56 protein-coding genes and 1 tRNA gene (2 of these 57 cut by a window edge) are annotated in these 57268 nt (G+C 55.7%); 47 read left to right on the top strand and 10 right to left on the bottom strand.

Features of this window, described 5'->3' with window-relative positions; translation table 11 throughout:
- The 4 genes from cysK (MKFW12EY_RS10470) to MKFW12EY_RS10485 form a co-directional block, all read left to right on the top strand.
- A protein-coding gene (gene cysK / locus MKFW12EY_RS10470; protein ID WP_054761582.1) for a cysteine synthase A crosses the window boundary here: on the top strand, positions 1 to 389 show its 3' end. It extends 589 nt beyond the left edge of the window; only the last 389 of its 978 coding nucleotides appear in the window; its start codon lies beyond the left edge, outside the window; the stop codon is at positions 387 to 389.
- Positions 386 to 1315 carry a serine O-acetyltransferase EpsC gene (gene epsC / locus MKFW12EY_RS10475; RefSeq protein ID WP_221054503.1) on the top strand — a complete coding sequence of 310 codons (930 nt, stop codon included), beginning with the start codon at positions 386 to 388 and terminating at the stop codon, positions 1313 to 1315. The genes cysK (MKFW12EY_RS10470) and epsC overlap by 4 nt, the downstream gene beginning before the upstream one ends.
- Positions 1316 to 1740: 425 nt before the next feature.
- Positions 1741 to 2658, top strand: a complete 918-nt coding sequence (locus MKFW12EY_RS10480) for a family 2A encapsulin nanocompartment shell protein (RefSeq protein WP_054761575.1) — start codon at positions 1741 to 1743, stop codon at positions 2656 to 2658.
- Positions 2645 to 4444: a family 2A encapsulin nanocompartment cargo protein cysteine desulfurase gene (locus MKFW12EY_RS10485; RefSeq protein WP_245006493.1), complete on the top strand. Its 1800-nt coding sequence runs from the start codon at positions 2645 to 2647 to the stop codon at positions 4442 to 4444. The genes MKFW12EY_RS10480 and MKFW12EY_RS10485 overlap by 14 nt, the downstream gene beginning before the upstream one ends.
- A 693-nt stretch (positions 4445 to 5137) precedes the next feature.
- On the opposite strand, the gene MKFW12EY_RS10490 is transcribed toward MKFW12EY_RS10485, so the two are convergent.
- The gene (locus tag MKFW12EY_RS10490) at positions 5138 to 5719 is read right to left on the bottom strand and encodes an ANTAR domain-containing response regulator (protein WP_054761573.1); all 582 of its coding nucleotides are present in this window, start codon (positions 5717 to 5719) and stop codon (positions 5138 to 5140) included.
- 2 nt (positions 5720 to 5721) lie between these two features.
- On the bottom strand, positions 5722 to 7200 hold the full coding sequence (locus tag MKFW12EY_RS10495) for an MFS transporter (protein WP_221054504.1): 1479 nt from the start codon (positions 7198 to 7200) through the stop codon (positions 5722 to 5724).
- Between the two features lie 426 nt (positions 7201 to 7626).
- Here MKFW12EY_RS10495 and nirB point away from each other — a divergent pair, with 426 nt between their 5' ends.
- Genes nirB through MKFW12EY_RS10510 form a run of 3 tightly spaced genes read left to right on the top strand, consistent with a single transcriptional unit; the run spans position 7627 to position 11421 of the window.
- Complete coding sequence (gene nirB, locus MKFW12EY_RS10500; RefSeq protein ID WP_054761572.1) at positions 7627 to 10167, top strand: nitrite reductase large subunit NirB; 2541 nt, start codon at positions 7627 to 7629, stop codon at positions 10165 to 10167.
- On the top strand, positions 10167 to 10499 hold the full coding sequence (gene nirD, locus MKFW12EY_RS10505; protein ID WP_054761571.1) for a nitrite reductase small subunit NirD: 333 nt from the start codon (positions 10167 to 10169) through the stop codon (positions 10497 to 10499). The genes nirB and nirD overlap by 1 nt, the downstream gene beginning before the upstream one ends.
- A 4-nt stretch (positions 10500 to 10503) precedes the next feature.
- On the top strand, positions 10504 to 11421 hold the full coding sequence (locus tag MKFW12EY_RS10510) for a PhzF family phenazine biosynthesis protein (protein ID WP_221054505.1): 918 nt from the start codon (positions 10504 to 10506) through the stop codon (positions 11419 to 11421).
- A gap of 56 nt (positions 11422 to 11477) precedes the next feature.
- Here the strand turns inward: MKFW12EY_RS10510 and MKFW12EY_RS10515 are convergent, their stop codons facing one another.
- The 4 genes from MKFW12EY_RS10515 to ygfZ all read right to left on the bottom strand — a co-directional run bounded on the left by MKFW12EY_RS10515 (position 11478) and on the right by ygfZ (position 16099).
- Positions 11478 to 13208, bottom strand: coding sequence for a DEAD/DEAH box helicase (locus MKFW12EY_RS10515; RefSeq protein ID WP_064026850.1), 1731 nt, complete (start codon positions 13206 to 13208; stop codon positions 11478 to 11480).
- A 121-nt stretch (positions 13209 to 13329) separates the two neighbouring features.
- The gene (locus tag MKFW12EY_RS10520) at positions 13330 to 14304 is read right to left on the bottom strand and encodes a COX15/CtaA family protein (RefSeq protein ID WP_054761568.1); all 975 of its coding nucleotides are present in this window, start codon (positions 14302 to 14304) and stop codon (positions 13330 to 13332) included.
- A 12-nt stretch (positions 14305 to 14316) separates the two neighbouring features.
- On the bottom strand, positions 14317 to 15159 hold the full coding sequence (locus tag MKFW12EY_RS10525; protein WP_064021524.1) for an HDOD domain-containing protein: 843 nt from the start codon (positions 15157 to 15159) through the stop codon (positions 14317 to 14319).
- Between the two features lie 13 nt (positions 15160 to 15172).
- Positions 15173 to 16099: a CAF17-like 4Fe-4S cluster assembly/insertion protein YgfZ gene (ygfZ, locus tag MKFW12EY_RS10530; RefSeq protein WP_221054506.1), complete on the bottom strand. Its 927-nt coding sequence runs from the start codon at positions 16097 to 16099 to the stop codon at positions 15173 to 15175.
- 78 nt (positions 16100 to 16177) lie between these two features.
- Here ygfZ and MKFW12EY_RS10535 point away from each other — a divergent pair, with 78 nt between their 5' ends.
- The 21 genes from MKFW12EY_RS10535 (at position 16178) to MKFW12EY_RS10635 (ending at position 31345) form a co-directional block, all read left to right on the top strand.
- Complete coding sequence (locus MKFW12EY_RS10535) at positions 16178 to 16603, top strand: protein YgfX (protein ID WP_054761565.1); 426 nt, start codon at positions 16178 to 16180, stop codon at positions 16601 to 16603.
- Positions 16604 to 16608: 5 nt separating this feature from the next.
- A complete protein-coding gene (locus MKFW12EY_RS10540; protein ID WP_221054507.1) occupies positions 16609 to 17478 on the top strand; it encodes an HDOD domain-containing protein in 870 nt (289 codons plus the stop codon).
- Positions 17475 to 18665, top strand: coding sequence for a sensor domain-containing diguanylate cyclase (locus MKFW12EY_RS10545; RefSeq protein WP_054761561.1), 1191 nt, complete (start codon positions 17475 to 17477; stop codon positions 18663 to 18665). Before MKFW12EY_RS10540 ends, MKFW12EY_RS10545 begins: the two co-directional genes overlap by 4 nt.
- Before the next feature lie 112 nt (positions 18666 to 18777).
- On the top strand, positions 18778 to 19095 hold the full coding sequence (locus MKFW12EY_RS10550; protein ID WP_054761556.1) for a hypothetical protein: 318 nt from the start codon (positions 18778 to 18780) through the stop codon (positions 19093 to 19095).
- Between the two features lie 41 nt (positions 19096 to 19136).
- A complete protein-coding gene (locus MKFW12EY_RS10555) occupies positions 19137 to 19898 on the top strand; it encodes a complement resistance protein TraT (RefSeq protein WP_082889452.1) in 762 nt (253 codons plus the stop codon).
- Between the two features lie 150 nt (positions 19899 to 20048).
- On the top strand, positions 20049 to 21140 hold the full coding sequence (gene ychF / locus MKFW12EY_RS10560) for a redox-regulated ATPase YchF (protein ID WP_054760384.1): 1092 nt from the start codon (positions 20049 to 20051) through the stop codon (positions 21138 to 21140).
- 54 nt (positions 21141 to 21194) lie between these two features.
- Positions 21195 to 21271, top strand: a tRNA-Met gene (locus tag MKFW12EY_RS10565).
- Positions 21272 to 21434: 163 nt separating this feature from the next.
- The gene (locus MKFW12EY_RS10570; protein ID WP_054760395.1) at positions 21435 to 22652 is read left to right on the top strand and encodes a tyrosine-type recombinase/integrase; all 1218 of its coding nucleotides are present in this window, start codon (positions 21435 to 21437) and stop codon (positions 22650 to 22652) included.
- A gap of 3 nt (positions 22653 to 22655) precedes the next feature.
- On the top strand, positions 22656 to 22895 hold the full coding sequence (locus MKFW12EY_RS10575; RefSeq protein ID WP_054760382.1) for a phospholipase D-like domain-containing protein: 240 nt from the start codon (positions 22656 to 22658) through the stop codon (positions 22893 to 22895).
- Between the two features lie 110 nt (positions 22896 to 23005).
- Positions 23006 to 23545: a BAR domain-containing protein gene (locus MKFW12EY_RS10580; protein ID WP_221054508.1), complete on the top strand. Its 540-nt coding sequence runs from the start codon at positions 23006 to 23008 to the stop codon at positions 23543 to 23545.
- 91 nt (positions 23546 to 23636) lie between these two features.
- Positions 23637 to 23912 carry a helix-turn-helix transcriptional regulator gene (locus tag MKFW12EY_RS10585; RefSeq protein WP_054760379.1) on the top strand — a complete coding sequence of 92 codons (276 nt, stop codon included), beginning with the start codon at positions 23637 to 23639 and terminating at the stop codon, positions 23910 to 23912.
- On the top strand, positions 23909 to 24415 hold the full coding sequence (locus tag MKFW12EY_RS10590; protein ID WP_157199270.1) for a hypothetical protein: 507 nt from the start codon (positions 23909 to 23911) through the stop codon (positions 24413 to 24415). Before MKFW12EY_RS10585 ends, MKFW12EY_RS10590 begins: the two co-directional genes overlap by 4 nt.
- A 289-nt stretch (positions 24416 to 24704) precedes the next feature.
- Entirely contained in the window at positions 24705 to 24947 is a 243-nt protein-coding gene (locus MKFW12EY_RS10595; RefSeq protein ID WP_054760376.1) for a hypothetical protein, read from the top strand.
- A complete protein-coding gene (locus MKFW12EY_RS10600) occupies positions 24944 to 25321 on the top strand; it encodes a DUF7673 family protein (protein ID WP_221054509.1) in 378 nt (125 codons plus the stop codon). Before MKFW12EY_RS10595 ends, MKFW12EY_RS10600 begins: the two co-directional genes overlap by 4 nt.
- Complete coding sequence (locus tag MKFW12EY_RS10605; protein ID WP_054760373.1) at positions 25318 to 25704, top strand: hypothetical protein; 387 nt, start codon at positions 25318 to 25320, stop codon at positions 25702 to 25704. Before MKFW12EY_RS10600 ends, MKFW12EY_RS10605 begins: the two co-directional genes overlap by 4 nt.
- A 120-nt stretch (positions 25705 to 25824) precedes the next feature.
- Positions 25825 to 26169 carry a hypothetical protein gene (locus tag MKFW12EY_RS10610; RefSeq protein WP_221054510.1) on the top strand — a complete coding sequence of 115 codons (345 nt, stop codon included), beginning with the start codon at positions 25825 to 25827 and terminating at the stop codon, positions 26167 to 26169.
- Positions 26166 to 27110 (top strand): toprim domain-containing protein, encoded by a 945-nt coding sequence (locus tag MKFW12EY_RS10615; protein WP_221054511.1) that lies wholly within the window; start codon positions 26166 to 26168, stop codon positions 27108 to 27110. The genes MKFW12EY_RS10610 and MKFW12EY_RS10615 overlap by 4 nt, the downstream gene beginning before the upstream one ends.
- Positions 27103 to 29094: a cell wall-binding protein gene (locus tag MKFW12EY_RS10620; RefSeq protein WP_221054512.1), complete on the top strand. Its 1992-nt coding sequence runs from the start codon at positions 27103 to 27105 to the stop codon at positions 29092 to 29094. The genes MKFW12EY_RS10615 and MKFW12EY_RS10620 overlap by 8 nt, the downstream gene beginning before the upstream one ends.
- A 472-nt stretch (positions 29095 to 29566) precedes the next feature.
- Positions 29567 to 30202: a hypothetical protein gene (locus tag MKFW12EY_RS10625; RefSeq protein WP_221054513.1), complete on the top strand. Its 636-nt coding sequence runs from the start codon at positions 29567 to 29569 to the stop codon at positions 30200 to 30202.
- 215 nt (positions 30203 to 30417) lie between these two features.
- Entirely contained in the window at positions 30418 to 30639 is a 222-nt protein-coding gene (locus tag MKFW12EY_RS10630) for a hypothetical protein (RefSeq protein ID WP_054760365.1), read from the top strand.
- 148 nt (positions 30640 to 30787) lie between these two features.
- Entirely contained in the window at positions 30788 to 31345 is a 558-nt protein-coding gene (locus MKFW12EY_RS10635) for a recombinase family protein (protein ID WP_054760363.1), read from the top strand.
- Positions 31346 to 31529: 184 nt separating this feature from the next.
- On the opposite strand, the gene gvpU is transcribed toward MKFW12EY_RS10635, so the two are convergent.
- Positions 31530 to 31991 carry a gas vesicle accessory protein GvpU gene (gene gvpU / locus MKFW12EY_RS10640; RefSeq protein WP_174893222.1) on the bottom strand — a complete coding sequence of 154 codons (462 nt, stop codon included), beginning with the start codon at positions 31989 to 31991 and terminating at the stop codon, positions 31530 to 31532.
- Between the two features lie 139 nt (positions 31992 to 32130).
- Here gvpU and MKFW12EY_RS10645 point away from each other — a divergent pair, with 139 nt between their 5' ends.
- The 4 genes from MKFW12EY_RS10645 (at position 32131) to MKFW12EY_RS10660 (ending at position 39203) form a co-directional block, all read left to right on the top strand.
- Positions 32131 to 32367: a hypothetical protein gene (locus MKFW12EY_RS10645; RefSeq protein WP_054760358.1), complete on the top strand. Its 237-nt coding sequence runs from the start codon at positions 32131 to 32133 to the stop codon at positions 32365 to 32367.
- A gap of 121 nt (positions 32368 to 32488) precedes the next feature.
- Entirely contained in the window at positions 32489 to 35047 is a 2559-nt protein-coding gene (locus MKFW12EY_RS10650) for a transglycosylase SLT domain-containing protein (RefSeq protein ID WP_157199268.1), read from the top strand.
- Complete coding sequence (locus MKFW12EY_RS10655; protein ID WP_054760354.1) at positions 35044 to 36756, top strand: hypothetical protein; 1713 nt, start codon at positions 35044 to 35046, stop codon at positions 36754 to 36756. The genes MKFW12EY_RS10650 and MKFW12EY_RS10655 overlap by 4 nt, the downstream gene beginning before the upstream one ends.
- Positions 36753 to 39203 carry a hypothetical protein gene (locus MKFW12EY_RS10660; protein WP_221054514.1) on the top strand — a complete coding sequence of 817 codons (2451 nt, stop codon included), beginning with the start codon at positions 36753 to 36755 and terminating at the stop codon, positions 39201 to 39203. Before MKFW12EY_RS10655 ends, MKFW12EY_RS10660 begins: the two co-directional genes overlap by 4 nt.
- 213 nt (positions 39204 to 39416) lie before the next feature.
- On the opposite strand, the gene nadB is transcribed toward MKFW12EY_RS10660, so the two are convergent.
- On the bottom strand, positions 39417 to 41060 hold the full coding sequence (nadB, locus tag MKFW12EY_RS10665; protein ID WP_245006494.1) for an L-aspartate oxidase: 1644 nt from the start codon (positions 41058 to 41060) through the stop codon (positions 39417 to 39419).
- A 138-nt stretch (positions 41061 to 41198) separates the two neighbouring features.
- On the opposite strand from nadB, the gene rpoE reads away from it, so the two are divergent.
- From rpoE to MKFW12EY_RS10710, 9 genes are read left to right on the top strand one after another with little or no spacing between them, the layout of a single operon-like run.
- On the top strand, positions 41199 to 41789 hold the full coding sequence (gene rpoE / locus MKFW12EY_RS10670; RefSeq protein ID WP_064021531.1) for an RNA polymerase sigma factor RpoE: 591 nt from the start codon (positions 41199 to 41201) through the stop codon (positions 41787 to 41789).
- 10 nt (positions 41790 to 41799) lie between these two features.
- On the top strand, positions 41800 to 42306 hold the full coding sequence (locus tag MKFW12EY_RS10675) for a sigma-E factor negative regulatory protein (protein WP_054760348.1): 507 nt from the start codon (positions 41800 to 41802) through the stop codon (positions 42304 to 42306).
- Between the two features lie 4 nt (positions 42307 to 42310).
- Complete coding sequence (locus MKFW12EY_RS10680; RefSeq protein ID WP_054760346.1) at positions 42311 to 43252, top strand: MucB/RseB C-terminal domain-containing protein; 942 nt, start codon at positions 42311 to 42313, stop codon at positions 43250 to 43252.
- A gap of 39 nt (positions 43253 to 43291) precedes the next feature.
- Positions 43292 to 44695, top strand: coding sequence for a DegQ family serine endoprotease (locus MKFW12EY_RS10685; RefSeq protein ID WP_054760344.1), 1404 nt, complete (start codon positions 43292 to 43294; stop codon positions 44693 to 44695).
- A gap of 13 nt (positions 44696 to 44708) precedes the next feature.
- Positions 44709 to 45617 carry a cysteine synthase A gene (gene cysK, locus MKFW12EY_RS10690; protein WP_221054515.1) on the top strand — a complete coding sequence of 303 codons (909 nt, stop codon included), beginning with the start codon at positions 44709 to 44711 and terminating at the stop codon, positions 45615 to 45617.
- Between the two features lie 40 nt (positions 45618 to 45657).
- Positions 45658 to 46905, top strand: coding sequence for a hypothetical protein (locus tag MKFW12EY_RS10695; RefSeq protein WP_054760342.1), 1248 nt, complete (start codon positions 45658 to 45660; stop codon positions 46903 to 46905).
- Positions 46898 to 47959: a hypothetical protein gene (locus MKFW12EY_RS10700; RefSeq protein ID WP_221054516.1), complete on the top strand. Its 1062-nt coding sequence runs from the start codon at positions 46898 to 46900 to the stop codon at positions 47957 to 47959. The genes MKFW12EY_RS10695 and MKFW12EY_RS10700 overlap by 8 nt, the downstream gene beginning before the upstream one ends.
- Positions 47946 to 48662, top strand: coding sequence for a hypothetical protein (locus MKFW12EY_RS10705; protein WP_054760391.1), 717 nt, complete (start codon positions 47946 to 47948; stop codon positions 48660 to 48662). The genes MKFW12EY_RS10700 and MKFW12EY_RS10705 overlap by 14 nt, the downstream gene beginning before the upstream one ends.
- 53 nt (positions 48663 to 48715) lie before the next feature.
- Positions 48716 to 49258 carry a hypothetical protein gene (locus MKFW12EY_RS10710; RefSeq protein WP_054760340.1) on the top strand — a complete coding sequence of 181 codons (543 nt, stop codon included), beginning with the start codon at positions 48716 to 48718 and terminating at the stop codon, positions 49256 to 49258.
- Here the strand turns inward: MKFW12EY_RS10710 and MKFW12EY_RS10715 are convergent.
- Positions 49255 to 50169: a carbohydrate kinase family protein gene (locus tag MKFW12EY_RS10715; RefSeq protein ID WP_221054599.1), complete on the bottom strand. Its 915-nt coding sequence runs from the start codon at positions 50167 to 50169 to the stop codon at positions 49255 to 49257. The two genes, MKFW12EY_RS10710 and MKFW12EY_RS10715, sit on opposite strands and share 4 nt — an antisense overlap.
- Before the next feature lie 19 nt (positions 50170 to 50188).
- Positions 50189 to 51664, bottom strand: coding sequence for a RimK family protein (locus MKFW12EY_RS10720; protein WP_054760389.1), 1476 nt, complete (start codon positions 51662 to 51664; stop codon positions 50189 to 50191).
- Between the two features lie 108 nt (positions 51665 to 51772).
- On the opposite strand from MKFW12EY_RS10720, the gene MKFW12EY_RS10725 reads away from it, so the two are divergent.
- The 6 genes from MKFW12EY_RS10725 to thrC all read left to right on the top strand — a co-directional run.
- Positions 51773 to 52864 carry a DUF2817 domain-containing protein gene (locus MKFW12EY_RS10725; RefSeq protein WP_054760338.1) on the top strand — a complete coding sequence of 364 codons (1092 nt, stop codon included), beginning with the start codon at positions 51773 to 51775 and terminating at the stop codon, positions 52862 to 52864.
- A complete protein-coding gene (locus MKFW12EY_RS10730) occupies positions 52861 to 53961 on the top strand; it encodes a GNAT family N-acetyltransferase/peptidase C39 family protein (RefSeq protein WP_054760336.1) in 1101 nt (366 codons plus the stop codon). Before MKFW12EY_RS10725 ends, MKFW12EY_RS10730 begins: the two co-directional genes overlap by 4 nt.
- Before the next feature lie 86 nt (positions 53962 to 54047).
- Positions 54048 to 54212, top strand: coding sequence for a hypothetical protein (locus tag MKFW12EY_RS10735; RefSeq protein WP_172680242.1), 165 nt, complete (start codon positions 54048 to 54050; stop codon positions 54210 to 54212).
- Positions 54213 to 54320: 108 nt separating this feature from the next.
- Entirely contained in the window at positions 54321 to 55505 is a 1185-nt protein-coding gene (gene alaC / locus MKFW12EY_RS10740; protein WP_064021544.1) for an alanine transaminase, read from the top strand.
- A gap of 36 nt (positions 55506 to 55541) precedes the next feature.
- A complete protein-coding gene (locus MKFW12EY_RS10745; RefSeq protein WP_064026950.1) occupies positions 55542 to 56852 on the top strand; it encodes a homoserine dehydrogenase in 1311 nt (436 codons plus the stop codon).
- A gap of 3 nt (positions 56853 to 56855) precedes the next feature.
- On the top strand, positions 56856 to 57268 hold the start of the coding sequence (gene thrC, locus MKFW12EY_RS10750; RefSeq protein WP_221054517.1) for a threonine synthase. Its footprint extends 682 nt past the window's final position; 413 of the gene's 1095 nt are visible here — the first part of the coding sequence; its start codon is at positions 56856 to 56858; the stop codon falls past the right edge of the window.

Raw genomic sequence — 57268 nt, forward strand, 5'->3', positions numbered from 1 at the left:
GCAAGCCTATCGTATCGATTGCGGTCGAGCCGGAAGCCAGCCCGATCCTGACCCAGTTCCGCAGCGGCCAGGAACTGCAACCGGCGCCGCATAAAATCCAGGGCATCGGTGCCGGCTTTGTACCGGACATTCTGGATTTGTCGCTGGTCGACGACATCGAGCGGGTCAGCAACGACGAAGCGATCGATTTTGCCCGGCGTTTGGCGCGGGAAGAGGGGATATTGGCCGGTATTTCCTGCGGTGCTGCAGTCGCTGCGGCGGTGCGGGTGGCGAAGCGGGAAGAGAACGTCGGCAAGACCATCGTCGTGATTCTGCCGGATTCCGGCGAACGCTATTTGAGTTCGGCGTTGTTCGAAGGCTTGTTCGATGCCCAGGGAGTGGCGGTATGAGTCTGAGCGATACCGCTGGCGGCTGGGGTATCGACGCGCTGGTCGCCGAGTTGCGCGACCTGCGCGTGAAATCGCTGGAACACCGCCAGCGCCGCGAACATCCGCCGAAGTTGCCGTCGCGACGCATACTCGGGCCTATCGTCGATAATTTGGGCGCGGTGCTGTTTCCGAACCGTCTGGGCCAGGAGGATTTGAACGACGAAGGCATCGATTATTTCGTCGGTCAGACCCTGGACAGCCTGTTGCGCCAATTACATCGGCAAGTGGCATTGGAACTGCGTTTCGTGGCCGAACAAAATGGCACTTCTACCGAAGTCAAACACCAAGCCGCCGAAATTACCCGCGAGTTTGCCAAACAGTTGCCGAAGATCCGGCTGCTGATCGACAGCGATATTCAGGCCGCGTTCGAAGGCGATCCGGCCGCGCGCAGTTCGGACGAGGTATTGGTGTGTTATCCGGGTATTACCGCCGCGATCCACCACCGGGTCGCGCACGAGTTGTACCGTTTGGGGGCGCCGCTGGTGGCGCGGGTGATTGCCGAGCTGGCGCATTCCGCGACCGGCATCGATATTCATCCCGGCGCCCAAATCGCCGACAGTTTTTTTATCGACCACGGCACCGGCGTCGTCATCGGCGAGACCGCCGTGATCGGCAGCCGGGTGCGGGTCTACCAGGCCGTGACGCTGGGCGCGAAACGCTTCGAGAAAGACGACAACGGCATGCTGGTCAAAGGCAATGCCCGGCATCCTATTGTCGAGGACGATGTGGTGATTTATGCCGGCGCGACGATATTGGGTCGGATCACGATAGGCAAGGGCTCGATCATTGGCGGTAACGTCTGGTTGACCCACAGCGTGCCGCCGGGCAGCCATGTCAGCCAAGGCCAAAACCGCACCGAAGTGTTCGCCACCGGCGGCGGTGTTTGAGGTTTTTTACAAAAAAAACGGTTTAACCGAAAACTTTTTTACCGAACGCCGTTTCAAGGCGCTGCCAATAAAATTTTACGAAAAAACAACCGGATAAAATGAATTGGCTGCGTATAACGCGTTTTCTTAATTTCGCTAAACGTTATTTTTAGATAAGCATATTCAGTAACTCGATAACGGCCACTGGTTCAGAGCCGGCGCGGCTTGACAGCCTTTCGCACAAGCCAGTATCTTGATATTAATCATCCGCTGACCGGACCACCGGAAGCCAATGAATCTCTACCGTTTTATTCGCGGCCGAGGTTCATTGGCTTTTTTTTGGCCTGCAGAAAAGTAAGGGGCAAAGGCTGGTTTCCGCTGCGGCTGAAGCAAAAACAATCGCCACGGCGATTTTCAATTATCACCACACCACTTAGGGAGTTGTTATGTCGGACATTCATGAAGCCCATACCGCATTAGGCGACGTCGCCGCGCGTACCTTATCGAACGCGACCAAAACCGTGCCGATGATGGGCACTATTACGCCGCGCTGGCTGGTGCACCTGTTGCCGTGGGTGCCGGTCGAAGCGGGTATTTATCGGGTCAACAAAGTCAAAAGCGAAACCAGCATCGCCGTCGATTGCTCCAGCCTGGACGAAAAAGTGCTGCCGCAAACCTTCGTCGATTACGAAGAGTGGGGCCGCGAGTACCGCCTGAATGCGGTCAACACCGTGCTGGACGTGCATACCCGCGTCGCCGATTTGTACAGCAGCCCGCACAACCAAATCCATGAGCAATTGCGGTTGACCATCGAAACGGTGAAAGAGCGCCAGGAAAGCGAACTGATCAACAACGCCGAATATGGTCTGTTGAATAACGTCGTCGAGTCGCAAAAAGTCAAAACCCGCAAAGGCTCGCCGACCCCGGACGACCTGGACGAACTGATTGCCAGGGTGTGGAAAGAGCCGGGCTTCTTCCTAGCCCATCCGCGGGCGATTGCCGCCTTCGGCCGCGAAGCCACCCGCCGCGGCACCCCGCCGCCGACCGTGTCGCTGTTTGGCTCGCAGTTCATCACCTGGCGCGGTCTGCCGTTGATTCCGACCGACAAACTGAAAATCGTCAACGGCAAGACCAATATCCTGCTGCTGCGCACCGGCGAAAGCCGCCAGGGCGTGGTCGGTTTGTACCAACCGAATCTGACCGACGAATTGAGCATGGGCTTGTCGGTGCGTTTCATGGGCATCAACCACAAAGCCATTGCCTCGTATCTGGTGTCGCTGTATTGCTCGCTGGCGATCTTGACCGACGACGCCATCGGCGTGCTCGAAAACGTCGAAGTGGACAACTACTATGACTACGCCTAATCCGGATTTGGCCGCACTGGCGCAACACGCGCTGAGCGGCGGCCCGGTGCCGGCCGGTTTGCCCGACACCGCCGAACTTACCCGCCTGGCAAACCTGTACTACAGCGCACCGCCGACCGGCGACGGGGCAGCGGTGGACAATGTGTCTGTTTCTGCAGCGGCGGCACCCTCGTTTCATTCGGTGCCGGCCGGTTTCAACCGCCGACCCGGCATCGACGACGGTTTCGTGCCCACGGCACCGAGTGCCGCAGCGTTTGGCGACTACAGCGATGCCATCGACAACGTGCCGCAGTCGGCAGCCACGCTGGCACCGGCCGCTAACGTCGCATCCGGTTTCGAGCGGCTGCCGGGTATCGACAAAAATGCGCTGTCGGGTTTGGTGTCGCGCAGCTTTGGTTTGCCCGGCGAAGCGGAACTGAAGCAAGCCTTGGCCGCCAAGCCAGGCCACCTGGTTGGTTCCAAACCGCCGGCCGCCGGGTCGTCGTTTTACTTTTTAAACGATGTCTCAGCCTTGGCTCGGGCGGCGCAAACACCAAGTCTGGGTTCGGCGCATCCGGCCTTTGACGTGCACGCGGTACGCAAGGATTTTCCAATCCTGGCCGAACGCGTCAACGGCTATCCGCTGGCCTGGCTCGATAACGCCGCCACCACGCAAAAACCGCAATGCGTGATCGATCGGATCTCCGAGTTTTATCAACACGAAAACTCCAATATCCATCGCGCCGCCCACGAACTGGCAGCGCGAGCCACCGACGCTTACGAAGGCGCACGCGATACCGTGGCCCGCTTCATCAATGCCTCGTCGGCTGATGACATCGTATTCGTGCGCGGCTCGACCGAAGCGATCAATCTGGTCGCGCAAAGTTGGGGTCGGCAATTTATAGGGGAGGGCGACGAAATCGTCATCAGTTGGCTGGAACACCACGCCAACATCGTGCCCTGGCAGCAGTTGTGCCAGGAAACTGGCGCGGTGCTGCGGGTGATTCCGGTCGACGACGACGGCCAGGTGATCTTGGCCGAGTACCAAAAGCTGCTGAACGGCAGAACCAAGTTGGTGTCGTTTACCCAGGTCTCCAATGCCTTGGGCACCATCACGCCGGCGGCGGAGATGATCGAACTGGCGCACCGCGCCGGCGCTAAGGTGTTATTGGACGGCGCCCAATCGGTGTCGCATTTGCGGGTCGATGTGCAAAGCCTGGATTGCGACTGGTTGGTGTTCTCCGGCCATAAAATCTTCGGCCCGACCGGAATTGGCGTGTTGTACGGCAAGCCGGAATTGCTGGCAATCACCCAGCCCTGGCAGGGCGGCGGCAACATGATCGAAGATGTTACGTTCGAGAAAACCGTCTACCAACCGGCCCCGGCCAAATTCGAAGCCGGCACCGGCAACATCGCCGATGCGGTGGGGCTGGGCGCCGCTTTGGATTACCTGAACCGGATCGGCATCGAGAACGTCGCCCGTTACGAACACGAGTTGCTGGAATACGGCATGCATGTCCTGCGGGCGATTCCGGGGGTGCGTCTGATCGGTACCGCGCCGGACAAAACCAGCGTGTTATCGTTCGTGCTGGCCGGCCATAGTACCCAGGATGTGGGCAAAGCCTTGAACGACGCCGGCATTGCGGTCCGTTCCGGCCACCATTGCGCGCAGCCCATCCTGCGCCGGTTTGGCCTGGAAGCCACGGTCCGGCCGTCGCTGGCGTTTTACAATACTTACGACGAAATCGACCGCTTGGCGGCCGTGGTCAAACGCTTGCAATGTTCAAAAACGCATTTCAGCGCTTAACCGAGCACGGGGCCGGGGAATTGCCCCGGTTCCGCAAGCTTTGGACAATTTCTCGTGCTTCGAACCAATTTTGATGTGTCAACACTTTTCCGGACACACAGCTAAGCAGCTTTGCGCTGGCTTTGAATTTGCGCTTGGTTTTACAGACTAGTGCTTAATTGCGTTAATTGGTGATAACTAAAATCGTTTAATAATCAAAATGTTATAATTTTTTTCATATCGCTTATTTATGCAATTAAGCACTAACTCTGCCTCGCGCATCAGTCAGCCGATACGGCGACGACTGACGGTTCGGTTCTGAGCGGACAAGGCGGGCTTGAGGCGGCGCGTACCGTAGGGCGACCGGCTTTTGACAAATGTGCTTTGGATCGTCTCCGATAGGGCGGCATCGTCTTTTTCGCCTGCCGTAGGGCCGCGCTTCAGCCATTGGTAATCGGTACTTCGGGATACGCTCATCAACTGGCACAAGACATCCACCGTGTATTCCTCTACATACTGTTTGATCCAGGCGTACTTCTCGACAACGGCTCCTGCGTTGTCCCTCTTACAAAGTTGAAGCCGCTTTTTCGCCTTGGAATATCAAAAACAGACTTGTTTAGAGTTTCAATAAATATCCCTCCGCAAAGCCGGGGGATTTCTCATTTTTGGTTAAGGACTGTTCAATTTTTCGGCGTCATCTCGGTGCCTTTTAGGCTATTTGCTGAACAGCTCCGCCATCGAGATTACGTTTTTCGCCATTTCTCCGATCGGCATGTTGCGGTCCATCGCCAGTTTGCGCAGCGCGTGGTAGGCCTGGTCTTCGGTATAGCCTTGCGATTTGATCAGGATCGCTTTGGCTCTATCCAGTAATTTGCGGTCTTCGAGTTGGATTTTGGTTTTTTTCAGTTCTTCTTTCAAGGCGTGTTGCTCCTTGAAGCGGGCGATGGCGATGTCGACGATGGCTTTGATGCGTTTCGGCTCCAGGCCGTCGACGATGTAGGCGCTGACTCCGGCTTTGATGACTTTATTGATGGTGTCGGTCTGCTGGTCTTCGGCGAACATCACCACCGGCAGCGAAAAACTTTGGTTGATTTCGACGATGGTTTGCAACACCGCATCGGTCGGCGTGTACAGGTTCAATACGACCACATCGGGATGCAACGTTTGCACGATTTGCAGCATGTTCAGCTCTTTCAGCCTGAGCGTGACCACTTCGCAGCCATGTTGGCGTAAGGCTGCTTCGAGCAGGCGCTCGCTATCGAATTCATCGACTACCAAAACGTTCAATCCGGCCATGTTCAATCCAATGCGATTTTCAGCAGCGAGCCGTCAGGCATGATTTCGGTAATGTAGTTTTTCGGTTCTTCCAGGTAATAGATCAGGCCCAGCAGTAACAAACAGCAGGCGCTCAAAATCAGGAAGAAGGCAGTTGCCGAGACGAAAGTCAGCAATATCAAAAACACGATGGCGCCGGCATTGCCGTAAGCGCCGACGATGCCGGCCACTTCGCCGGTAATGGCGCGTTTCACCAGCGGCACGAAGGCGAAAATGGCGCCTTCGGCGGCTTGCATGAAAATCGAACAGACCAAAGTGACGACCACCGTCAACGCAATCGACCATTGCGGCGATATCAAGGCCATCAGCAAATAGCCGCCGGCCAGACCGGCCGAAAACAGCACCAACGACAGTTTGCGGCCCATCTTGTCGCTAAGCCAGCCGCCGGCAGGGCGGGCAATCACATTGGTCACGACGAAACTGGAAGCCAGCAGGCCGGCATCCAGCATGCCCAAACCTTGGGTTTGGTTGAAGGTTTTGTAAAAAAATATCGGCAGCATCGACAGCACCGCCAGTTTGGAACCGAAGGTCACCAAATAGGCGATGGCCAAAATGAACACTTGTTTGTAGCGGTAATGGTGAATGCTGGCGATGGGCTGGCTGAGGCGGTCGGCATTGCTGTTGACCAGTTGGTAACAGTGGATCAGAAATAACAACCAGACCACGCTGTGCACTATCGCAGTACAACCGGAACTGAGGATCATGGTTTCCGCGGTCGACAATTTCCAGGCCAATAGCGACATTGTCGCGTACAGCGGGGCCAGGCTCAGCATGTACAAGAACAGGTCGCGAATGCTGGTAACTTCCATCGCCGCCGGCCGCCGGGTCTTCAGGGCGGCGATTTCCGGAGGAAAGTTCTCGACACTAAAGTAATAAACCACCGAATAGACCAGTGCGATGCCACCGGTCAAGGCGATGGCGGAGCGCCAGCCGTGTTCGGCGCCGAAATAAAAGGCCAGGCCGGGCAGGAATATCGCGGCGAAGGCCGAACCGAAATTGCCCCAGCCGGCGTAGATGCCCTCGGCGGTGCCGACCTGGCTGGCCGGAAACCAGTCGCCAATGATCCGCACGCCGACGACAAAGCCGGCGCCAATGAAGCCCAGCAAGAAGCGCGACCAGGCCAATTCGGCGAAATTTTCGGCGCTGGCGAACATGAAGCAAGGAATGCTGCACACCGCCAGCAATACGCTATAGCTGATCTTGGCGCCGAAGCGGTCCACCAGCATGCCGGTTATGACCCGGGCCGGTATGGTCAAGGCCACGTTAAGTAATAACAGTATGTCGACCTCCGTTTCGCTGATGCCCAGATCCTGCTGGATCAATACCAATAAGGATGCATGGTTGAACCAGATGACGAAACTGATGAAAAAAGCGATCCAGCTCATATGCAGTACTTTGGCTTTGCCTTGCATGTTGAGCAACTTGAACGGGGTAAATGACATGCGGATTCCGGAGTTATCGATTCGGCATTTGCCAAGCAGCTTGTATGCCATCGTGATTCGTTCGGCTGGCAAGGGTTATGGCGGCATTGATGCATCAATCTGGTGCAAAATGCCGCGGAATTTGCGTTATTTGAGTGCGCTAAGCTGCCAGGCTCTCCGCACCAGCTACGCTAACGCCGATTTTTCAATGTCTTAAGAATTGGCATGTATTTTGTTTAGAAAATATCAAGTCTTGTCTGTAGACTTACCCCGGTGTTGAATTGGACAAAGGCGTCCTGCTTGAATGAGCGTGCTCATTCGATCAGGGCGCCTTTTTTTTTGCCGAAAAACCGGGCGGCCGGACAAACTTGGAACCATTTGCCTTCGCCGACCCATCGCGGGCCGGGTTGGCGTTTGCGGAATAATCTGAATCGACAGAGGCCTGAGATGAGTAACAAACAAACCCTGGTTGTGATTGGCAACGGCATGGTTGGCCAGCATTTTTTGAGCAGTTTGGCGGGCAGTGCGGCAATGGCGGACTATCGGGTGGTCACGTTTTGCGAAGAGCCGCGCCCTGCTTACGACCGCGTGCATTTATCGGAATATTTCGCCGGCAAAAGCGCCGAAGATTTGTCTCTGGTCGAGGCCGGCTTTTTCGCCGAGCACGGCATCGAAATCCATCTGGGAGACAAAGCGGTGGCGATCGACCGCGTCGCCAAGCAGGTTACGTCGGCTAAAGGCCTGACGATTGCTTACGACAAACTGGTATTGGCGACCGGTTCCTATCCGTTCGTGCCGCCGGTGCCGGGCCACGAACGCCCGCAGTGCCTGGTATACCGCACCATAGAAGATCTGGAAGCGATACAAGCGGCGGCGGCGCAATCCAAGGTCGGTGCGGTGGTCGGCGGCGGCTTGTTGGGATTGGAAGCTGCCAAGGCCTTGAAAGACTTGGGCTTGGAAACGCATGTGATCGAATTTGCGCCGCGCTTGATGGCGGTACAGTTGGACGAAGGCGGCGGCGCGATGCTGAAACACAAAATCGAAGCGCTGGGCGTCAACGTTCATTTGAACAAGAACACCACGTTGATCGACGACGGCGTTCAGTGCCGGCACAAAATGAATTTCGCCGACGGCCAGGTATTGGAAACCGACATCGTGTTGTTTTCGGCCGGCATTCGGCCGCGCGACGAAATGGCCCGCCAATCCGGTTTGGAAGTTGGCCCGCGCGGCGGCATCGTCATCGATAACCAGTGCCGTACTTCCGACCCGGACATTTACGCGATCGGCGAATGCGCATTGTGGAACGGTCAAATTTTCGGTCTGGTTGCACCGGGCTATACCATGGCCAGAACCGTCGCCGCGGCTCTGAACGGCGACGCGGCCAGTTTTACCGGCGCCGATATGAGCACCAAACTCAAGCTGATGGGCGTCGATGTCGCCAGCATCGGCGATGCCCACGCCAGAACGCCGGGGGCGCTGGTCTACACCTACCAGAACGGTTCGGCCGAAGTCTATAAACGTTTGGTGGTCAGCCAAGATAAAAAGCATCTGCTCGGTGCGGTATTGGTCGGCGATGCCGCCGGCTACGGCACTTTGTTGCAGTATTGCCTGAATGGTATCGAGTTGCCGGAAAATCCGGATTCGTTGATTTTGCCGCAACGCTCCGACCAATCGGTGGGGCTGGGGCCGGACGCACTGCCGGCGTCGGCGCAAATTTGCTCCTGCCACGATGTCAGCAAAGGCCAGGTCTGCGGTGCGATCGAAGCCGGTTGCCTGACGCTGGGCGATTTAAAAGCGCAGACCAAGGCCGCCACCGGCTGCGGCGGTTGTTCGGCGCTGTTGAAGTCGGTGTTGGACTGCGAATTGGGCAAGATGGGCGTTGCGGTCAGTACCGACCTGTGCGAGCACTTTGCCTACACCCGCCAGGATTTGTATAACCTGGTCATGGTCGGCCAAATCAAAACGTTCGACGAATTGCTGGACAAACACGGCAAGGGCTTGGGTTGCGATGTCTGTAAGCAGGCGGTCGGCTCGATTCTGGCGTCTTACTGGAACGACTATATTCTGGAAAAACCGCATATCGGTCTGCAAGATACCAACGACACTTTCCTGGCCAATATGCAGAAAGACGGCACTTATTCGGTGGTGCCGCGGATCGCCGGCGGCGAAATCACGCCGGATATGTTGATCGTGCTGGGACAGGTCGGCAAAAAATACAATCTGTATACCAAGATCACCGGCGGCCAACGCGTCGACTTTTTCGGTGCCCGCCTGGAGCAGTTGCCGGCAATCTGGAAAGAACTGACCGACGCCGGCTTCGAATCCGGCCACGCTTACGGTAAATCGCTGCGCACCGTCAAATCCTGCGTCGGCAGCACCTGGTGCCGCTTCGGCGTCGACGACAGCGTCGGTCTGGCGATAGAACTGGAAAACCGCTACAAAGGGTTGCGGGCGCCGCACAAAATCAAATTCGCCGTATCCGGTTGTACCCGGGAATGCGCCGAGGCCCAGGGCAAGGATATCGGCGTCATCGCCACCGAGAACGGTTGGAACCTGTATGTGTGCGGCAACGGCGGCATGAAGCCGCGCCACGCCGACCTGTTGGCCACCAATCTGGACAAGGAAACCCTGATCAAATATATCGACCGGGTGTTGATCTTTTACGTGCGGACCGCGGCCCGGCTGCAACGCACTTCGGTCTGGATGGAAAACATGGAAGGCGGCCTGGAGTATTTGAAGTCGGTGGTGATCGACGACAAGCTCGGTATTGGTGCCGATCTCGAACAGCAGATGCACCATGTCGTCGACACCTACCAATGCGAATGGAAAACCACGTTGCAGGACGAGCAGCGTCTGAAACGGTTCCGCCATTTCGTCAACAGCGACCAAGCCGACGACAACGTGGTGTTCGTCGAGGAACGCGGCCAAATACGGCCGGCCAACGACTTCGAGCGTAAACATTTTAAACTGGTAGAGGAGGCCGCCTAATGAGCAGTTGGATCGATGTCTGCAGTATCGACGATTTGCAACCGGATTCCGGCATTTGCGCTTTGGTTGGCGGCCGGCAAGTCGCGATATTTTTCTTGCCGCGGCGGCAAGCGGTTTACGCGATCGGCAATTTCGACCCGTTCAGTCGCGCAAACGTGTTGTCGCGTGGCATGATAGGCGATATCGGCGGTGAGCCGATGGTCGCGTCGCCGATGTATAAGCAGCATTTTCATTTACATACCGGCGTGTGTTTCGAAGATCCCAGCGTCGCAACGCCTGCATACCGGGTCAGAATCGACCGCGGCAGGGTAGCAGTGCAGTTGCCGGAGTAAAACGATGAAATTTCGCTATTACATTGCCGACGTGTTTACCCGGCAGATATTCAACGGCGCCCAAATTGCCGTGTTGCCGCAGGCTAACGGCCTCAACGCGGAAACCATGGCGGCCATCGCCAGAGAATTGAACTTGCCGGAAACGGTATTTGTGTTCCCGAACCTGAGCAGCGCTAACGGTCGGCGCATGCGGATTTTTTCGCCGTTGGGGGAGATTCAGTTCGGCGGCCATGCCATCGTCGCCGCGGCTTACGTGTTGGCCGAGTGCGGCGATATCGCACTGACCGATCCATTGACGCCGTTGTTGCTGGAACAAAACGTCGGCGTGATCGAAGCCAATATATCCAGCGTCGGCGGCAAACCGACCTTGGTTCAGTTCAGCCGCCGGGTCAGCGCCGTAGTCGACCGTTTCGCGCCGCGCGACGAGGAACTGGCCCAGTTCCTCGGTTTGCAGATTGCCGAGCTGGACCATAAAAAATATACGCCGCGTCTGGTTTCCTGCGGTTTTCCGTATTTGGTGGTGCCGGTGTGGAATTACGAATCGGTGCGCAAGGCTCGTTTCAATTACACGGCCTGGAGCCAATCCAGCGCGCCGCAGACCGCGGCGCAGGAGATATTGTTGTTTGCGCCGAAATCGCCGAACCCGGAAGCCGATTTCACGTTGCGGCTGTTGGGGCCCAACATCGGCATGCACGAAGATCCACCGGTCGGCAGTGCCACGCCGGCATTTTGCAGCTATCTATGTTCCTTCGAACATACGCGCAAGGGTACCCATGTGTTTGCGGTCGAACGCGGCCACCACGCCGGCCGCCGCAGTTTGATTCAATTGGAAATGGACAACAAGCAGCAGGAGTATCTGACGATTCGGGTCGGCGGACAGGCGGCGATATTTGCCGAAGGCAGTATCGATTTGCCGGAATGAGGTCCGGCGACGGCAGTTGCGGCCGGCGCGATTCGCGCCGGCGTTATTTGCGGGGATTATTCGCGGTTTTTACTGCGTTTCGAGGTTGAACCGACGCGCTTTTTGCTTTTGTCTTTCTTGACCAACGCCGCATCGAAACGGGAAATGTTCAGCGGTTTGCCGGCGACGCGTACCTTCTTCAACGCCTGAAACAGGTCTTTGGGCATGCCGGCCGGCAGTTCCACGGTACTGTAATGCTCCTCGATTTTAATGCGGGCGATATGGTCGCCGTCGATGCCGGTCTCGTTGGCAATAGCGCCGACGATATTGCCGGGTTTGACGCCGTCGGCGCGGCCGACCTCGATCCGGAACATTTCCATTTCCACTGCACCGACCCTGCCTTTTTCCCGGCGCGGGCCGCGTTCGCCGCGCTCGGTTTGCGGCTTGGTGTCCGCATCCTTACGCGGCTTTTTGCCGCTGTCTTTCAACAACAACGGCGTATCGCCTTGCAACAGTCTGGCCAGTGCGGCGGCGATGTCCATGGCCGGAACGTTATGTTCGACCTGGTATTGGTTGATCAATTGCGTATAAAAACTCAGCTCTTCGCCGGCCAGGGTGTCGGTGATGCGCTGTTTGAATTTGTTGATCCTGGCGTTGTTGATGAACTCGGTCGACGGTAGTTGCATCTCCTCGACTTTCTGTTTGGTGGCCTGTTCGATGTTGGCCAACAGGCGTTTTTCCCGCGGCGACACGAACAGGATCGCGTCGCCGGTGCGGCCGGCGCGGCCGGTGCGGCCGATACGGTGAATATAGGATTCGGTGTCGTAGGGAATGTCGTAGTTGACGACATGGGTAATGCGGTCGACGTCCAAGCCGCGGGCGGCAACGTCGGTGGCGATCAGAATATCCAGCTTGCCGCTCTTCAGATTGTCGATGGCGCGTTCGCGCAGCGCTTGCGACATGTCGCCGTTGATCGCCGATGCGGAAAAGCCGCGCGCTTCCAGTTTCTCGGCGACTTCGATGGTTGCCGTTTTGGTGCGGACGAAAATGATCATGCCGTCGAAGTTTTCCGCTTCCAGGATCCGGGTCAACGCATCCATCTTGTGCAGGCCGCTGACGAACCAGTATCGCTGGCGGATATTGGCCGCCGTGGCGGTTTTGACCTTGATCGTGACTTGTTCCGGGTTAGTCAGGTATTGCTGGGCGATTTTACGGATCTCGCTCGGCATCGTCGCCGAGAACAGCGCGGTCTGCCGGGTGGGTGGGGTTTGTTCCAGGATCCACTCGACGTCGTCGATGAAGCCCATCCGCAGCATTTCGTCGGCTTCGTCCAGTACCAGGGTTTGCAACTGGTCCAGTTTCAACGTGCCGCGGCGCATGTGGTCCATGACCCGGCCCGGCGTACCGACGATGACATGCGCGCCCCGGTTCAGTTGGCGCAACTGGCTGGTGTAGTCCTGGCCGCCGTATATCGGCAATACGTGGAAGCCTTTGATGTGGGCGGCGTAGCATTGAAAGGCCTCGGCCACTTGGATGGCCAACTCGCGGGTCGGCGCCAACACCAGCGCTTGCGGGTCTTTTTGCTTGATGTCGATGCGGTTCAGAATGGGTAGCGCGAACGCGGCGGTTTTACCGGTGCCGGTTTGGGCCTGGCCCAGTACGTCGCGGCCGGCCATCACGAACGGAATGATTTGGGCTTGGATCGGGGAGGGGGTTTCGTAACCGACGCTTTCCAGCGCTTTTAAAATGGGATCGGCAAGGTTCAGATCTTTAAAAGAAGGCGTGGTTGCGGAGGGCGTATCGGACATTAAAAATACCTGTAGATGAAAAGAGAACGGCCGGCCGGGAAGCGAGCCATGGCCGGCATTGTAACGCAGTTCGGTTGAATATTGCTTAACTTATTGATAATAACAGAAAAAAATCGATAGGCTATGCGGCCCGGTTTGCCGAATAAGTCAGGCAGATAAACAGGAAAAACTGGGCGCCAAAAATCAGGTTGGCCATCAACAGGTGTACCGGTTGGGCGAAGGCCGGAAAACCTAACCGGTCCAGACTGACTCCGGCCAGGATAGCCGTCACGATCAAACCGGCCAATACATAGCCTAGGCGCAATAACAGACTGCCTGGGGCGGCCTGCTCGCGGATTTTCCAAACCAGCCACAGGTTGGTGAACAGAATGATCGATGAAAACGAGCGGTGCACGTAAAAGATGATCGGAAAACTATCGCGCCAGTATTGGCGTTCGATGTAGCTGTGCTCGTGGGCGATGTAGTCGACCGCTTCGCGTACCTGGGTACCCATTGCGATTTGCAATAAGGTCATGCCCATCGCAACTTTCAACACCGTCGCGAAGCGCGGCGTCAGCCAATGGCTATCCACGGCTTGGAGCAAAGGTTTCTGCGAGCGGGCGATGGCATAAATCAGCAGCGCGACGATGCCCAGGGCCAGCAACATGTGCAGGGTAATCATCAGCGGTTTCAGATTGCTGGCCACCACCGCCGAGCCCAGCCAGCCTTGAAAACCGACCAATAAAAATACCGACAGTGCCAGGTAGAAAATGGTCTTGTCGGCTTTCAAATAAATGCGCGAAGACCAGGCTGTCAGGAAAATCAAGCAACCTATCGTCACGCCGACCAAGCGGTTGGTATATTCGGTCCAGGTTTTCACCGGATTGAACGCGGTATTTTCGTAACCGCGCGCGGCGTAAATTTCATGGTAATTGGCCGGCAATTGCGATTCGTCGGTGGGCGGCACCCATTGGCCGAAGCAGGTCGGCCAGTCCGGGCAGCCCATGCCGGCACCGGAGGCGCGGACGATGCCGCCGACCAGAATCACGAAATAAACGGCAAATATGGTCAAAGCGCCTAAGCGGCGGAAACGGGCGGCAGCCTGGTCGTCTATCATGGTGGTGCTACGTTATAAAAACATGGATTGGGCGAGTTCGATTTCTTCCGAAACGCCTTCGATTTCCAATATCTCGGCATCGGCTTGCAGGCCCAATTTGGCAAAGGCCGGAACGGTATTCCAATCGACCCGGCAAGCGGGGTGGTCGGTGCCGGCGATGCTTTGCAGAAAGGCAACCTGCACCAGATCGACATAATCGGCTTGCGGGCCGGCATCTCGTTGAAAATCGACGTATTCCGACGGCACCAATTTCAATTCTTCCGGAAAATTCCAGGTGTTCATGATGATTTTGCCGACGTGCGGATGGGCTTTTTCCAAAAGTTTGTCGAGCCGGGAAGGGCTGTCGCGGAATTCCGGAATCTTTTCCACCAAGGTCAATATCGGTAACTTGCCGATCTGGTGGATCAGGCCCGCCAGCATGGCCTCGTCGGCATTCAAATGCGGTACGAAAGCGCTCAGGGCGCGGGCGATCGCAGAGACGTTGACGCCTTGTTCCCAAGTCTTGCGGAAATAGGTTTCCAGCAACGCGCTGGTCGGCGTGAACATTTGCTGCATGATCAAACTGGTGATCAGGGTGCGGATCGTGTTGTTGCCGAGCCGGGTCACCGCCATTTGGATGTTTTTGATCTCCACCGCGCCGCGGTACAGCGGACTGTTGGAGACCTGGATCAAGCGCGCCGAGATCGCAGCGTCGGTGGCAATGATTTCGGCCAAGCTTTGCGCAGTGGCGTCGCCGTTACTGACCGCGTCTCTGACTTTGATTGCCACGTCCGGCAGCGTCGGCAATACCAGGCGGTTGGCGTCCAATTCCTCTTGTACGTGAACCAGAAAGTCTTGAACCGATTTGAATTGCATGAATGAGTTTCCGTTATTGAGCTGAAACCAGCGTCAGTTGTGCGTGGTTATCGCCGTCAAGTATAAGGTTTTTTGGCATGCCATCAACTATTTGCAGGACTAGCAACAAGCGCGTGTTGCCTGCCCAGGCCGCCGCCGCCAGCACGGTGCCGGCCATTTCGCATTCCAAGTCCCGCACGGTCGAACCCGGCTGCGGTAGCCTGGCGCCCGAGTAATCGGCGACAAACAATGCCCGTTTTACTTTGCCCAGGTAATGGGTGCGCGCCACGATTTCCTGGCCGGTGTAACAGCCTTTGTTGAAACTGATGCCGCCGAGCCGGTCCAGATTCAGCATCTGCGGAATATGCTGTTCCGATTGTTCCGGACCGAACCAAGGTAAGCCGGAGTCGATGTCGCGGTAACGCCATTCGGCCAAGGAACCGCGTGCAACACCCTGCTGCTCGGTCAATGCCTCCATTTTTTCGGCTGCCAGGCTTTCCGGCAAAAGCCACAAAAACCGGGGCGCAGCAGGTAATTTGATCACCGGTTCGGGAGACAAGGCCACGCCAAAATCGGTTTGTGCCGGCTCCAGGCCGGCGGTCGGGCCAACGCAGCCGCTTATGCCGCAAATCGCTAACCGCTTATCCTGCGCCAATTGCACTTTGGCACGCAGTACGTATCGGCGCAATTTATCGGCTACCGTATCTCTTAGCTCGCTGGGTAATATCAGCACAAATCCCAGCGGCGTTTTTACAACCAACAGCGTGCTGATGACTCGGCCCTTGGCATTGCAAAGAGCGGCTATGCTGGAGTGAGAGTCGCTCAGCTCATCGATGTTGCAGGTCAATTGGCCTTGCAAAAAAACGGCCGCATCGGTGCCGGTCACTTCGATGGCGGCCAACCCGGTGTCGCCGTATATTTTTTCGGGAATATTCGCGTGTTCTGCCGTTAAGGCTGGCATAGGGTCTACAATCATAACGCTGTCAAAACCATTATCGATCCGGTTAGTTTACCCTAGCTGGAACAAGGCGACCGGTTTGTGTACAAAAATATCGAGCAGAGCGTGGATTTTAGTTTAGGCGTTTCCAGACAACGCCGCTGGTGTGTTAGTTTTTCGCACCTGTCGGCCTTGGCCGGATGCTGGTTCAATGCAATGCCGCTCGGTTACCGGTCAGTTCTAATTGTGCTGGTTTGTTTGAGTTGGGTTGCGGCAGTCCTGGCCGAAAATAGATCGGCTATAGTTTTACGCTACAGTCAGCAGCGGGGATGGTCGGTGCAGCAAGGTCGCGGCGATTTCCAGTCGATCCGTTTGCGGCATACGTCGGTTGTTAGCCGGTTGCTGGTGGCGCTACATTGGCTGGGCGAAAACGATATCCGCGGCGCGCTGGTGGTGTTTCCGGATATGCTGCAGCCCGACCAGTTTCGCAGGCTGTTGGTCTGTTTGAAAATTACTGAAATTGGCTAAGACGCATGAACGGAAACGCCCAGACCATCCCTTTTCAGGTCGGTTCATTGAAGAACCTGCCGGCATTACCCGAGGCCAGTGTGCGAATACTGGCTGCCGTCAACACGCCCGATATCTCGATAGACAAGTTGACTTCGGTTCTGGCGCTGTCGCCGGGTCTGGTGGCCCGGCTATTGGGCTTGGCGAATTCGGCTTATTTTGCCCGAGGCGCCGTGGTCAGCGACTTGCGTACCGCCATTTTTCAGGTGCTGGGTTTGGATTTGGTCAAATCGCTGGCTTTGGGAATAGTGTTTAACGTGCAATTCGACACTCGCAAATGCCTGCAATTCGACACCGAGCGGTTTTGGAGCGAATCGTTATTGACCGCGATTGCGGCGCAAAGACTGGCAGCGGACTGTCGGCAGCTGCAAGCCTTCTCCGCATCTACGGTTTACACCAGCGGCTTGTTGTTGAATATCGGCTTGCTGGCGCTGGGCTTTCTGTTGCCCGACCAGATAAATGGTATTTTGGTCAAATGCAATGCTTCGGGGATGGCGGTCGGTGGCGAAATCGCCCGGCAACTCGGGCATAGCCATTACCAACTTGGCTACGTGCTGCTGAACAAGTGGCAATTGCCGACGGTATACCAATCGGTGCTTTACAACTACCGGCAACGCGACTTCTCCGGCCCCGAGCGGCCTTTGCTGGTTTTGCTCAGGTTGTCCCGCCAACTGAGTGCCGGTATCGCTTCCGGCAAGCCGATCGACCAAGCCGCGATCGATGCAGCTTGCCATGAGTTGGAATTGGCTATAGAGATGGTCGAAAACACCGTCGAGTGGCTGGGTGAAAACAAACCGGCGTTGGATAGTTTAGCCGGCATCATGGGGGGGCGATGAATCCGCAAACGCCCAACGCCAGCTTCGGGCAACCTGGTGGCGTGCACGATCTGGTTATCGATTTGTTCAATGCGTTGTCGGCGATAAAACAGTTGTCGGAACTCGATTGCCAGGTCGACGACGAGGCGAAATTGGTAAAACAGGCGCTGGCCAGCTTGATTCAATACCAGGACATGGAGCGTTGTTCGTTCTTCATGCTGGATGATGCCGGCATGCTGACCAATCTGACTGGAATCAGCGTAGAAGAGTCGCCGCAATCGGCCGCAGTCCGCGATAAACCGTTAACGTTCAAGGTTGGCGAAGGCGTGATCGGTGCTGCGGCAGCCAGCGGCGAGTTGCAGCACTGCCGCAATTGTGCGGAAGACCCGCGTTTCGAAAAAACGGCGGTTGCGGCCTTGCCTGGATCGTTAATCAGCGTACCGGTTTTCACCCTGAACCGGCATCTGATCGGCGTCTTGAACGTGTCGCACCCGCAACCGTTCTATTTCACCGATTGGCATATCCGTTTGCTGGAAGTCTACAAAAATATCCTCGGCCAATTAATCACCACCAGACGCTTGGTTCGGCAAATGGAGCGGCAAATCGCGTCGAGGACGGCGGAGCTGGAAACGCTGGTCGCCGAAACCAATCAGTTGAAAGAGCATTTCGCCAGCATGTCGATGCACGACCAATTGACCGGTCTGCACAACCGGCGCTTTTTTTACGACCAAGTCGAAATCGCGATTGCCCAGCACGCGCGTTACCACACCAGCCTCTGCCTGTTGGTACTGGATATCGATCATTTTAAAGTCATCAACGACCGCTTCGGCCACTTGTTCGGCGACCAGGTTCTGGTCGGCGTCGCTTCCGCGTTGAAGCGGCAAGTTAGAAGCACCGATATTCTGGTGCGTTTCGGCGGCGAGGAATTCGTGCTGATTTTTACTAACACCCCCTGCGATAACGGTAAGGCGTTCGGCGAACGGATTCGCCAGGAGATCAGTAAGTTGGAATGGAACGTCGGCGGCGAAACGGTCAATGTCACATTGAGTATCGGTCTTTTTTGCCTGAACGCAGACGCCTGTCCCGGTAGTCTGGCGCCGGATATCGACGAAATGATCAACTGTGCCGATACGGCGCTCTACCAGGCCAAAGCCAATGGCCGCGACCAATTGGTCGTATTCGAAGACCAGAGATTGCGCGGCGATTAACGTTGTCGGCTCAAATCGGTTGTTCTGCGCCATCATCGATTCTAAAATCGGCGCGACTGTCATCAAAGTGGGGAGCGGCGTCAGGTTCCCTTGGTTTCTGGGAGGAGATCGAATGAAACAAATGTTACCGCAAGGCGTGTTATCGCTGGCATTGATATTGGCAAGTTGGTCGGTGCAAGCCGACCAGGCCAGCGACATGCAAAAAATGCTCAACGATCAGGTTATGGCCAAGCCGTTCAGCGTTGAAGACGAGGCCAAACTCAACAGCTACATCGAAGAAGCGACCAAACGGGGTACGCCGCCGAAATCGGAACCCAGCAAATATTGGCGCCGCGGCTACACCTGCAACGATTTGCGGCGTTACTCTTGGAACGATTACCGCGATTGCAGCTACTACTACCGTTATTACGGCTATTATTGGCCGTATTGATTTCTAGTTTATTTTTGGATCATTATTATTTGGAGATATAGATGGCTATTGCTCGAAACACATTCATGAAACTTGCCGGTGCGGCGGCTATAGCCGCAATGTTGGGCGGGTGTGCCGCCGTACACACTTCGATCGCCAAAAAGGACCTGGACGTCCAAACCAAGATGAGCGATACGATATTTCTCGACCCGGTCGGGCCGGAACAACGCACCATTTTTCTCGATGTGCGAAATACCTCGGACAAAGCCAATTTCGACGTGATGTTGCCGGTAAAGCAGGCCTTGCAGTCCAAAGGCTACATCATCTCCAGCGATCCGGAAGCGTCGCATTATTGGTTGCGAGCCAACGTACTCAGCGTCGATAAAGCCAGTCCGACCGCAGCGGAATCGGCGCTACATTCCGGATACGGCGGCTCGTTGGCCGGTGCGGCGGCCGGTGCGGCGATCGGCGGCGGCTTGGGCGGTTGGTCCGGAGCCGGTATCGGCGGTTTGGCCGGTGCAGCCGTTGGCGGCGCAATCGAAACCATCGCCGATGCTGCCGTCAAGGACGTGACGTATATGGTGGTCACCGACATCGAAATCGCCGAAAAAGCCAAAAGCGGCGTCGTGATCAGACAGGACAGCCAACAGGACGCCAAACAAGGCATCGGCGGTTCGCGCCGGCAGACTTCGTCCGAAGTCAGCGATCGCAAAAAATACCGCACGCGTATTGTCAGCACCGCCAATCAGGCGAATTTGGAATATGAAGAGGCGGCTCCAAGCTTAACCTCGGGCCTGGTTAGATCGATCTCCGGTTTGTTCTAAACTGCTTTTGCTTCAGCCGATACCTTTTGCTGCCGCTCACGCCGAGCGAGGGTATCGGTTCTCAATTCGTAAAATCGCTGTATAATCCGGCGCCTCTTCAACCCGGCCGTCTTGTGCCGGACGTCCCTGTCAAAATTCGAAATTATTGCTATGGCACTTCATTGCGGAATCGTCGGCCTGCCCAACGTCGGCAAATCAACTCTGTTCAACGCGCTGACTAAAGCGACTATCGCCGCCGAGAACTATCCTTTTTGCACTATCGATCCGAACGTAGGGGTGGTGCCGGTGCCCGATCCGCGGATGGACAAACTGGCCGAAATCGTTAACCCGGAGCGGGTTTTGCCCACGACCATCGAGTTTGTCGATATCGCCGGCTTGGTAGCCGGCGCCTCCAAAGGCGAAGGCTTGGGAAACCAGTTTCTCGGCAATATCAGAGAGACCGATGCCATTGTGCATGTGGTGCGCTGTTTTCACGACGATAACGTGATCCACGTAGCCGGCAAGGTCGATCCGATCAACGACATAGAAGTCATCAACACCGAATTAGCCCTGGCCGACATGGCTTCGGTGGAAAAGGCGTTGCAGAAATCGGCCAAGGCTTCCAAATCCGGCAACAAAGACGAGCTGGCCCGGAAACAGGTGCTGGAACGGGTATTGGAACACCTGAATAACGGCGAACCCGTCAGGACTTTGGGGCTAAGCGAGGACGAGGCCAAGCTGATCAAGGAATTATGTTTGATCACGATCAAGCCCACTTTATACGTGGCAAACGTGCAGGACGATGGGTTCGACAACAATCCGTTGTTGGACAACGTCAAAGGTTTTGCCGAGCGCGAAGGCTCAAAAGTCGTGCCGGTATGCGCTGCTATCGAGGCGGAGATCGTGCAATTGGACGATGCGGAAAAAGTCGAATTTCTCGCGGATTTGGGCTTGGAAGAGCCTGGGTTGAATCGGGTGGTTCGAGCGGCTTACGAGTTATTGAATCTTTCGACTTATTTCACTGCGGGTGTCAAAGAGGTCAGGGCTTGGACGATCCCGGTCAATGCCTTGGCTCCTCAAGCTGCCGGCGTGATTCATTCCGATTTTGAAAAGGGCTTTATCCGCGCCGAAGTCGTTTCGTACCAGGATTTTGTCAATTACAAAGGCGAGCAAGGGGCAAAAGATGCCGGTAAATGGCGGCTGGAAGGCAAAGAATACAAAGTGCAGGACGGCGACGTCATGCATTTCAGATTCAATGTTTGACAAGGTTTTGACGCGCCGGTATAATGGCCGCTTGTTTCGTTGAACAAGATTTGTGGCGACATAGCTCAACCGGTTAGAGCGCGGGATTCATAACCCCGAGGTTCCAGGTTCGATTCCCGGTGTCGCCACCACTTATCAATACAACGAAGTATCAGGAAGTACATAAAACCCGCAAGCTGAAAGGCTTAGCGGGTTTTTTATTGTCCAGCACTGTCTAGCCTCATCTATTGACATGCCGCCATTTTGGGCGGTATTTTTGGCGGTATATCGCAACCTTGCCGATTTGGTACCGCCATGCCATTAACTGATACCGCCATTCGTAACGCAAAGCCCAATCCGGATAAGGCTTATAAGCTGCAAGATGAAAAAGGCCTTTACCTTCTGGTGAATCCTAACGGCGCCAAATACTTTCGATACAACTATCGTTTCAGCGGCAAACGCAAGACTCTCGCATTAGGTGTGTATCCAAATACCACACTGAAAGACGCTCGTGAAAAAAGAGATACCGCCAAAAAGCAATTAGAAGGCGGTATCGACCCCGGCGAAAATAAAAAGGCAGTCAAACAAGCCAAAGCCGAAAATGCGTCGAATGGATTTGAAGTGATTGCTCGTGAATGGGGAACAAAGAAGGTTGAAACCTGGAGCGAGAAAAACAACCGATCCAAGCGTATGCTGGAACGCAATGTTTTCCCGTGGCTTGGTAGCCGGCCAATTACCGAAATTTTGCCGAAAGATATTCTGGCTTGCCTGCGCCGCATCGAAGAGCGTGGCGCAATTGAAACCGCCCACCGTACCCTGCAAATCTGCGGACAAGTCTTTCGCTATGCGGTCTCCACTGGCCGCATTGAACGAGACATTACCCAAGACCTAAAAGGGGCCCTACCGCCAGCCAAGGGCGAACACTTCGCCGCAATCACCGAACCCAAAGAAGCCGGACAACTGTTACGCGGCATCGATAGCTATCAAGGCTCATTGCCTGCGGCTTGTGCATTGAAATTGGCTCCGCTCGTGTTCGTCCGGCCTGGCGAATTGCGAGCCATGCAATGGCAGGACGTGGATTTGGAAACGGCCGAATGGCGTTATTTGGTCTCCAAAACTAAGGTACAGCACATTGTTCCGCTGTCGAGGCAAGCCGTCGAAATTCTCAAAGAACTGCATCCAATGACCGGTCATGGTCGTTTCGCGTTCCCATCGGAACGAACGCCGTCGGGTGTTCGCTGCATGAGTGAGAACACCCTAAATGCTGCCCTGAAGCGTCTGGGTTACGGCAAAGACGTGATGACCGCCCACGGATTTCGCGCCATGGCCAGAACCATACTGGATGAAGTGCTGGGCTTTCGGCCGGATTTTATCGAGCATCAATTAGCGCACGCCGTTCGCGACCCGAACGGCCGTGCTTATAACCGCACCGCGCACCTGCCCGAACGCAAAAAAATGATGCAAGCCTGGGCGGATTATTTGGACGGTTTGAAGGCCGGGGCTCAGGTGATTCCGTTGAGGCGGCAAGGTTAATACGTGGCGGAGTTTCTAAAAAACCACGGCATTACGGATGCCATCGAAGACTTGACCCGCAATGCCAACCGCCGGTTGGTATTGATCAGCCCCTATTTACAGCTAAGCGACTTGATCAAGCGAACGCTCGAAACCAAAGTGCGCAACGGCTTGCCTGTACAGATGGTTTACCGCGCCGACAAACGGCAACCCGACGATATTCAGTGGTTCGCACAGCAACGCTTTCAGGATGTAAGTGGGTGACACTTACATCCAACCCCTTTAACCGGATAGCCCGACGGGGCGACAAGCGGGATTCGTCCCCCGCTTCCGGTTAATCCTTTTTGGACGCCGAAACACCTTGACGAGGTTTTATGTGCTTTGCAGCCTTAGCTACCTATCGCTCGCATTGGCCACCGAGGCCAACTCTTATAAGTGGCTACTTCCATCTCAATTTTGACAAACAGCCAGAATGGGGAATTGATGAATGGCGAGATTATGCTCGTTACCTAGAAGAACGAGGCCAAAGCCTAGCCAATGATTTAAAGAAAATAAGAAACCAGCTATACGAATCTCAAAGCAAGCTAAAGCGAAGCAAAAAAAATATCTTACCTAGCCGAGGGACACTTGTAACCGGTTATGCCCCTTGCCCTAAAAAAGGGCCCGGAAGACCACAAGGCAGCACGCGACGCAGCCAATATGCTGACTGCGCAGCCAGGGCGATTGAAATCAAAGACAGCCATCAGGAAGGCGGCTTTAAGATTACGGACATCGACGCCGCGAAGAAAGCACTAATAGAAGCCGGCTATGCAGAACGGCTCGCCAATAAAAACAAAAAACAAGTAACCAGACAAATGACAGAACTCAGAAAACAGAGAGGAACTAACCGAAAACGGGCCGCTAACTACAAATAATTTAAAACATCAGCTTTCCGTTTTATCCGAAAAATGTAGCCGATATTGTTCAGCCATACATCCAAAGCAAGCCAGAGGAGGCTTAAAGCGTATGGCAACATCGAGCACACAACATATAAGCCCAGACAAACCCGGATTTTTCCGAATTTGGCAAATTGTCGGCGATCCAAAACGCGGCATTGAGCCGCTTATTCCTATCGGCCGTTCAACATTCTTGGCCGGCGTCCGCGAAGGTAAATACCCCAAACCCGTGAAGTTGGGGCAGAAAACTACTGCCTGGCGCAAGACCGACATCCAAAAATTGGTCGATAGCTTCAATCAGCCACAAGAAAACGGTAAATCAAACGGTGACGAGGTGGGCGCATGAAGCAAAAAACATTACCACCCGCACCGCCACCCTGTTCGAAAGGCGGGCCAACTGCGGAAACCTTAGCCATGGTAAATTCCGCGCGCCAATCGTTTGGACTTGCGCCCTATTCAGAAAAAGACCCTTTCGCCCCTTTTTCTTGGCCGATTGATGCCGTTCCGGTGTTTACCAGGGCGGCGCTGAACCTGAATACAGTCTTTATTAGTGATTGCCGCGGATTTAGAACGCCAGAGGAAACAGCCCCGGCACACATGACCGTCATGCTCGTCGGCTCGCTTTTGGACGGGTTCGCGCTCCTCGCCAAAGCCGATGGTCTTCAGAGCGCATGGCACCAACTCTCGATTTTGGAGCGTGTTTTGCAATGCGCAACGGAAACGTTCGAGATTGTCAAAAGCCATCCGGACGCCAGTGCTGAGGAAAAATCGTGGTTCATGCGGCGGACGGGGTTCCGAATCGACCTAGCCGGGGAGTTGCTTAGTCAACTGCGGGAGTTCGCGAGATGAGTTTGACGAACAATCACGCAAAGTCTATTCTGTACTCGTCAGTGAACCCACTGGCCCGGACTCTCAACCCGGCAAGCAATGGCGCACAGACGCCGAATTATGGCGTTTTTTATTGCCCAAAGAAAATAGTCGCGCCCGTGGCGCGCATATTTGTCATGGTGGCGTGTAGAGGGCCGCTTTCGAGCGGGCCGGCTCCATTGCCCGGTGTTGAGAACCCGCTACACGTCGCCGCCCAAAGATTCTCAACCTTTGCGCGGCGGTTTACATCCTCAGCAATGGAGCAACCGCTATGAACACCCCAGCCGTGGGCAAAATCCGCCCAATCACCAAGAAACAACTCTCTTCCTTAACCCAAAAACACTTCGGCCTGAAAAAGCCGTTTCAGCCGCTGATCGAGATCCGCAAAGGCTATACCGGCCACTGGGAGATCTACAACCAACATCGCTCAGAATTCGGCGTTACCGACGAGCAAAAAACCTTCATGCTTGACTTGATCGAACAGCATGGCGGCGTTGTTGGGGGTGCGAAATGAGCTCGAATACTGTCAATTCAAGTTCTCCGGCCGGTACTCATCCGCTTAACGATTTTTTCCAGCAAATAGCCGAACTGGACACCGAGCGCCAAGCCGCCACCGTGGCCGGCATTCCGGCGTTGATTCGTTTGGCCGACGTGGCTGAGCGCGACAGCGGCCAAGCCAACACCGTGCGCAGTTTCCTGCTGGGACTGTATAACGGCTACCGCTTTCCCTTCAATTTGACCAGGCTAAGAGGCTTGGATAAAGCCCTGTTCGACGATTGCATAGCCGTGCTGACCCTGGACGCCAGGGCGACCGCTCAAGAGGTGCATCAATACTTGGAAGATGGTGCCGACCGCTTCGAACGCTGGGCGGTGGGAGGTGTGCTGTGAGTCCGATCTATCGCCAGTTCCAACATCGAATTCCGACGACCGATGCCAGCGACCTGGAGGCCGCAGCCGGGCAAGTCTTCATGATGGCAAATCGAAGCCAAGCTTTGCTTGCCGTGCTGTTGAAAACCCTTTACGAAGACAGCGAACCCGATAGCGAGCAGCTCATCGCCATAGTCGAAGCGGTACAGGGCGAAGCCCAGGATATAAAGGCGATGGCTAACCTGATGGCGGCCGCCGCAATGAATCGGGCCCAGAATGCGACCAACGCGGGAAACCAGGCAAACACCGGGAACTTGTTCGAATTCGCAAATCGCAGACCGGAGACTCAAGCCGACGCCGATAGATTTAGCGAGCGTAAAAACCGACACACCGAAGGCGTATAAAAAAAACCGCCGATCAACACCACTTGACCGGCGGTTTTCGTGTATCCGTTGCCAACAATTGCAGGGCCATTTTAGCCCATGGCAGCGGGATTTGCACGGCCGCCGGAAGGATACAAATCGATGCTATTGAATTACCAATACAGCCCCGCGCATGCGGGGATTTTATTCCCGCAAAGCGCCTATGCCGCCAGCGCCGACCCGGCCGAGCAGAACCGCCGCGGGCCCAGAATTGAGACGCCGCGCCAATTGCAGTTTTTGGAAGGCTTTCTTGATGGCGAGTGGCATACCGTCAGCCGTGAAGACGAAAGCCGTTTGATCGACGGTGCCTTGCTTGATCTGGGCTGGCGGTTCGCGTATCGGCCGACTTACGACGGCCAGGACGTCTTTGCTCAGTACCAGCTTTCTCGGTGGCAAATTCGCTTACTGAAGCGCCTGAGCCGCCGCCTTGCGGAGGTAAGCCAATGACTTACCGAACCATCGAAGACGCCGCGCGCGTTGCCTTGAGCGAGCTTGGCTTGTTGCCGCCAAAATCTTTCGAGCCAGACAAATTCCACGTCGTCGACGCTGAAGACGGCCGGCGCGGCAACGGTGCTGGCCGGGTGAAGGTCTTTGCGGACGGCAAAGGCGGGTTTGCTCAGAATTGGCGCACTGGCGAGCGCCGGTCGTTTTTCCTGGATGGCGAGGCCAGCAGCAAACCGAAACCGCTATCGAAGCGGGAACGCGCCCGTATCGAGCGGGAGCGCCAGCGCCGACAGGCCGAAGAGGCTGATAAACGCAATCAATCCGCACAGCGGGCGCTGAATATTTGGCAGGCGGCCGCTGCCGCACCCGCCGACCATCCCTATTTGGCGCGTAAGCAAATCAAGCCGCACGGCGCCAGGATTGGCCGTTGGCGGCGGGTGATAGAGCGCGACGGCGGCCGGGCGACATTGACCATTGAAAACGCGCTGTTGCTGCCTTTGTTCGACCCGTCCGGAACGCTACGCAGCCTGCAAGCGATCTTTCCGGCCAAACATCCGGTATTGAATCGGGATAAAGACTTTTTACCGGGCGGCGGCCTGGCCGAACTGTTTTGGTGGATCGGCCCGCGCCCCACCCAACCCGACGCCACGGTGTTGATTGCCGAAGGCTTTGCCACCGGTGCGACTTTGCACGAAGAGACAGGCTATCGCGTGTACCTGGCATTTACAGCCGGTAACTTGCTGGCCGTGGGCCGAATTGTTAGACAAAAACTGCCGGCGGCAGACATTGTGTTTGCTGCAGATAACGATCAGACCGAGGGCAACCCCGGCTTGACCAAGGCCACCGAGGCCGCCGCCGACGTGGGCGGCCGCGTGGCCGTGCCGCCGACATGGGGCGACTTCAACGATTACGCCCTACAACGGAAGGTAGGTGCTCATGAGTGAGAAAAAACCGCCTGTGCTCGAAGTCGTTAAGGGCGCGAAGCCTGCCGAACCGGCCAAGACTAAGAAAAAAGGCAGCGGAGGCGGCGCCGGAAAAGGCTCTGCAAACGTTGTCCGATTCGGGGAATATGGCATCGAAGACGGGCGCTTCGTTCAATTCAAACTGATGCGGACCCAAGGCGGCGGCGATCGTTCAGAAGGCTCTTTCCCGCTGTGCGATTTTACTTGTCGCATCGTTGAAGAAATCGTGGCGGACAATGAATTGAGCGAAGCCAATTTTCTACGCATAGAAGGGAAGCGGGCCGACGGAATTGCATTGCCGCCAGTCGACGTGCCGATGAAAGCCTTTTTCACCAACCAAGGAAGCTGGGCCAATGATTATTGGGGAACCTTACCCTTCATCTACCCCGGCGCCGCCAAGAAAGATAATCTTCGCGCGTGCATTCAGCTTTATTCCGCACTCGATGGCAATATCCCGCGCAAAACCATTTACCAGTTTATTGGATGGAAGAAGCTGCAAAGCGGATGGCACTATCTGCATGGCGGTGGCGCCATTACTGGCGACGGCCTAACGGATAGCGTTCAAGTAGACTTAGGCCCCGGTAATATGAGCCACTATTACTTGCCCAAAGCTCCCGAAACAGAACCAGCCCATCGCGCCGCTACTGAGGCATTAACCCTGCTTAGCATTTGCCCAGCCAGCCCACAAATCGGCGCCGCCCTGCTAGCGGCTATTGCTCGCGCCCCGCTGCGCGAAGCGCAAGCAATCGATTTCGCCATTTGGTTGCATGGTCTTACCGGCTCCCGTAAATCAGCCGCCGCCGCTATTGCCCAAAGCTTTTTTGGCAATTTCGGTGCCCGGAATTTTCCAGCAAATTGGACCGATAGCGCTAACGACGCCGAAGCCAAAAGCCACCAGGCGAAGGATGCGGTTTTCATCATTGACGACTTTAAGCCCTCTGTGAATCGAACCGAGGCCGATAAACAGCACGCGATGGCCGAGAGGTTGATTCGCAATACTGGAAACCAAGCAGGCAGAGGTCGGCGGAGCTCAGACATGCGAGGTCTGGCCGCGCCGTTCAATCGATCAATGACCATCGTCACGGCCGAGGATTTACCGCGCGGGCAGTCTCTATTGGGCCGATTGTTGGCACTGGAGATTAAGCGGGACTGCGTTTGTAACCAAACGCTGACACAACTGCAAGCCGCAGCCAGAGAAGGCAGGCTTGCCGGGTTGATGAGCGCATATTTGCAATGGCTGGCGCCACGAATGGATAAATTTAAAGCCGATTTGCCAATCATTATCGAGCAATTGCGCAACGGTGCGATACGCGACGGATTCTGCTCTTCGCATCCCCGCGCCCCCGAAATTTTCGCCAGCTTGGTAGCCGGGCTTGAGGTGTTTTTTGAGTTTTTAGACGACTTGGGGGCCATTTCCACCGAACAAAGCAACTGTTTACTCGGCCAATGCGAGGCGGCGCTAAAGCTAGCGTTCGCGGAACAACATGCCTATCAATCCGAACAAGACGAAACCGAACGTTTTTTGGCTTTGATCCGCGCAACATTAGCGGCCGGCAACGCCCACATTTCGAACCGGTTAAACCAAGGCCCACCGGAAACGGAAACAACTCGGTTGTACGCTTTGGGCTGGCGGGATGCGGGTACCGATGACGAAGGCAATAAGCAATACAGAAGCGTAGGAGATTGCCTTGGCTGGTACGCCCAAACAAATAACAACAGCCAAGACGAAATTTGGCTGGAGCCGAACAATGCCTATCAGACGGTTTGCAAATTCGCCCGTGACCAAGGTGACCATTTTTTGATTAACGCATCGACACTTTGGCGACGAATGGCCGACAAAGGGCTACTGCTGAAAAGCGAGCCGGACAGCAATTCAGGAAAACCAAGGCCAACCGTCAAGCGAATGATCGCCGGCCGCCATCTTCGGGTATTGGTCTTGAGCGCCGGCTTAATCGAATCCGTGTGAAGCCAGTAGCGGACAACTGCAACACTTAGAAGGGGGTATATATAAATTTCCTGGGGAATCTGGGGAGAATAGTCTTAATCCCTTGTGTATCAAGGCTTGCGGGCTCCCCATATGGTAAAAAAATCCGGGGAAATTCCCCAGAAATTTGGGGAGACTCAGCAATAGGAAAGCGCTCAGCCCCCAAAACCCCTCAATTCCGGGTGTGACTACAACAGCGCAACACTGAAACACTGTTGGGGAGCTCCCTGCAGAAAGTCTAGGCTCTGGACCACCCGCCAATACCGTTGCAAACGCGAAAATCGGCATCAATTTTCGCCTTTCGTCTCCCCGGAAATTTTTGGGGAGTTCCCCATGAAAACGGAGACATTGGGGATGCTGCAAGCCGCGCCAGCACTGGGATTAAGGCCTGTCTCCCCGAATTCCCCAGGTTTTTGCGCACACCTATAGTCACTGTATTTTTTTGATAACGAACATGAAGACAAAACAGACTGGAAATTTATCGCCCACCGCCCGAGACAAAAGCCGCCAGGACAAAACAAAAGTGTACCGTCAGGAAATTGAAGACGAATGGCGGGAAACTGAGCTTGGTTACATGACGAATAACCCCAGGAATCCGGCCCGGTTTTACATGCTGGCGAAATTGGCGAAGGCCGCCGGAGACGACTTTCGCAAAAACGGCCATAACTACAGCGAATGGGCGCGTAACTTTGCATTCGATTGGCGGCCGGCCAATGCTGGATCCATCAAAGTGCAGTATTACATTACCCGGTTCGGCTACATTGCACTAAAGCCGCCGGCGTGGTGCGTGTTTACCCGCGCTGCCATGGGCTTAAAGCAGGCAAAGGGCCACTATCAAACGAATGCGGATTTCAATAAAAGGATTGTCGATTACCTCTATTCGAGCGAAACGGCTAAGATCGACCGCTTTACCGTCAACGACTTGCTGATAAGAGCGGTCGGCCTTAGCGAATTGGACATAAAAATCAAGCAGCAAACCGATGTGGGCAGATTGATGGCATTTTTAGGTTGGGATCGGCGGCGAGAAACTATTCCGCCTCGCCGACACTATTACGCCAGGCCAGCAAAAGACAGGCTGTCCAACACATAGAAGGCAAAAAACATGTTTACTTTTGCTAACTTTTTCTGTGTTCTATCCAAAAAAGGTAAACATAAAATAAACAAAATGCGGATTTTTGGGCCGCATTTTTTGCAAAAACCCGCCGCTATCGTTGCGCAATAAAGCCAGGCATGCGACGGGCCGCCACTATGGCGTAAGCGGGCGGGGTACGGGGTGTATCTTTATTTTTTATTGGCGGGCCAATCATGAACAAGCTGATTAACACCGAAGAACTGAAGGCCGCATTCGGCTACCAACGCCCGGGAGACCTAGAGCGCTGCTTGAGGCAACAAGGCGTGAAATTTTTACAGGGGAAGGATGGGCCGGTAACCACGATAGACGCTCTGAATGCCGCGCTTGGCATCAGCCTTAGTGACTTAGACGAAATACCCGAGCCGATTGAGTTTGCGCCGACAGCATTCAAGTAATCGGAGCGTTAAGTTAAGTACACATTTTTTTACACTGTCAACCATGCCCGCAAACCCGCTTTACACCATGTAAAGTTAACTTGATTTGACATTTTATTTACACATGTTAAGCTGACTCTAAAATATTTGTTTACACAGGGTGGCAGCTATGAAAGGTCAAAACGTCGGATACATCCGGGTTAGTTCAACCTCGCAAAACACTGAACGCCAACTGGCGGATATAGCGCTTGATCGCGTCTTCACCGAGAAAGTCAGCGGCAAGGATACCAACCGCCCCGAGCTGGCAAACTGCCTTAACCACTTACGCGAAGGCGACGTGTTACACGTGCATTCGATAGACCGCCTGGCGCGCAACCTGAAAGACCTGCAAAACATCATTGAGCAATTGACCGGAAAAGGTGTCTCGGTAAAGTTTTACAAGGAGCACCTTACCTTCGAAGCGGCCAGCGCCTCGCCGATGCAAACCTTAATGCTGCAGATGCTGGGCGCGTTTGCCGAGTTTGAGCGGACCTTGATTAAAGAACGCCAACGGGAAGGCATCGAAGCGGCCAAGGCCCAGGGGCGGAAGCTCGGCGCCCCGGCCAAAATGACCGCCGCGCAGGCTGCCGAGATAAGAGCGAGAATCGAAGCCGGCGAAGAGAAAAGCGCGGTGGCCAAAGCTTATGGCATCAGCCGGCCGACTTTGTATAAATTGCTAGCGGCTTGATTGCTTGCCTCAAAGAAACCAACCGTTACGTTTTCTATTTCAGAATCGCAAAGGACAATTGATCGGTCAAAAGCTGGCTTTCGCGCTTGTTGGGTCATGACAAAGGATGTCCTCGGAGAAGTCATTCGACTTCCATTCAACGCGATCTGCATAGCTTTTCGCTCAGACCTCGTTGATAGCAGGGTTAACCATTGGAAAAGCTACCTAGAATGAAGCCTCCGACCTCTGCAACCCTGCCGCGCCACAAAACGCCCTGACTTGTTGGGAGAGGATTTTGGCCGGGATGATAGAACTGCGCATTCCTTAGATGAACAAAATTGGACGGGGGACAGTCGCTTTCTTCCTCGGGAGCGACATCGTAGACTTTCTTGTACGAAGAGATAAGCTTGTGAAAAGGCTCAGAGAGCTCGGGGCTGTTCTTAAAGCCACCGGAGAATTGGGCTGCAAACTCTTCAAAGTATTTGTCACCACTGATAAGCGTACCCGAAACCAACATGCCACTGACTTGGAGAGTAATACCCACTTCGATTCCCCAAAGATTGGCAAAACCAACCAAGTTTTGAAGGAACCAGTCGGTCTTTGCTACAACCGTGACGGGCTGAGTTTGGTCTTCTACTCGTGGTGGTACTGCGTTTTGTTCAGTCACTTTCTGCTCCCTTTGGGTTAATGTGTGAGATGAATTGAGGCGCCGCCGATACCAGGACAGACATTACCGGCGCACTGGACAGGGATGACACAGCTAGCCCCATCAACACCTCTCGGACGATTGTAGCCCAAGCAGCACCTTGGTCGAAAGCAGCAGCGCCGACCGAGAGAAAGCGCAATTACGCAAAAAAAGACTTGACAAGGTTTTTCGCGCAAAAACCAATTTTTTACCATCTCTGACGCTACCACACGGAAAGCCGTTATTCGCTTCCGACAATCAGCCAGGCGCCGAGCCTGAGCCGCGGCAATATGCAGCCATCAATCCATTGCCTTACGGCGCGTGTGCGCCATTCTCGAAGGCGAAAATCGAGTTTTAAAACCGGCCTTATAATCACTAAACCACTGATTAGGCTTGGTTTTGTTCGCATTCAATTTAGCCATATCAGTTATTCACCTTTTTAGCGGCATTCAGGCCGCAGCAATTTAGGAGTAACCAACATGGCAATTAGAGTACCAACTGCCGACAGCTTCGGAACACAGTTGCGCGGGCTGCCCGATGTTCGCCAGCGCAACCAACGCACGGCGGCGGATTTTCAAGAGCCCGGCCAAACCCTTGCGCTGGAAGCCGCCAACCAAGCCCTTGAATCGTTCAACAAAGCGGCGACCCAACTTGCCAAACAGGAGCGCCAAAAAACCATCGAGATGCAGGCCAAGGCCGGAGCCAACGAACTGGACGCATTCGACCAAGATCAAGCGTTCGGCAATCGCGATATTGGCTGGGATGGCTGGCTGAATAAAAAGGGGGCGGCGGCATTTAAACAGGATGACGGTCGCTTTTTGGCCGATGTGATTCTGGAAAATCGGCAGAAGAAAATTGATGCCATAAAACAGAATCTGGGCACTGACGAAGCGCGGGAAATGCTCGGCGAATATGCCGACCGTTCCGGCGTCAAACTGCAAGGCTTATTGAAGCGACACGAGAACGAACAAAACAAGAGTTTCAGTATTGGCACCCTTGCCAACCGTATCGACGTTACCAAGCGAGAGCTGGCGCTTTACAACAACGACGAAGAAACGCTGGCAACTGGTATCGAAAAGATCATGCAAAACGCCAAGGAATTGGGAAAGGTGCAGCACGGCAGCGAGGAACTGGGCATGGTCGAAGGTCGCAAGCAAATATCGGATGCCTTGCAACAGGCAATGCTGACCGCTCTACAGCGCAACGATTACGGCACTGCCATGAAGATTCAAGACCGTTTCGGCGAACACTTAGATCCCACCGACCGCATCAACACCCAAGACAAAATCGCCGAGCATTGGGCGGCCAACTTACTGCAAACCCAGCCCGAGCAAGTAGCCGAACTACTGAGCGCCGACCCGCTGAAAAGCGCCATTCGTCAGCAAGAAAGCAATGGGCGAGATTTCAACGACAACGGCGAGCCGCTGGTATCCGGCGACGGCAAATCAATGTTCGCCATGCAAGTAACCCACGACACCGCCGCCGATCCAGGCTTTGGCATTACACCCGCTCGCGAACGATCCGCCGCAGAATATAACCGGGTTGGTTCAGAGCTGGTAGACAAGCTGCGGGAACACTACCAAGGCGACCCCGCCAAAGTTGCCGCCGCGTACAACGCCGGCGCGGGCGCTGTCGATAAAGCGATTGCCGAAGGCGGAGAAAACTGGATCGATCATATACCGGAACCGACTCGGCAGAACTACATCCCTAACGTGTTGCGCAATCTACGCACCGGCACCCCGGCCGACTACATGAACTCAATGGACCGCCGCAAATGGTTAAATGCAGCGCAAGCCCAAATCGAACACGGGCGCAGCGTTTACGCTACCGAATTGAAACGGGCAGTAGACGATCAATACAGCCAAGCGATCAACACCGGACAGGCCGGGGCCTTGGTGCCACCCGAAAAATTTCAGCGGGCTTTTGGCGGTAAATGGGAGGCCAACTACCAGGACTATCGCGACAACATGGATTTTGCCGCGGCCTATTTCGGCGTCAAAACGATGCCCACCGCGCAAGCGTTGCAACTGCTGGACGCCAGTAGACCCAAGCCCGGCACTGCCGATTTTGAACGCGAGCAAAAGCAATATGACGCGCTTTCCAAGGCGATTTCAGCGGCGGAAAAAACGCGCGACTCCGATCCTATCGCGTGGGCGGCCCAAAACGGCTACACCGTTAACCCCATAGACTGGAAGAATCGCCAAGACGCTCAAGGCGAATTGAGCCACCGCGGCAACATAGCCCGCCAACTCAAGGAGCAATACGGTACCCGGCATGCCATTCTTACCAACACGGAAGCCGACGACTTAACCCAAACCCTGAATGACGGCAGCGAAGAAGAACAGTTAACCGCGCTCGAAACGCTGGCGGACGGGATCAACGAACCAAGCGACTACGCGGCCACCTTGCAACAAATCCGCCCCGACTCCCCGGCTACTATCGTGGCCGGCTCATTGATCGGCATGGACCGCGTTCAGAGAATCCCGGGCATTTTTCAGGATTCGATAAACGCTGTTCGCGGCATTGATGTTGCCCGCACCATTTTGAAGGGCGAAGCGATCTTGAACCCGAGTAAAGCCGAACGTGGGCAAAACGGTAAATCGACCGGAGTTGCGCTGCCGGCAGGCTTAAACCAAGCCATCTATGGCGAAATCGGCGATGCTCTGGCCGGAGACATGCAAACCGAGCAAGGCGTAGTTTCTGCTGTTCGGGCCTATTACGCCGCCAAGATGGATAAAGCCAAGGCAGCAGGCAATGGTGTACAGGATACGTTGTTGAGCGAGGCTATACAGTCGATCACGGGCGGAATCACAGAGCATGCCGGCAAGAAAATCGTGATGCCGTTCGGTATGAACGAAACCGATTTTCTGGACCAAGCCGAGGCCAAACTAAAAGAAGCCTTGGGCGCGAAAGCGGCCTTTGTCGCCTTCGGCAAAATGCCGTTGATTCCGGTCGGCGCCAATCGGTACGCGCTGCAAAATGGCACATCCATGCTTAGCGTCAATGGCAGCCCGGTAATTTTGGAGTTCGACCGATGAGCTATTTATTCGATACCTTAAGCCCCAATTTTGCCCGCAACCAGCAAGCTATGCTGGAACGTGATCGCGCCGAGTTGCCACAGCCGGAGCCCGGCGTGTTCACCGGACTGGACCAGGCGGACACTTACACCAACGCCCTGGAAACAATCGGCCAGGAAGCCAAAGCCGTTGGCGGTCTAGCATTGTCGCAATGGCCGAAAGCCTTGGACAACGCCCTGGACAGCGGCGATACCTTTCAAGATTTGTGGTTGGGCGCTGTGGTCGATCCGGCCATAACCCAGCGCAAGGCGATTCGGCTCGATCCCCGCACACATGGTATTGCCGCGCAAGTCGTCAACAGCTTGGCGACAATGTTGCCCGAAGCTATCGCGGTTGGCCCTCTAGGCGTCGGCCTGCTATCGGGAATCAGCGACACGGCCGAACAAATCCAGGAAGGCAAACCATTGGCCCCCGCCGCAGAATTTGGCGCGGTAACCGGTGTGGCGAATGCCATAGGTCTGGCGGCGCCGGCCGCGCTACCTGTTTCAGCCGCTTGGAAAGCGCCGGCTTTGTTGCAGCGGATAACCACCGGCGCCGCAACCAATCTGGCGCTTGGCATTCCAGAACGCTATGCCAAGCACCAGATTTTGGCGGAGGCCGGTTATCCGGAACAAGCCGAGCAATGGCGCTGGAACGACGCCACGGCCCTAGCGATTGATGCTGCGCTTGGCGCCGGCTTTGGCGCGCTCGCCCATGTGCAAGCCAAACCGTCCGAAATTGACGCAGCATTGTCGGCAAACGAAGCCCGCAGTATCGATAGCCGTGCGCCCGGCCTGCCGATCACAGCAGAAGCCGCGAACGCCCACGCGGAAACATTCTATCGGGCAATGGACCATGCGCTGAACGATGAAGCTATTCGGGCGGAATTGCCGATGAGCGAAAGGCCGCTATTCTCGCCGGATTTGATAGCACAGGCCGGAAACCGGATGAGCCGCGGAGAACGGCAAACCCTGGAGCGGCAGAAGGCAGACATCGAATACAAGCTGGCCGACTTCGATAACCAAGCCTCGCTTTCAGGTTACGCAAAAGCCGATTTTATCGACCAGGCCCGCGCCGAGCAGCCCCGGTACCCGGCGCGGAGGATTGCCGCGCTGGCCGAGAAAATGGCGGCAGACGCCAAGCAAAGCGACCGAGCCGAACTGCAGTCTCTTCTTGACACAATCAGCCGCAAACTGACGCAAGACGACCAGTACCGAGCCGCCCATGCCGAGCTGTCGAGGATTGAGCAAAGCTATTGGCGCGAAAACGGTTTCGTTCGAAATGCTCAGGAAGAATCAACCGCGATTGAGCAAGGCGCACGGCCCGCCGATCCGGAAATATCCGCCGGCCAGACGATGAGAGCCGCCCAGCCGGCGCAGCAGCCATCGGCGCGCGATACCGCCAGCGTAATCGATCAGCCTGCGGCACATTCGGCGCCGGACAAGCTGCAAGCATCGGTCGGGCAAACGCGGCCGCGAAGCGTATCCCCTGAAATCGACAGCGCCCGACAATGGCTCGATAGCTACGGCGACCGCGTCATGCCCTACCTGGACGACGACGGTAACGAACGTCAGGCCAGCTTGAGGGATCTCTTGAGCGAGGTCGACAACGATTTGGCCGACCTGGACTGCATCGACGCCGCCACCCAGGCCGCTATCACCTGCTTTTTAAAATTCGGAGACACTGTATGAGAAATGACTGCATTAACGCGGTAGCGCAAGCGCTGGGCCGGCCGCTGAAAGCGATTGAAGCGCAAAAAATTGAGCAACGCATTCGCGAACAAAAAGTATTGCTGGCCAACAAAGATCGGGCCGCCTATCTCGGCATGTCGGAAGCTCAACGGCTACAAGCTGCAGCGAAAGCCGCCGCCGAACAAATCAAAGCCGACGCACTGAAAAAACAACAACGTATCGGCCTAACGATTCTCGCGAACCAGCGCTTGAGCGATTACTTCGAACGGCAACCGGGGGCGATACTCGACAGTATCGACCGCGTTCTGGCGCCGCGCTTCGACGGCCAGGACCATATCCAATCCGCCGAGACCAAGTATCGAGCCGTATTCAACGAGTACACCCGCAGCCTGTCCGACGCGATCGATGCCTTTGGCCCGAAGCTGTTAGGCATCCTGCAAAACGATGCGGCCATGGTGCCGGTATTCAGGGAGCTGCGCGGTACCGACACTGGCAACCCAGAAGCGAAGGCCTTTGCCGGCAGACTGCGCGAAACCTTTGAAGCCATGCGCAACCGGTTTAACAATAACGGCGGCATGATCGGCAAACTGGAGGACTGGGCGCATCCACAAACCCATTCAAGCTACCTAATCTTCAAAGCTGGTAAAGCGGAATGGGTGGACTTTATCCGGCCGCTATTGGATCGCAGCCGCTACACCCGTGAAGACGGCATGCGAATGAGCGATTCTGAACTGAGCGAGTTCCTGAGCCATGCATACGATTCCATCGTTTACGATGGAGCGTTGAAGCGGACGCCCGGGCAAAGCAGAGGCAGCGCCGCGCGCGCTAACCGCGGCCGCGAACACCGGCAATTACACTTTTCCGGGGCCGATGCCTACTTGCGCTATCACGCCCGCTTTGCCGAAAAGTCCCTGATGGCAACCATCGTCGGCCACGTCAATCAGATGAGCCGAGATATTGCCTTGATTGAGACCTTCGGGCCCAATCCGGATTTGATGTTTCGCACCTTCCTGGATAAAGCCGAGCAGGAAGCGGCGCAAGCCGGCACTGCGCCCGAACGAATCCACAAACAGCGCGGCTTTGCCGAGCGATTGTATGACGAAGTGGCCGGCAACGGCATGCAGCCTGGCAACGAAACCTTGGCCCGCTGGGCGTCTGCGGTACGCAGTTACTTGAACGTCCGCCTGGGATCGGCCGTGATTACCTCTTTCGCCGACGACGCGACCGCAATTGTGACCGCACGGGCCTTGAATATGAGCGGTACCGACTACCTGTTGGGCCAAATCAAAGCCCTGGGCAGCGACGAAGCCCGCCGCCAAGCCCGCGCCCTGGGTTTCGGGCTCGATACGGCGCTATTCGCAATTGACCGCTTCGGCCAGGAAAATCTAGTCAACGGCTTTGCGGCCAAGGTATCGGGGGCCGTGATTCGAGCGTCTGGCTTGTCGTTTATGACCGAAGCCCGTCGGCAAGGCTTTGCGGCAATGATGATGCATCAATTGGGCGACATGGTTCGGCGTTACGACTCGCTGGAGAAGCTGGACGGCGGCGACCACTCGTTATTGCTGGCGAAGGGCATTACCGATGCCGACTGGCAAATCTGGCGACAGGCCAAGCCCGAGGAATGGCAAGGTACGCCGGTTTTAACCGCCCGCGCCATTCTGAATGTCGAAGGCGATGCCAAAGCCATACAATCGGCCGCCGATAAGTTTCAGGGGGCGATCCTGGAAGAAATCGGCAATGCCATTATCGAACCCGGCGCCCGCGAACGCGCGATGACGACCGGCCGCTTGCAGCCCGGTACGGTGCTGGGCGAATTGGGCCGGTCGGTACTGCAATTTAAATCGTTTCCTATCACGATGATGACGCGACACTGGCGGCGCATGCTCAACAATCCCGGCCGAATCAGTAAGGCCGAATACTCCGCCGCTCTGATTGCCGGCACCACGTTAATGGGTGCGGTCGGCGTGCAACTCAACGAACTACTGAACGGCCGCGACCCGCTGGACATGCAACAACCGGCATTCTGGGGCCGTGCTGCGCTCAAGGGCGGCTCGTTGGGTTTTTACGGCGACTTCCTGCAATCGCAAGCGAGCCAGCACGGTACCAGCGCCTTTGCTGGCATGCTGGGGCCGTCTTTGGGATTGACCGAAGAGCTGTTGAACCTGAGCCAAGGCAACATCGTGCAAGCTCTACAAGGCGAAGATACTCACGCCGGCGCTGAAGCGCTACGCATGCTGAAAGGGATTACGCCGGGATCTTCGCTCTGGTACGCCAAAGGCGTCATGGACCATTTAATTTTTCAACAGTTGCAAGAAATGGTTTCGCCCGGTTATCTGCGGCGAATGGAGCAGCGAGCGCAACGGGAGTTTAAGCAGAGCTACTGGTGGAAGCCTGGGACGAATACGCCACAAAGAGGGCCGAATTTGGATCGAGTAACAGGACAATAAAAACCAAAAACTAGGGCAAGGTTTTATTGGTGGCGGTATTTTTGGCGGTACTTAGTCGGCAAGCAATGTAACGAATCCAGAAAAATCGGGAGGTTTAGAGGCTTTTGTGGGAGACGGTGTCAAATAAAGGGTCTAGGATTCGTCCTAAACCCTTTTTTTATGCCCGCGCGCCGGCTTTTCCAGTCAAGAAGGCTAGGCGGAGCTGTCTCAGAGCTATCGCTTGGCGCTTGAGTTGTCGGGGGTCAGAATGGTATTAGCCGGAGTGCGGCTGTCGTCCGGGGTGGGGTAGTCTTTGGTGTAATGCAGGCCGCGGCTTTCCTTGCGCTGTTGGGCGCAGCGAATGATCAGTTCGGCAACGATGACCAGATTGCGCAGTTCCAACAGGTCGCTGGTGATGCGAAACTGGCCGTAATATTCCGCGATTTCGTCTTTCAGCAGCACTAGTCGATTCATCGCTCGTTCCAGGCGCTTGTTGGTGCGAACGATACCGACATAGTCCCACATAAAGCGGCGCAATTCGTCCCAGTTGTGGGCTATCACCACTTCCTCGTCCGAGTCGCTAACTTTGGATTCGTCCCAGGCGGGTAACGCCGGCGGTTCCGGTAATTGGTCGAAAATTCGGCGGATATCCTGGTTGGCTTGCTCGGCGAACACCAGGCATTCCAGAAGCGAGTTACTAGCCATGCGATTGGCACCGTGCAGGCCGGTGCAGGCAACTTCGCCGATGGCGTATAAACCCGGAATGTCCGTGCGGGCGTTGGCGTCGGTAACGACGCCGCCGCAGGTATAATGCGCGGCCGGTACCACCGGAATCGGTTGCTGGCTGATGTCGATGTCCAGCTCTAGACACTGCGTGTAAATGGTCGGGAAGTGTTTTTGGATGAATTCCCTGGATTTATGGCTGATATCCAGATAGACGCATTCGATGCCGTGTTTCTTGATTTCGCTGTCTATGGCTCTGGCGACGATGTCGCGGGGCGCCAGCTCCATGCGGTCGTCGTAGCGGCGCATGAAGCGCTCGCCGTCGGGTAAGATCAAATGGCCGCCTTCGCCGCGCACTGCCTCGCTGATCAAAAAGGAGCGGGCGGTGGGGTGGTACAGGCAGGTCGGATGAAATTGCATGAATTCCATATTTGCCACTCTGCAGCCGGCCCGCCAAGCCAAGGCGATGCCGTCGCCGGTGGAGATGTGCGGATTGGTCGAGTACAGATAGACCTTATTGGCACCGCCCGTGGCCAGCACCACAACTTTGGCGGCAATCGTCTTAATTTTTCCGGATTTGTTGTCGAGAACGTAGGCGCCGCATATGCCTTGCCGCTCGGCACCCAATTTGGCTGCCGTGATCAACTCCACCACGTTATGCTGTTCCAGCAGGCTGATATTGGCATGGGCCTGGGCGCGTTCGATCAGCGACAGCGATACGGCTTTGCCGGTGGCGTCGTCGCTGTGTACGATACGGCGATGGGAATGGCCGCCTTCTCGGTTAAGATGTAACTGTTTGACGCCGTCGGCGTCGCGCTCTTCGGTAAAGTTGACGCCCTGAGAGCGCAGCCATTCGATGCTTTTTCGGCCTTGGGCGACGGTAAGGCGGACAATGTCCGGATCGCACAGGCCGGCTCCGGCAATTAACGTATCTTCGATATGCGATTCGATCGAGTCGTAGCGGTCGTCGAATACTGCCGAAATCCCGCCTTGGGCATAGTAGGTGCTACATTCGGTCAACGCGAATTTAGCCAGTACCGCAACCTTGTAGCGGTCGGCCAAATGCAGTGCCAGACTGAGTCCGGCGCCGCCGCTGCCGGCAATCAAGATGTCGTAATAGGGTTTGGCGCTTATGGCGGTGTGGCTGTTAGTCAAGGTCGTCAAATCGGTCAGCGAAAGTAAAAGTTCAACCCGGCCGCGAATAATATCTCGTTTTACCGGCCCGGTAATTTTTTTTGTAATGCCAGAACTAATAAGGTTTAATTCTGTCCACTTCAGCAGAAAAATAGAGCAGTGAACGAACAAATAAGCACCACCGAAGATGTCGATCAAAGCCTTGTGCACAGAGTGCAGCAGGGCGACAAAGCGGCCTTCGATCTTCTGGTTTTAAAGTACCAGCACAAGATCGTCCACTTGGTGAATCGTTATGTCAAAGACCCAAGTGAAGCGCAGGACGTGGCCCAGGATACCTTCATCAAGGCATATCGGGCTTTGGGAGATTTTCGCGGTGAAAGCGCGTTCTACACTTGGCTGTACCGGATCGCGATAAACACGGCGAAAAATTATCTTTTGTCGCGTTCCCGCCGCCATTTTGACTACGAGATCGACGTTCAAGATGCGGAGCAAGTGGAAAACGCTCCGCAGCTAAAAGATATAGAAACGCCCGAGCATCAGCTGATGAACGAGCAAATCGTTGCGGTGATTAAATCCGCAATCGAAAATTTACCGGAAGAAATGCGGATTGCAATCACGCTCCGAGAATTCGAAGGGATGAGCTATGAAGAAATAGCGGAGGCTATGGACTGCCCGATAGGCACAGTGCGTTCGCGGATTTTCAGAGCGCGCGAAGCCATTGACCAAAAATTAAACCCGTTGCTCGACTAAAGGTGTATCGATGCAAGAACAAATTAACCAAAAACTGTCCCAATTCATAGACGACGAACTGGATGCCGCGCAATCTCTGGAGCTATTGGCAGCGATTCGTGAAGACGATGCGCTGCAGGAGAAGTTGCGGCGCTACCAAATCGCCAGCCAAATATTGAAGAGTAACGAATACTCGGCGGTGAATCGCGATTTTGCCGATAAAATCCACCAGCAACTCCGTCAAGAGCCGATTTATTTCATGCCGCGGCCGAAAATCAATCCGGTCAATTGGCAGAAAGCCGGGCTCGCGGTTGCGGCCTCCCTCGTGCTTGCGGTGGTCTGGCTGGCCAGTAAAGTCGAACCAAGGCAAAGCAATCCTTTTAACTCAGTTGGCGTCGTGGCCCACAGCGGAACATCGGCCGACGACATGCACGCCCGTTTCAAGGATTATCTGCAAGCTCACGACAATACGCTTTACGTTAATACGGTGCAGGCGGCGCAACCTTATGCGCGGGTGGTCGGCTATCCACAGGAATAGGGACGTGAGAGTATTACTGGCATTTATTATCGGCTTTATCAGCGCGACCGCTGGGGCCGAAAGTCTTACCGCGGTGCAATGGTTGGACAAAATGAATCTGGCGATGAAGACCCTGAACTACCAGGGGACCGTGATTTTCATGAAAAACGGCCAGATAGAAACCATGAAATACCGGCATAGCGTCGACCACGGCGTCGAGCAGGAGCGCTTATCCTCGTTGAACTCGCCGATGCGGGAAGTGACGCGAAAATCCAACGAAGTGACGTGCATATTTAAGGAAACCAGCGAAAAGGTGATAAACCATCATCCGCTGGACAGTTCGTTTATCATCAACATGCCGAGTAGTCCGGCGTCCTTGGAAAAATCTTACAGTTTGGAATTGGCCGGCCAGGAGTCGGTGGCGATGCTACCGGCGCAAATCGTCGCTGCTCAACCGAAGGATGGCCTGCGCTACCCCAGAAAAATTTGGATAAACACACAAAATTTTCTGCCGTTGAAAGTCGAAATTTATGCCCTGGAGGGGCATGCTCTCGAACAAGTGATGTTTACCGAGCTAAACACGCAAACCGTTGCCGAAGCGCCGGCCGGCAACGACGCAAGCGATAAGTTCCACACCAAACACATACATAGCGCTCAAGCCGAGCCTTTGGACCAAGCCACTTTCATTCTGAATCACCGGCCGGAAGGCTTCGAGCCGGTGTTTTTTATACGAAATTCGATCCAACAGTCGCAAAAAGCCGTAGACCATTTGTTAATGAGCGACGGCTTTTCGACCGTTTCAGTGTATTTGGAGTCCAAAGAGTCCGAAGGCATCGAAGGTCTGCATAGCCTGGGATCGGTAAATTCTTTCAGCAAAGTGATAGACAACACGCAGATCACCGTGCTCGGCGAAGTGCCGGCGAAAACCGTCGAATTGATTGCCGACGGTATCGCACTGCGCCATTAACCGTCTTTTTACATTTCAATTCGTACGTTTGGAGATTACATGCTTAATAAGCTGTTTTATGGAATTCTTATAATGTTGTTGGCGGTTAACCCCGGTTACGCCCAATTGCCCGATTTCACGGAAATGGTGAAAACCAACGGCGATGCCGTGGTCAATATCAGCACCACCCAAAAAGCGCCCGATGCCCAAGCCGGGGCCGATCCGCAGCAAATGCCGCAAGACATGCCGCCGGAAATGGAGGAATTCTTCCGCCATTTTTTCCAGGGGCCGGGCCGCGGCTATACGCCGCGGGAAACCAATTCGTTGGGTTCCGGGTTCGTCATCTCCCGTGACGGCTATATTCTGACCAACCATCACGTCGTGAATAATGCCTCGGAGATTGTGGTCAAGCTGAAGGACCGCCGCGAATTGATCGCCAAATTGATCGGTTCGGACGAGAGTACCGACGTGGCGTTATTAAAAGTGGAAGCCAAAGATCTGCCGGTCGTCGAAATCGGTGCGCCGGACCAATTGCAGGTCGGCGAATGGGTATTGGCGATCGGTACGCCCTTCGGTTTCGACCAGTCGGTTACCGCCGGTATCGTCAGCGCCAAGGGCCGCAGTCTGCCGGACGGCAACTATGTGCCGTTTATCCAAACCGACGTGGCGATCAACCCCGGCAACTCCGGCGGACCGCTGTTCAACATGCAGGGTAAGGTGGTCGGCATCAATTCGCAGATTTACAGCCGCTCTGGCGGTTACATGGGATTGTCGTTTGCGATACCGATAGACGTGGCGATGAACGTCGTCGAGCAAATCAAATCCAAGGGCAAGGTATCGCGCGGCTGGTTGGGCGTACAAATTCAGGACGTTACCCGGCAACTGGCGGAGTCGTTCGGCATGGACCGTCCGCACGGGGCCTTGGTGTCAAAAGTGATTCCCGGCGGTCCGGCCGAGAAAGCTGGCATACAGATCGGCGACATCATCGTCGAGTTCAACGGCCAAATCATCGAAACTTCCGGCGAACTGCCGCCGCGAGTGGGTATGACGCCGGTCGACGAGAAAGCCAAAGTCAAAATTATTCGCCAGGGCGACAAACAAGACATTACGGTAAAAATTGGCTTGTTGCCGGCCCAGCAGGGCATGGCGTCTGCAGGCCCTTCAGCGGCCCCGGAAACCGCAGTCAACCGCTTGGGACTCGCGGTGGCGGATCTGACCGCGGAACAGCGCCAACAATTGCAGGTGGAAAAGAATGGGGTGCTGGTACAGAAAGTAGGTAAAGGCATTGCTTTGGATGCCGGCATTCAGCCCGGCGACGTTATTTTGCGGATTCAAAATACCGTGGTGCGCGACGCAGCGGAATTCAACAGCATCGTCGCCAAATTACCGGTTGATAAATCTATTGCGCTTTTGGTACAACGTAACGGCAGCCCGGTGTTTTTGGCTTTCAAAATCGAAAAATAATTGAGGTGACTCAATGCCTGCCGCCAGTAATGTAACCCAATTGATCGGCAACACGCCGCTGGTTAAATTGCATAGAGTTGTACTGGAAAACTCGGCGACGGTATTGGTCAAATTGGAGTCAAGAAACCCTGGCGGGTCGGTCAAGGACCGTATCGGTCTGGCGATGGTTCAGGCGGCGGAAAAAAGCGGGCAATTGCGCGGCGGCGGTATTATCGTCGAACCTACCTCGGGTAATACCGGTATTGCCTTGGCGATGGTGGCCGCGGCGCGCGGCTACCGTTGTATTTTGACGATGCCGGAGACCATGTCGGTCGAGCGGCGCCAGCTACTAGCGCTTTACGGCGCCGAAATTGTGTTGACGCCGGGCGCGGAGGGGATGAAGGGGGCGATAGCCAGGGCACTGGAAATCGTTGCCGACCATCCCGGTTCGTACATGCCGCACCAGTTCGAAAATCCGGCCAATCCCGAGGTGCACCGGCAAACCACGGCACAGGAAATCTGGTCCTCCACCGACGGTCAAGTCGATGCTTTCGTCTGCGGTGTCGGTACCGGCGGAACCATTTCCGGCGTGGCCGACGTGATTAAAAACCGCAATCCGCAGTTCAAGGCGATTGCCGTGGAACCGGCCGAGTCGCCGGTCATCTCCGGCGGCAACCATTCGCCGCATAAGATTCAGGGAATCGGCGCCGGTTTCGTACCGAAGAATTTGGAAGTGGATTTGTTGGACGGCATCGAACTGGTCAGTACCGAGGAGGCCTTTGCGATGCGCAAGCGCTTGATCGAGGAGGAAGGCATCATGGCCGGCATTTCGTCCGGCGCCAGCGTTTGCGCTGCCGTTAGAGTGGCGGCGCAACTGGGCCCCGGAAAAACCGTTGTCACCATCGTCCACGACACCGGCGAACGTTATCTCAGCATGAGTTGAATCCTCCTTTCGTTCCTCGCTGGGCATTAGAACAATAATTATGAACGACACCAGCAGCAAACACCCGCCCGGCGGCCCCGGCTATTTTCTGAATCGGATTCAGACCCTATTCGTCAGCATGCTGCGCATCTGGACGATACCCATCGTACTGATGCTGAGCGTCTCGTCCGGTTTTACGACTTATTACGGCCTGTCGCATTTCATCACGCCATGGATCGCGCTGGTCATCACCGTCGCGATTCAATCCATCATCGTGATTTGTTCGTTAGAGATGGCCGGCATCCACTGGAAAGCCAACCGGGTCCGTTACTTTTCTGTGGTGGCGTCGTTGGCGGTGGCGATCGCCGCTTCGATCACTTTTTCCTATTTCAAGTTTTACGAGATATCCGAGCGCGAAACGCTGCACATCGACCGGCTGAACCAGTTGCGCCAGCAAACCAAGGATTATCTGGATGCGGTATTGCAGATCAAGAGCCAAATTGCGCTGCAACAAAAACAGGATTTGGACAAAGCTTCGCTGGACGCCAGCCAAGCCTATTTCGGCACCCATAACCAAATCGGACCCGGTTACAAAAACCAGGTCGGAGAAGGCCCGTTCTGGCGGCGTTACAACCAGATTTACCAGGAAAAAAAGCAGGCGGTTCAACAGCAGGAACAAGCTTTCCGCGAGTTGGACGAACACATCCGCCAACTGCAATTGCATTTGAACCAGTTGGATGCCAGTCGCGACGAAGCCACTTACGCCCAATTTTTGAAGCACTATCAGGATATCCAGTTGGACGTTAACCAATTGGCCAGCAGCGTTGGGGTTGGCTTGCCCGATGCGCCGTTGTTGATGACCTACAAGCAATTCGTCGAGGATGTGAAGCCGTCGTTTGCGATGTGGCGCGGATTTTCCTGGTTTGCCTTCGCCTGTGCGGCAATGGTGGATTTTTTTACCGTGCTGCTGTCTTACCGGCTGGAGTTCACAGCTCCTGGACCTTTGACGGTGCAGGAGGAAGAATTGGTGTTCGAATGCCTGCGCCAGTTTACCGAATTTCGTATTAACCAGAATGACGAACTGGAAATGGTCATCGAGAAATCCGATCTGGAAAAGGCCCGGCGCTATTCGGATTGGTCGCGCATGTTTGTGGTCGGCCTATTGCTGAGCCGGGGCTTTTTGCGCAAGGTGGACCACCGTAGCGTCGAATTTGCGCCCAATCTGTATCCGCTGGTCGCCGAAAAAATGTCGGACAAAATCGCGGCTTTGAAACAAAAAGCGCTTGCCGCGCCGACCGGCCATGAATAAGCCGCTGTCCGAACTGGATGCCTGGCTTACCGGCAGCGATTTACAGGATGACGTAGGCGCCGATGACGGTTACTGGTTGGCCGGCTTCGATGCCGACCGCCAGGTGGTGCATGTTAAGTTGGGACCCTACCAAAAATTGTATTTGCGGCCCAAGCAATTCACTAGGCGCTTTTACCATACCCTGTATCCGCTGCCGGTCGAGTCCTGGCCTTTCCGCCGGCAAATAAAATTGTTCGAAGATTTTTGCACGCTGGACTTGGCGCTGGATTTGCGGTTTCAGGCGACATTCGATTACGTACTGAAAAACGCCGAATTGTTGCCGGATATCAATGCCCACATTCGCGCCATCTACGCCGCGTTAATCGACGATGCCGTCAATCTGGAATTGCAGGGTCTGGCCGACGGCGCTTGGCTCAATACCGGTCTGGCCGACGCCGAAAAGCGCATAGCGCAACGCATCAACGAGCTGCTGGCGCAACAGCAAATACAGTGCTTGGCAATCTGTACCCTCAGCGCCGGTTTCGCCGAGTTTCCTGATGTCCAGTTGGGCCGCGATGCCGTTTACGTCAATGTGCTGAAAAAAACCTTCGAATTGAACCAGACCAAAAATCTGGAACTTTCCCGGCAGCAGCGGTTGATCGAAGAAGAGGAAATTCACGAAAAGCGCCAGCAGTTGGAACATTTGCGGCGTATGATCGATCTGGAACAACAGATGCAGGCGCTCGAAGCCGAAAAGCAGCGGCGGTTGGCGGAGGACAAATTCGAGCAATTGGCTCAGCAACTGGCAATCGAAAAACGCCTGCATGCCGAACAACTGCAGCACGATACCGAATTGCAGGAAATGCGCTTCGAATCCGAGCTGATCAGCCAGGAAAAGCGTCAGGCCCGGCAACGTATCACCGAGAGCCGGCAACTGAGCGACCAATTGGCGCACCGGGCGCTATTGCACGAGCAAGAAGTATTAGCCGAACTTCGTATGCGGCAGCGGGCGCAAACTTTGATGCAGGAACACGATTTGGCAGAGCCGACAGGAGGCGAGCATGGAGAGGCTTAATTCGACGCTAGGGGTTTTGGTATTTGCTGTATTGATGGCAATGTTAAGCGCTTGCAGCGTTAACTCGCCGTTGCAGTTTCGCACCGAAATCGATGCACTGGCCGCTTCCGGCGCAACCGTCGGCAACCGTTTCGTGGTCTTGCCGGGCAATCCGGGCGGTAACGAGCAGGATTTGCAATTTATCGAATTCAAAGGTTATGTCGAGAAGGTCCTGGCCAACCGCGGTTTTAACAAAGCGGCGACGCCTCAGGACAGCGATCTGGTGGTATTTCTCGGCTACGGCGTCGGCCAACCGGAAGTTCACCAATACGCCTACGACGTACCGGTCTGGAACGATTGGGGTTACTACTACCCGTACCGTCGCTCGTTTTATTATCGGGGATTTTATCCGGGCTTCGCCGGCGCCGGTTATGCCCAACGCATCGACACCTACACCACTTTTCGCCGCTACCTGACCTTGGAAGCCTGCGAAACCGGGCCGTATTTGGCGCAGCAGCAACGTAAACAGGTATGGAAGACCAGCGTACAGAGCAGCGGCGCCAGCAACGATTTGCGCTTGGTATTTCCCTACATGGCTGCGGCGATGCAGGGCTATATCGGCACCAATACCGGGCATATGGTGACGGTGGATATCGACGAAACCGATCCCTTAGCGCGCAGTTTGTTGGGGCCGCTCCCAGCGACGCCGCTGCCACCGCGTTAGCCAGACTCGATTCGCCGCAGTAAACCAATAATAACGACAATCAGGAGCTCGCCATGAAAAGATCGACACTTTACCGATACGGGTTGGCCATCGCTACCGGTTTGCTGAGCGGAGCCGCGCTTGCCGCCAAATACAATTTGGAGCCCGGCGATGCGGTGCTGACCAATTGCCGCGACATCTACACCAGAGGCGAAATCAAAGCCAAAGTCGACGACGGTTACACCGTACATTTCCCGAAAAACAGCGGGCCTATCCATTGCCCGCCGTTCCGCTGGCATGCGGAGTTTGTATTACCGTTCCAATCGGTGCCGGAGTATCGGCTGCAATTTCTGGGTGGTTTGAAACGCGATATCGTGTTCAAGGTCGGCGAGCCGGTGACGTTTCGGGTGGAAACCGATAAGCGCGTCGTCAAAAACCGGAATTCGATCGATATCGATGCTCAAATCACCGATATCAGCGCCAACGGCGCGATTGCGGTCAAATTGCTCAGTACCGACCCGGAAGCGGCGGCCACGTTCTGGCAATGGATAGGCGGCAATTACGTCGATTTGCGCCACAAGTACCTGGATCTGGAGCGGGACAAGCGTTCCCGCTAAGCCGTGGCTGCCGGACGCCAGCGTTGCAGCAGCGCGAGCTGTTCTTCGCGGCTGGCCAAGCCGGGTCGGGCGCCCATCCGCGTACAGCATAACGCGCCCGCCGCACTGGCGTAACGCAATAGTTCGGGCCAGGCCAAACCCGCGGCCAAGCCGGCGGCAAAGGCGCCGTGAAACGCGTCTCCGGCGCCGGTGGAGTCGATGGCCGCGACCGGCGGTGCCGCCAATTCGCCTTGTTCGTCACCCATGCGCCAAAACAGGCCGCGTTCTCCCAGCGTGATTACCACGCAAGGCGCGATTTCCGCCAACGCCGTTAACGCGTCGTCAACATTTCCCGAATGCTGAACCGCAAATTTTTCCGAACAGACCAAATAATCCACCTTGCCCATCAAGGCTTGGCTGCCGGCGTGTAACGAACCCGCGTCCAGCACCGACGGCACTTCGCTGGCGGCGGCATGTGCCAGCAGTTTTAGCGAGAGGTGCGGCTCGTGGCCGTCGCACAAAATTACTTTCGGCCGGATATCGGCGAAGTCCAGGCTTGCTGCCGGCAATGCAGCGGTATCGCCTTTGTAGTTGATCAACGCGCGCTTGCCGTCGGGTTTGACCAACACCGCCGATAGCGGCGTCGGCGCATCGCCGCGGACGATCCAATCGGTATTTACCGCATAGGATTGCAATTCGCGTAAGTGGCTTTCGCCGTAAACGTCGTTGCCCAAATAACCGCAGAAGCCGGCCCGGTAACCCAGTTTCGCCACGGCGACGGCAGCATTTGCAGCCGGGCCGCCGCCGCAGCCGAGCAAAGCGTCGGCCACGGTTTTTTCGTCGGCTGCAGGATGGTGCGGCACGCTGAACACCAGGTCGTAGCTGGCGTGGCCGACGCAAAGTACATCCAAACAAATCGGTGTCTTTTCCATAGTCATGAGCGGTTAGCGCTTAATCCAGGCCTTTACTGCGGTTCTCCATGCGCCGCAGCAACTCGCCGATAATGGCGCGGTAAAGTTCCTCGCCCAAGTATTTGTCTTCGACGCCGCTGTCGATGCTGGGATTGTCGTTGACTTCGATTACATAGCCTTTACCGTTGATTTCCTTGACGTCGACGCCGTACAGGCCGTTACCGATCGGCTGGGTGGCTTTCAAGGCCGCGTCCAGCACCGGCTTCGGCACTTCGAAGGTCGGTAGCGTGGCGAAGTTGCCGCTGTCGGTGCGGTTGGCGCCGTGGCGGTAAATCTGCCAATGGTTTTTCACCATGAAATAGCGGCAGGCATACAAGGCTTTGTGGTTGAAAATACCGATGCGCCAATCGAAATCGGTATAGAGAAATTCCTGGGCTAGCAATAAGGCCGATTGTTCGAACAGCTCGCCGACCTTGGTTTCCAGCTCGGCCCGGTTATTGACTTTGACGATGCCGCGCGAAAACGAGCCGTCCGGCACTTTGACGACGACCGGAAAACCGGCGATGGCTTCCAGCTTGTCCAGGTGTTCGGTATTGCCTTTGTGCAGTATCCAGGTTTTCGGCGATGGCACTTTATGGGTGCGGAACAGATCGGCCAGATAGACCTTGTTGGCGCAGCGCAGAATCGAGGTCGGATCGTCGATCACCACCAATCCCTCGGCTTCGGCTTTTTTCGCGAAACGGTAGGTATGGTGGTCGATCGCCGTGGTTTCGCGGATGAACAAGCCGTCGAATTCGGGTAGGCGGCCGTAATGGTTTTGCGTGATCAATTCCACGTCGACGCCCATTTGTCGGCCGACGGAAATGAATTTCTTCAACGCGCCGCGGTTGCTGGGCGGCAGAGCTTCCGCCGGATTGATCAAGATCGCCAGATCGAAACGGGCATTCTTGCGCGTCCGGCTTTTGCGCCAGACTTTTTTACTGAAACGGTCCAGCGCCTCGGCGAACAGGGTTTGCATCGCGTCGTCCAAATGGCCGGGCGAAACCGCTTTCAGGTCGGTGATTTGCCATTGCTGCTCCAAGCGCAAGGTGATTTCCAGGATAGGACAGGCGAAGCGTTCGAACAGCAAGCGGGCCAGTTCCTGGAAGGCCGGTTCCGGCGTCGTGCCGAAATAACTGTACAGCCGGTATTCGCCGTCCTTGTGCTGGTGCTTGAAGGCGCGGGCCAGCGGCTGGTTCAAGTCTTCCAACTGCAGCCGGTACAGCGCATTCTTGCCCAGGTCGTTGATGATCTTTACCGAAGGTATCACGTGGTGGCTGCGCGCTTCGGCCAGCAGCGAACAGTAGTAACCGTCGGACAGATAGCTGTAGCTGCTGCACAGGTTGATAACCCGCACCCGCTGGTCGGGATCGGTCTGCTCCATGGCCAGATAGGCCTCGAAACTGACGACTTGCTCGCTGGGGTAGTAGGGGTTCCAGTCGGAAAGGTTGTCGACGACCAGCAGCGTACTTGCCATGTTGCTCAAACTCGGTGGGTTGGGGGAGGCTGAATTTTGAAACCAGACAGGTTTTTAAACAAGGAGTAATATTCGGTTCGTATACATTTCAGCAGGCCATTCAGTTCCATGTCCAACCGCTACGCCGAACTCGACGTCAACGTATTTCCCGCCAGTTATGCCGAAGCCAGACAACGTTGGCTGCAACAAGTGGCGGCGCTCGACTGCCGCAAACAGTTGCAAGCCTTTCCCTGTCCCGGTTTGGGGCCGGACGGCGAAGCGCTAGTAACCGATAGCGTCTGGCTGGGCGATACCGACGCAGCAAACGTCGTGGTCGTACTGGGCGCCACTCATGGCATCGAAGGTTTTGTCGGCAGCGCCGGCCAAATCGATCTGCTCGCTTCTTTATCGGCCGGCCGCGTCGAGATCCCGCAGGCAAGCGCCATTTTGTTGGTGCACGCGTTGACGCCGTGGGGCTATGCCTGGTTGCGGCGTTGCGACGGCGATGGCGTGGATTTGAATCGGAATGCGGTCGACTTCTCCCGGCCGATGCCGGAAAACGCCGATTACAACCGCCTGCGCGAGGCCATATTTCAGCTCGACGCCGAGCAACGCCGCCAGGCATTCGCCGACTACGCGGCGCAATACGGCCGGCAGGCGTTGGAGCAAGGCATCAGCGGCGGCCAATACGCGGATCCAGCGGGGCCGTTCTACGGCGGCCGCGCCCCGGCACATGGCCGCTTGGTCTGCGAAGAACTGATCCGGCGCTACGGCTTGGACCGCCGGCGGCTGGCGGTGATCGATCTACATAGCGGGCTGGGGCCTTACGGTTACGGCGAAATCATTTGCGACCACGATCCGGACAGCCCCGGTGCGGCCGTCGCTCGGGACTGGTACGGCAATTCGGTTACGTTGCCGCTGGCCGGTACCTCGAGTTCGGTACCGAAGCTGGGTTTGCTGGATTATCTGTGGCATGCGGCGATGACGCCGCAAAGCTGCTACGTCACGTTGGAGTTTGGCACTTTCAGTACCGACTGTTTGTTCGAAACCCTGCTGCGCGACCACCTAGTCTGGGCCGAGAGCGGGAACAGCGCCGAGCGCCAAGCGCATAGCCAACTGATGCTGGCGCATTTTTGCCCGGCGGCTAGCGACTGGCGGGAAATGGTGTTGTGCCGCATCCGCCAAGTCATAAGTCAGGCTTTGCAGGGAGTGTCGGCTTGAATATCGAGTTACGGCCGGCGCAACACGCCGATCTGGCGGCTTTAGTCGCTTTGGAAAACGCCAGTTTCAATACCGATAAATTGAGCCGGCGCAGCTTCAAACATTGGTTGGCCAGCGAGCATCGGGCGCTATTGTTGGCCGAATTCGAGGGCCGGCCGGCCGGCTACATCCTAATCATTTACCATCCCGGCACCCGGTTGGCGCGGATTTACTCGTTGGCGGTCGCGCCGCCATTGCGCGGTAACGGTATTGCCAAGGCATTGATGCAGGCCGGCGAGCAAGCGGCAGAAGCCGACGGCCGCCTGTATTTGCGGCTGGAAGTCAGCGTCGATAATTTGCCGGCAATCGGACTTTACGAAACCTTGGGATACAAAAAATTCGGCCTGTACCGCGATTATTACCAGGACCATAAGGATGCCTTGCGCTACCAGAAACGCATTCGCCGTTACCACGACCAGCCGCAGCAACGGCCGGTGCACTGGCTGCGGCAAACTACGCCGTTTACTTGCGGGCCGGCCTCGCTGATGATGGCGTTGCACGCGTTAAACAAACAGTATCTGCCTTCGCGGGAAGAGGAAATCGAAATCTGGCGCGAAGCGACGACGATTTTCATGACTTCCGGCCACGGCGGCTGTCATCCGTTGGGTTTGGCGCTGGCGGCGAAACGCCGGCAATTCGCCGTCGAGGTCTGGATCAACCAGAGCGGCCCGTTGTTTATCGACAGCGTGCGCAGCGAGGACAAGAAACAGGTGGTCGAATTGGTCGACAACCGCTTCAAACAACTGGCGGCCGAGCAGGGCGTCGCCGTGGTTTACGCCAATATTGCCCAGAACGATTTGACCGCGGCGTTCGAAGCGGGCGCGATTCCGTTGATTTTGATCAGCACCTTCGCGATGGACCGCAAGAAAGCGCCGCATTGGGTGGTCATGAGCGGTTTCGATAAAGACTGCCTGTACATGCACGACCCCGATCCGGAAGAGAGCCGGCAGAGCGAGCTGGATTGCCAGTTCATTCCGGTGGCGCGCGAAGATTTCGACAGGATGTGCTGTTTCGGCAAGAGCCGTTTGCGCACCGCAGTGATCGTTAAGGCGCGTTGATCCCGTAACAATTCCACGGCGCATTCTCTTCCAGCGCGGCAGCGGCTAAAATACGCCACTTTCAGCTACCCGCAACCGATACCAAAATGAATCGCCCCGATCGAGACGAACACAAAAAAGTGAAAAATATCGCAGCCGTCGTTTACCTGTTGGTGCTGGGTTTTCTTGTCGGCGGTTCCTACCTGCACCAGCAACACCAGGAAACGGCGCCGGCAAGTTCCGAGCTTGCGGCAAAACCTAAGCCGCAATAACACCCGTTCCCGGATATGGCCCGGCGAATTGACATCGCTTGGCAACAACAGTAACTTAGCCGGCTTTCTCGAAAAAGCCGTTCGCAAAATCTGACTAAAGAGCCGTTAATGGAAGAATTTCACCGCATCAGCCGTCTGCCGCCTTACGTATTCAATATCGTCAATGAACTGAAAGCCAAAGCGCGTGCCGCGGGCGACGATATCATCGACTTCGGCATGGGCAATCCCGACCAACCGACGCCGAAGCACATCCTGGACAAGATGGTGGAAGTGGCGCAACGCGGCGATACTCACCGGTATTCGGTGTCGAAAGGGATCCCGCGCTTGCGCAAGGCGATTTGCGGTTGGTACAAAAGACGTTTCGACGTCGATCTCGACCATAACAGCGAAGCCATCGTCACCATCGGCTCGAAAGAAGGTTTGTCACATCTGGCGTTGGCAACCCTGGGCCCCGGCGACGTGGTACTGGTGCCGAATCCGGCTTATCCGATTCATCCCTACGGCGTAGTCATCGCGGGTGCCGATATTCGCCACGTGCCGCTAACTCCAGGGGTCGATTTCTTTGCCGAACTGCAAAAAGGCATCGACGAGTGTTGGCCCAAGCCGAAAATGCTGATTCTGAATTTTCCGGGCAACCCGACCTGTCAGTGCGTCGAACTGGACTTTTTCGAAAAAGTGGTGGCAATCTGCAAAGAACACAATATCTGGATCGTGCACGACATCGCCTACGCCGACATCGTGTTCGACGGTTACGTGGCGCCGTCGATCCTGCAGGTGCCTGGGGCAAAGGACATTGCGGTCGAGTTCTTTACTTTGTCGAAAAGCTACAACATGCCGGGTTGGCGGATCGGTTTCATGTGCGGCAATCCGACGCTGGTGTCGGCATTGACCCGAATCAAATCTTACATGGACTACGGCGCCTTCACGCCGATTCAGGTGGCGGCGATCACCGCGCTGGAAGGGCCGCAAGATTGCGTGCAGGAAATCTGCGACATGTACAAATCGCGCCGCGATGTGCTGTGCGACGGCCTGAACGCGATGGGCTGGGCGGTCGAAAAACCGAAAGCGACCATGTTCGTTTGGGCCAAAATCCCGGAAGCCTATCGCGAAATGGGCTCGATCGAGTTCGCCAAAAAATTGATTATCGACGCCAAGGTTGCGGTATCGCCCGGCATCGGCTTCGGCCAATTCGGCGACGACCACATTCGCTTCAGCCTGATCGAAAACGAACAACGTACCCGCCAGGCCTTGCGCAGCATGCGTAATATGCTGAAAAAAGACAACGTTGTATAATCGCCCGCCGTTTTGGCTAAACAAAAGGAGTCGGATTTGAAGCCGGTTAGAGTTGGAGTATTGGGGCTGGGCACCGTCGGCGGCGGTACCGTCAACGTGTTAAAACGCAATGCCGAAGAAATTGCCCGCCGCGCCGGCCGCGAAATCGTGGTGACGCGGGCCTCGGCGCGCGATTTGAATCGCACCCGCATCTGCGACACCCAAGGCATCGCCTTGACCGCTGACCCGTTCGAAATCGTCAACGATCCGGAAATCGACGTCGTCGTCGAGCTGATCGGCGGCTACGACTTGGCGAAACAACTCGTGTTGAGCGCAATCGCCAACGGCAAACACGTGGTCACCGCCAATAAAGCCTTGATCGCCTTGCACGGCAACGAGGTATTCGCCGAAGCCAGCAAAAAAGGCGTGATGGTGTTGTTCGAAGCGGCGGTAGCCGGCGGCATTCCGATCATCAAAGCCATCCGCGAAGGCCTGGCCGGTAACCGGATTAAATGGCTGGCCGGCATCATCAACGGCACCGGCAATTACATCCTGACCGAAATGCGCGACAAGGGTCGCGACTTCGACGATGTCTTAAAAGAAGCGCAAGCGCTGGGTTATGCCGAAGCCGATCCGACTTTCGACGTGGAAGGTATCGATGCCGGCCACAAACTGACCATTCTTGCATCAATCGCGTTCGGCATCCCGCTGCAATTCGACAAAGTGTTTACCGAAGGCATTACCAAGATCACCCGCCTTGATGTCGAATACGCCGAAGCCTTGGGTTACCGGATTAAGAATTTGGGCATCGCCCGCAAAACCGAGGAAGGTATCGAGTTGCGCGTACATCCGACCTTGATTCCGAAACGCCGCTTGATCGCCAACGTTGATGGTGTGATGAATGCGGTGCTGGTTTGCGGCGACGCGGTCGGACCTACCCTATATTACGGCGCCGGCGCCGGCGCCGAACCGACCGCATCGGCGGTCGTTGCCGATCTGGTCGATGTGGTCAGAGCGATGACCAGCGATCCGGAAAACCGGGTGCCGCATTTGGCGTTTCAACCGAATGCGATTGCCGACATTCCGGTACTGCCGGCCGAAGCGATCAAAACCGCGTATTACTTGCGCTTGACCGCCGAAGATAAGCCCGGCGTGCTGGCCGATGTCAGCCGAATTTTGGCGGCGCACCACATCAGCATCGAAGCGCTGATTCAAAAAGAGCCGCCGCCAGGCGAGACTTCGGTACCTATCATCATGCTGACCCAGCAGACTCTGGAAAAAGAAATGAACGCGGCAATCGCTGCCATCGAAGCGCTGGCGACCGTCAGCGGCAAGGTGGCACGAATCCGCCTGGAAACTTTAGGATAAACCATGGCACAACCGACACGTTACACCGGCCTGATCGAGCGTTACCGCGACCGTTTGCCGGTCTCGGACGATACCCGAATTATTAGCCTTTGCGAAGGCGACACCCCGCTGATTCAATTGCAAAACATCCCGCGTTTGATCGGCAAGGATGTCGATATTTACGTCAAGTTCGAAGGCCTGAACCCGACCGGTTCGTTCAAGGACCGCGGCATGACGATGGCAGTGACCAAAGCGGTGGAAGAGGGCAGCCAAGCCATCATCTGCGCCTCGACCGGCAACACCTCGGCAGCCGCGGCGGCCTATGCCGTCCGTGCCGGCATCCGCGCTTTCGTATTGATTCCGGAAGGCAAAATCGCACTGGGCAAATTGGCGCAAACCATGATGTACGGCGCCAAGATCATTCAGATCAAAGGTAA

Source organism: Methylomonas koyamae, from assembly GCF_019669905.1.
GTDB classification, from domain to species: domain Bacteria; phylum Pseudomonadota; class Gammaproteobacteria; order Methylococcales; family Methylomonadaceae; genus Methylomonas; species Methylomonas koyamae.

Excerpts from the sequence above, each read along its gene's own strand:
- MKFW12EY_RS10600 (WP_221054509.1), top strand. The coding sequence starts at position 24,944 with ATGAGCTCGAATACTGTCAATTCAAGTTCTCCGGCCGGTACTCATCCG.
- nirB (WP_054761572.1), top strand. The coding sequence starts at position 7,627 with ATGAGTAACAAACAAACCCTGGTTGTGATTGGCAACGGCATGGTTGGC.
- MKFW12EY_RS10585 (WP_054760379.1), top strand. The coding sequence starts at position 23,637 with ATGGCAACATCGAGCACACAACATATAAGCCCAGACAAACCCGGATTT.
- cysK (WP_221054515.1), top strand. The coding sequence starts at position 44,709 with ATGCCTGCCGCCAGTAATGTAACCCAATTGATCGGCAACACGCCGCTG.
- MKFW12EY_RS10705 (WP_054760391.1), top strand. The coding sequence starts at position 47,946 with ATGGAGAGGCTTAATTCGACGCTAGGGGTTTTGGTATTTGCTGTATTG.
- MKFW12EY_RS10620 (WP_221054512.1), top strand. The coding sequence starts at position 27,103 with ATGAGTGAGAAAAAACCGCCTGTGCTCGAAGTCGTTAAGGGCGCGAAG.
- MKFW12EY_RS10630 (WP_054760365.1), top strand. The coding sequence starts at position 30,418 with ATGAACAAGCTGATTAACACCGAAGAACTGAAGGCCGCATTCGGCTAC.
- MKFW12EY_RS10725 (WP_054760338.1), top strand. The coding sequence starts at position 51,773 with ATGTCCAACCGCTACGCCGAACTCGACGTCAACGTATTTCCCGCCAGT.
- MKFW12EY_RS10555 (WP_082889452.1), top strand. The coding sequence starts at position 19,137 with ATGGCTATTGCTCGAAACACATTCATGAAACTTGCCGGTGCGGCGGCT.
- MKFW12EY_RS10675 (WP_054760348.1), top strand. The coding sequence starts at position 41,800 with ATGCAAGAACAAATTAACCAAAAACTGTCCCAATTCATAGACGACGAA.
- MKFW12EY_RS10735 (WP_172680242.1), top strand. The coding sequence starts at position 54,048 with ATGAATCGCCCCGATCGAGACGAACACAAAAAAGTGAAAAATATCGCA.
- MKFW12EY_RS10685 (WP_054760344.1), top strand. The coding sequence starts at position 43,292 with ATGCTTAATAAGCTGTTTTATGGAATTCTTATAATGTTGTTGGCGGTT.
- epsC (WP_221054503.1), top strand. The coding sequence starts at position 386 with ATGAGTCTGAGCGATACCGCTGGCGGCTGGGGTATCGACGCGCTGGTC.
- MKFW12EY_RS10490 (WP_054761573.1), bottom strand. The coding sequence starts at position 5,719 with ATGGCCGGATTGAACGTTTTGGTAGTCGATGAATTCGATAGCGAGCGC.
- alaC (WP_064021544.1), top strand. The coding sequence starts at position 54,321 with ATGGAAGAATTTCACCGCATCAGCCGTCTGCCGCCTTACGTATTCAAT.
- ygfZ (WP_221054506.1), bottom strand. The coding sequence starts at position 16,099 with ATGCCAGCCTTAACGGCAGAACACGCGAATATTCCCGAAAAAATATAC.
- MKFW12EY_RS10580 (WP_221054508.1), top strand. The coding sequence starts at position 23,006 with ATGTGCTTTGCAGCCTTAGCTACCTATCGCTCGCATTGGCCACCGAGG.
- MKFW12EY_RS10625 (WP_221054513.1), top strand. The coding sequence starts at position 29,567 with ATGAAGACAAAACAGACTGGAAATTTATCGCCCACCGCCCGAGACAAA.
- MKFW12EY_RS10595 (WP_054760376.1), top strand. The coding sequence starts at position 24,705 with ATGAACACCCCAGCCGTGGGCAAAATCCGCCCAATCACCAAGAAACAA.
- MKFW12EY_RS10610 (WP_221054510.1), top strand. The coding sequence starts at position 25,825 with ATGCTATTGAATTACCAATACAGCCCCGCGCATGCGGGGATTTTATTC.
- MKFW12EY_RS10715 (WP_221054599.1), bottom strand. The coding sequence starts at position 50,169 with ATGGAAAAGACACCGATTTGTTTGGATGTACTTTGCGTCGGCCACGCC.
- ychF (WP_054760384.1), top strand. The coding sequence starts at position 20,049 with ATGGCACTTCATTGCGGAATCGTCGGCCTGCCCAACGTCGGCAAATCA.
- MKFW12EY_RS10710 (WP_054760340.1), top strand. The coding sequence starts at position 48,716 with ATGAAAAGATCGACACTTTACCGATACGGGTTGGCCATCGCTACCGGT.
- MKFW12EY_RS10520 (WP_054761568.1), bottom strand. The coding sequence starts at position 14,304 with ATGATAGACGACCAGGCTGCCGCCCGTTTCCGCCGCTTAGGCGCTTTG.
- MKFW12EY_RS10720 (WP_054760389.1), bottom strand. The coding sequence starts at position 51,664 with ATGGCAAGTACGCTGCTGGTCGTCGACAACCTTTCCGACTGGAACCCC.
- MKFW12EY_RS10615 (WP_221054511.1), top strand. The coding sequence starts at position 26,166 with ATGACTTACCGAACCATCGAAGACGCCGCGCGCGTTGCCTTGAGCGAG.
- nirD (WP_054761571.1), top strand. The coding sequence starts at position 10,167 with ATGAGCAGTTGGATCGATGTCTGCAGTATCGACGATTTGCAACCGGAT.
- MKFW12EY_RS10570 (WP_054760395.1), top strand. The coding sequence starts at position 21,435 with ATGCCATTAACTGATACCGCCATTCGTAACGCAAAGCCCAATCCGGAT.
- MKFW12EY_RS10480 (WP_054761575.1), top strand. The coding sequence starts at position 1,741 with ATGTCGGACATTCATGAAGCCCATACCGCATTAGGCGACGTCGCCGCG.
- MKFW12EY_RS10655 (WP_054760354.1), top strand. The coding sequence starts at position 35,044 with ATGAGCTATTTATTCGATACCTTAAGCCCCAATTTTGCCCGCAACCAG.
- MKFW12EY_RS10700 (WP_221054516.1), top strand. The coding sequence starts at position 46,898 with ATGAATAAGCCGCTGTCCGAACTGGATGCCTGGCTTACCGGCAGCGAT.
- MKFW12EY_RS10525 (WP_064021524.1), bottom strand. The coding sequence starts at position 15,159 with ATGCAATTCAAATCGGTTCAAGACTTTCTGGTTCACGTACAAGAGGAA.
- MKFW12EY_RS10660 (WP_221054514.1), top strand. The coding sequence starts at position 36,753 with ATGAGAAATGACTGCATTAACGCGGTAGCGCAAGCGCTGGGCCGGCCG.
- MKFW12EY_RS10510 (WP_221054505.1), top strand. The coding sequence starts at position 10,504 with ATGAAATTTCGCTATTACATTGCCGACGTGTTTACCCGGCAGATATTC.
- MKFW12EY_RS10515 (WP_064026850.1), bottom strand. The coding sequence starts at position 13,208 with ATGTCCGATACGCCCTCCGCAACCACGCCTTCTTTTAAAGATCTGAAC.
- MKFW12EY_RS10495 (WP_221054504.1), bottom strand. The coding sequence starts at position 7,200 with ATGTCATTTACCCCGTTCAAGTTGCTCAACATGCAAGGCAAAGCCAAA.
- MKFW12EY_RS10650 (WP_157199268.1), top strand. The coding sequence starts at position 32,489 with ATGGCAATTAGAGTACCAACTGCCGACAGCTTCGGAACACAGTTGCGC.
- MKFW12EY_RS10695 (WP_054760342.1), top strand. The coding sequence starts at position 45,658 with ATGAACGACACCAGCAGCAAACACCCGCCCGGCGGCCCCGGCTATTTT.
- MKFW12EY_RS10540 (WP_221054507.1), top strand. The coding sequence starts at position 16,609 with ATGAACGGAAACGCCCAGACCATCCCTTTTCAGGTCGGTTCATTGAAG.
- MKFW12EY_RS10485 (WP_245006493.1), top strand. The coding sequence starts at position 2,645 with ATGACTACGCCTAATCCGGATTTGGCCGCACTGGCGCAACACGCGCTG.
- MKFW12EY_RS10590 (WP_157199270.1), top strand. The coding sequence starts at position 23,909 with ATGAAGCAAAAAACATTACCACCCGCACCGCCACCCTGTTCGAAAGGC.
- MKFW12EY_RS10545 (WP_054761561.1), top strand. The coding sequence starts at position 17,475 with ATGAATCCGCAAACGCCCAACGCCAGCTTCGGGCAACCTGGTGGCGTG.
- MKFW12EY_RS10635 (WP_054760363.1), top strand. The coding sequence starts at position 30,788 with ATGAAAGGTCAAAACGTCGGATACATCCGGGTTAGTTCAACCTCGCAA.
- MKFW12EY_RS10550 (WP_054761556.1), top strand. The coding sequence starts at position 18,778 with ATGAAACAAATGTTACCGCAAGGCGTGTTATCGCTGGCATTGATATTG.